Genomic DNA, 56631 nt, shown 5'->3' on the forward strand with positions numbered 1-56631 from the left:
AAAGCCTGCTGGAGAAAAGCCGTCAGGACATGAACAACGTACGGGTGAAGATTCAGCGGGCGGGTGAAGAGCTGAACCGGTTGAAGGCGAATGCTGAAGCGGCGACCAATACCGCTACCGTGACGGGCAATGATTCTTTGACGTCGCCAAAAACCGGGGTTTGATCCAGACGACGATCGTTCCCACGCTCGTGGGAACGATCACTGCAGCAACTCGGTATCGAGGACTTTGGAGGACTCGCCAATAACGCTCTCACTGAGCTGAACAAATTCCTTGGTATCCACGCTCTCCAGATGCATCGCTCCTTGCAATACATCATCCAGCGAACGCTTGTTGCGGGTCTTCAGACGAATTTCGCGATCCAGTTCCTGCAATAACACGACCGCTTTCGAGACCTGCGCCGGACTGGCCTGTTCACCGCGCAATGTGCTGACCTTCTGGCTGTCCTTGGCCAACTTCTTCTGCAAACTCTCATACCGCTCATCACTCATGCCGCCAGCGCGGCGCACCAGTTCGATGGCGTAATACTCGGCAAATCCTTCGCTGATCCAGTCACTGCGCTGCTTGTCGTTGATCCGCCCGAACACCTGAGCCAATTCCCGCACCAACGCACTGGTGCCGTTTTCGCTGACCAGCGGCAGACGCGTGTTCAGATAGATCGATTCACGTGCCGCCAGACTGCCACGCCACATCGGGTCGTTGGCACCGACGATCAACAGTTTGGTGGGATGACGGGGATACACCGCCTGCACTTGCGGCCAGATAAAGGTCAGCAGCGTCAGGACATCCATGCGGCGCATGCCCTGGCCTTGAGGCGAGGCGACGGTGACCTCGGTTTCCCCTAACCGCGTGCGACGGCTGCCGAGGTGGCCCGCAAGCATCCAGCCCGTGGGCCGGTCGAACAAGCGAGAAACGTTATCGACCCGGAACTTGTTCTTGCCGGTCCGCGGCCAGGCGGTTTCAACGCTTTTCCAGCCGGTGGGCAATTCGAATTCAAGCCGCGAAACCAACTCGATGCCATCCTGCTGATCGAGTTTGGCCGCCGGCACCAGGTCATCGCCGCGCATCAGCGCCCAAGTTGGTGTCATGCGCGTGTCGAAGCTGCCGCTCTTGCGCCCGTGGCTGATGCGTACGCGGTAGGTCAGGCTGGCCTTGTCGGCGGCCGGACGCCAGACACCACGGGCCTGTTTGCCCGGCGTGAGCTGCCATTGGCCATCGGCCTTGAAGTCGCTGTAGTGGCTGCCGTCACCCAGGTCGAAATCCAGACTGCGCACTGCCGAACCCTGGGCCAGGGTCAATCGCACTTCAGCCTGATCACTTTGCGGCAACAGGCGAACGTGGTAATCCAGATCGACCTTCTTCGCCGCCCACACGGGCGAACTCAGGGCAAAAAGCCCAAAGGCCAACGCCAGCCGCAATCCCACAGCCATACACACTCCTTCGTGAAACGTTAGGCGTTCAACCCGCCCTGAATATCAGATGGTCTTCCCAATCCTCTTCAGCCACGCTGCCTTCGGCGAGCATGCGCCCGGACTGGGAAATACGTTCGTGGTGCACCGCATCGCGATCACCGCACACCAGAGGATGCCAGAGCGGCAGGTCCTTGCCTTCGCTGACCAATCGATAGCCGCAGGTCGGTGGCAACCATTTGAACTCATCGGCCTTGCCCGGTGTGAGCTGGATGCAGTCCGGGACGAAATCGCGGCGGTTGGGGTAATCGGTGCACTGACAGGTTTTCAGGTCCAGCAGTTTGCAGGCGATGCGCGTGTAGTAAACGCTGTTGTCGTCTTCATCCTCGAGCTTTTGCAGGCAGCACAGGCCACAGCCATCGCACAGCGATTCCCATTCCTCTTGATCAAGTTGATCGAGGGTTTTGCGTATCCAGAACGGTTCGACTTTGGCGGCCATGGCTCAAGCATCAACATCAGGTGGTGAAAAGGCCGCCAGTCTAGTGCCAAGGCCGTTGTCGGCCAAGCATTGGCGACTGCCGGTAGAACCGGACTTGCCAGTTATTGCGCCGCCCAGTAGGGTTTTGCGTCGCCCCTCACGTTCAAACGTAGCAAGGAATGTCTTGATGAGTGCTAATCCACGCGTTGCCGATTATGCCATCCACCCTCAGTTCACTGATCGCTGGTCGCCCCGCGCCTTCACCGGTGAAGCGATCCCCATCGAGACCCTGCTGAGCTTCTTTGAAGCCGCACGCTGGGCGCCATCGGCTTACAACTCGCAGCCTTGGCGGTTTCTGTATGCGCGTCGCGACACGCCAAACTGGGAGCGCTATCTGGGGCTGCTGAACGAATTCAACCGCAGCTGGGCGCAACACGCCTCGGCGCTGGTGATCGTGATCTCGAAAACCACCTTCGCAGTGCCTGGCGCCACCGAAGAAACCCCGGCGCTGTGGCACACCTTCGACACCGGTTCGGCCTGGGGCCATCTGGCGCTGCAAGCGAGCATCAGCGGCTGGCACACCCACGGGATGGCCGGTTTCGACCAGGAACTGACCCGCAAAGCGCTGAACATTCCTGAGGGTTATGCGCTGCACGCGGCGGTGGCGGTGGGCAAACTGGGCGATAAGGCAACGCTGGCGGATTACCTGCAAGCGCGTGAAGAACCGAGCCCGCGTCGTCCGCTGAGCGAGTTGGCCGCCGAAGGCGACTTCACCCTCTAACCGCGCTCCACCCGATCGTTCCCACGCAGCGTGGGTACGATCATTGCGGTGTACTCAGTAGCCGCGATTGAAATCCACTTCCCCGCGCAACGCCTCACTCGCCTGATACGCCCGCAGGTTTTCGACAAACAGATTCACCATCATCGATGGCGAAGTCGGTGCCGAGCTGTGGCCGGTCAGCAGCAAGCCCCACGCCGTCCAGAACGGGTGACGCTGCGGCAACGGTTCCTGACGGCAGACGTCGATCACGGCACCGGCCAGATGCCCTTCTTTCAAGGCTTCCACCAGGTCCGCATCGACCACTGCCACGCCGCGTCCGACGTTGATGAACAAACCGGTCGGTTTGAATTGCTTGAACAGCGCCGCGTCGTACAAGTCGTGGGTGTTCGGCGTATTCGGCAGCAGATTGATCACGTAATCCACTTCACCCACCAGACGCGGCAAATCAGCCAGCGCCCCCACTTCGACAAACGGCGTCTGCTCACGGGCTTCGCTGGCGACGCCGTACAACTCGACGCCAAACGGCACGAGGAACTGTGCCACGGTCTGCCCGATGTCACCGGTGCCGACGATCAACACTTTGCGGCCGGCCAGGCTTTGGCCCTGGCGACTGTCCCACCTGCGCTCGACCTGGCTGACCAGCCGCGGCAGCACTTCGCGCTCGTGGCCAAGCATGTAGGTCAGCACGTATTCGGCCATGACCTGACCGAAAATCCCCACCGCCCGGGTCAGGCGATAGTGCCGAGGCAAGCCGTCGGCCAGCAGCGGCGTGATGCCCGCCCAGGTCGATTGCAGCCATTGTGGCTCGTGGCCCTGACGCAGCAGGGTCGCCAGCAGGTCCGGCTGACCGAGCCAGATCGGACAATCGGCGGCCTGGCTGGCCAGTTCGGCGGAGTCACCGCTGGTCAGCACTTCCAGGTCAGGCGCTGCTTGACGCAACAGCTGGGCGTACACAGGGTGGTCGTGTTCAGCTATCAGAACGCGCATGGTTCAAACCTTTCGAAAACAGTGCAGACGGCCACCGACGGAGTATCGCCCCATCGCCCTGGCCATCGCCAAAATCATTCCAGTGTTTCATAAAGGCTCTGAACAGAGCCTGTCTGCCGATTACATCGGGTCGTTGCGTCGCAGCAATTCTTCCGGCAAGTGTTCGATGTACTCGTCTTCGGCCGGCGGCATTTGCAAGTGATAACCCTGCTTCTCAAGGTTTTCCAGCACCACGGTGATGTCCTCGCGCGACAGTTTGCGCTCGGGGGTCAGCACCAGGTCGAAGGCGTGATGCGGTTTGCCGAAGGCGGCCATCAGGCTTTCCGGAACGCGCTCCAGTGCATCGCTTTTGAGCACATAGAGGTACATCTCGTTTTTCTTCAGGCTTCGATAAATGGAGCAAATACGTTTCAAGGCTGTTCTCCGGCGGTGGCCAGGCTGTCGAGCAGCGCCTGGCCCATCAATTCGCGGCGCCAGCCACGCAGCGAATCAGGCAATTGGTAAGGACCATTGGGGTAGCCGCTCTTGAGCAGCGCTTCCAGGGTTTTCTTGCGCAGCATCAGCTCTGGCGCAATGTTCAGGCGCTCGGCTTCGGCCTGGCCGATCGCACGCAGCTGTTTGACCAAGGCGGCGGCGTCCACCGGTAATGGCTCCGGCACTGCTGGCGGCCATTGGTCTGGCGACACACTGCCAGAGCGCTTGATCAGATCAAGCAGAAATTCGCCATCCTGACGCACGGTACGCGGGTGCATGTCTTCGATTTTCGCCAACGCGCCGAGGTTGTCCGGCTGAGTCCGCGCCAGCGGCCACAGCGAATGCTCACGAACGATGCGATTGCGCGGCAGATCACGGGCACGGGCTTCGCGCTCGCGCCAGGCGCACAGTTCACGCAACACCACGAGTTGGGCGCGGGAGAGCTTCCAGGCCAGCTTGGCTTCGCGATAGACCTCATACGGATCAACTTCGCGACGCAGGTTGGCCACCAGCTCGGCGCCGTCTTCCAGGACCCAGGCGTACTTGTCGTCAGAAAGCTTCGGACGAAGCTGTACGAAAACTTCCGCCAGGTGCAAGGCATCTTCGGCGGCGTAGCTGATTTGAGTGTCCGAAAGTGGGCGTTGCAGCCAGTCGGAACGGGTCTCGCCCTTGGGCAGATCGATGCCGAGCACTTCCTGCACCAACCGCGAATAACCCATGGAGAAACCCAGGTTCAGGTAAGCGGCGGCCAGTTGAGTGTCGAACAGTGGCGCCGGCAGGCTGCCGGTCAGGCGCAGCAGGACTTCGAGGTCTTCGCTGCACGCATGGACGACTTTGACCACGGCCGGGTTTTCCAGCAACGCGGCCAGAGGTTGCCAGTTGTCGATGGTCAGGGGGTCAATCAGGTAAGCGCGTACGCCATCGCCGATCTGCAGCAGGCCTGCGATCGGATAAAAGGTGTCGACCCGCATGAATTCGGTGTCGAGGGCAACGAATGGCAGCTGCTGCCACTCGGCGCAAAACTGACCGAGGCTATCGTTGTCGCGAATCCAGTGAATATCGATGGCCACACGGCTCTCCCTTGAAGAATGGCGCGCAGTATATATCGCCCCCGGCGATTTCCGCGCATCCACTGAACAAGAGCTTTAGCGAAAAAGCCTGCCAGACAGCAAGAAATGTCTGACAAGCGGAGCCTAGCTGGCCTTACGCAGGACGTAGACCCGCATCCGCGCACAGCCGGGCAGGAAGTCTTGATGACTGAGCAAGCGCAAACCTGCGCGCTTGAACTCGGCTTCCACCTCGGCCTTGCTGGCCAACTGTCGGGCCGGAGCGCCCTGTGCATCCGAGCGCTGGCCTTTGAAATGAGCATCGACCTTTACCGCCACAATCACCGTATCGCGACTGACCCGATGGAACTCCTTAAGCATGGCCAAACGATGTTCGGGGCTGGCGAGGTGTTGAAACAGCTGCATGCAAAAAATGCAGTCAACCGCGTTCGCCGATAAGCCAATTGTGAACGCTGAACTCTGAAAGGTCTTGACCCGTTTCAGCAGACTTTGCGGATGATGGGTACGGGCATGGTCGAGTATGTCCTGAGACGGGTCGGCCGCAAGGATCACCCGGTTGGCATGCTCGGCCAATACCGGCCAAAAGCGCCCGACACCACAGGCCAAATCGAGAACCAGGCCTGGCTCGCCAGCAACCTTGAGCGCGTTGCGCACCAGTTGCTCTTTACGCCAGAACGTCAACCGCCCGGCCAGGCCACGCGGTTGCGACTGAAGACAGACGCGGGCGTGCTCCTGATCGTAGCGCCGGGCGATCTCAAGCTCGATGGCAGATGGGGGTTGAGCGGACATGTGCAAGGGCTCTTGGGGGAAACTCTACCAGCCGCAGGTTAGCGGCCGGGGCGTGAAAAAAAGGTGGGAACGCTCATTCTTTGGCCAACACGCCGTCAATCACCGCACCGCGACATCCGGCAAACATATCCAGATTCTGGTTGTACACCTTGCTGCTGACCTCCAGCAGACCAAGCATCGAATGGAACAGATTGTCCTGGCTCAAGGGCTTCTCACGACTCAGTTGCAGGCAATGGGCGTCCACCGAGAACGACTTTTGATAGCTGTCGGAAAACCATGCCAACATCGCGACATGCTTTTGTTGTTCCGGCGCCAGCATGTAAGGCGTGCCGTGGAGGTACAAGTTGTACTCGCCCAGGGATTCGCCGTGGTCCGACAAATAGAGCATCGCGGTATCGACTTTGTCCTGATTTTTACGCAACAAATCGATCAGGGTGGACAGCACGTGATCGGTATACACCAGGGTGTTGTCGTAACCATTGACGATACTTTCGCGGCTGCAATTGTTCAGAGCGTTACTTTCACAAACCGGGGTGAAGCGTTCGAATTCTTTCGGGTAGCGCTTGAAGTACTCCGGACCGTGACTGCCCATCTGGTGCAACACCAGTACCGTGTCTTTATCCAGGGTATCGATGAAGTGCTGCAAACCTTGCAGCAGGATTTCATCGCGGCATTCGCTATTGGCGCACAGCACCGGGTCTTTCAGGTTACTGACGTCGTCGAGGGTGACCCGATCGCACGTGCCTTTGCAGCCCGATTGGTTATCACGCCAGATCACGTCGAGACCCGCGCGTTTGAGCACGTCCAGCAGGCCTTCCTGATTCTTTGCCTTACTGGCGTTGTAATCCTTGCGGCCCATGTCGGAGAACATGCACGGCACCGACACCGCTGTTTCCGTCCCGCAGGAATGCACGTTGGTGAAAGCGATCAGGCCAGCTTCTTTATTCAGTTTGGGTGTGGTGTCGCGGTCATACCCCAGAATGCCGAAGTTCTCGGCTCGGGCACTTTCGCCCACCACCAGCACCGTCAGGGATCTGCGGCCATGGGTTTGCCAGGCCGGAGTTCGCTGGGCATCTTCACCGAGCGTGACAAAGGGTTGTTGCGCCGACGCGACCTGCTCACGCAGATAGCCAGCCGAGGCACCGATGTAGTTGCTGGGTACTATCATCAGGCGCAACTCATGGTGATTGCGAAACAACGAAGACAGGCCCTGATAGTTAACCAGTGCAACGCCTCCGATCACGGCAACCGACGCGACACTTACCAGTGTTTTACTTATTAGCTCACGGTGCCAGCGGCGATAATTAACCGGGATCCCCCACAACAACAACGACGGCAAAACGCCCAGCAAAAGTATATAAACAAGCAATTTCAATGACAGCAAGTCACGCACTTCCGTCGCATTGGTTTGCGCAAAGTTACGCAGCATGCCGGTGTCAATCAAAACACCATATTGGCTCATGAAGTACGCCACGCCCGCACTGACCATGAAGATCAGCGTCAGGATCGGTTTCATCACGGGCCGGAAAGCCAGCAGGGTCAGCACAATGTTAAAAGCGGCCAGGATCATCAATCCGAAAGCCACGCGAATGACGATGCCCTTACCGTCAGACGCCGTGATTTCAAACAGGTGTTGCCAGAGAACAAGATTGAAGCCCGTTAATAGAAAGGCGCTGGCAATCAGTGTCACCCACTCGGGGCGCACGGCTTTAATCTTCAACATGATGATCGGCTGTTCCTGAAAAGAAGGGCCTTCGGTAAATGTGAAAATTTCATTTACCGCGACAGCACTAACTTTAGGCAGCCAACCATCAATTTTTTGTGAAAAAGAAGCCAACGATTAGTTGGCTCATGGCACTAGGCCAAAACTTTTAACTTATTTGAGAATGGTTCAGGTTCTGTTCAGGCTTGATTCAAATACCAGCGCCAGTCCTGCTCGCCGACTTCGCCCATGAACTGTCGATACTCGGCACGTTTTACCGCCAGGTAAACGCCGAGGAACTCACCGCCGAACGCTTCCCGTGCCCAGCTCGAACCTTCAAGCGCCCGCAACGTGGTCAGCCAGTCAGTCGGCAACAGTTCCGTGGCCTGGGCGTACCCATTGCCCTCCACCGGCGCGCCAGGATCGAGTTGTTCGCGTATACCGCGATGGATCCCGGCCAGAATCGCCGCAGCCGCCAGATACGGGTTGGCGTCGGCGCCACAGATGCGGTGTTCGATATGCCGGGAAAACGCCGGCCCGCCGGGCACGCGCAAACTCACGGTGCGGTTGTCCACGCCCCAGGTGGCCGCCAGTGGTGCGTAGCTGTTGGTCTGGAAACGGCGGTAAGAGTTGGCGTTCGGACAGAACAGCAGCAACGAATCGAGCAAGGTGCTGAGCATCCCGCCGACCGCCTGTTTGAGCAGCGGCGTGCCGTCCGGGGCTTCGCTGGCGAACAGGTTGTTGCCCTCCTTGTCCGCCAGGCTGACGTGCATGTGCATGCCAGTGCCCGCCAAGTCATCGAACGGTTTGGCCATGAAGCACGCCGTCATCCCGTGCTTGTGGGCCACGCCTTTGACCAGCCGTTTGTAGCGCACCGCTTCGTCCATCGCCTGCAAGGCGTCGGTGCGGTGTTCGAGGGTGATTTCCACTTGCCCCGGCGCGTATTCGGAAATCGCCGTGCGCGCCGGAATGCCCTGGAGCTTGCAGGCGCTGTAGAGATCAGCCAGAAACGGCTCGATCTGTTCCAGTTCACGCAAGCCGTAGACCTGAGTCCCACGGGGCCGCCCGCCATCGACATCCCGCGCCGGCTGCGGCCGACCGTCGCTGTCGCGCTGCTGATCCAGCAGATAGAACTCCAGCTCCGCCGCCATCACCGGGTAATAACCGTCGGCCTGCAAGCCTTCGATGACGTTCGCCAGCAGATGCCGTGGATCGGCAATCGTCGCGGGCATGCCTTCCTTCGGGTGCATGCTGACTTGCACCGCCGCCGTAGGAATCAGCCGCCAAGGCATGCGCTTCAAACTGCCACTGATCGGGTAAGCCCGGCAGTCGATATCGCCAACGTCCCAGACCAGGCCGGAGTTCTCCACGTCATCGCCGTTGATGGTCAGGCCAAGAATGGTGCTCGGCAATGGCCGTCCGCTTTCGTACACCGCCAGCAATTCATCGCGATGCAGCAACTTGCCCCGAGGCACACCGTTATTATCGAGGATGAACAACTCGAACATCTCGATATCCGGGTTCTGCTCAAGAAAGGTCAGGGCTTCTTGCTTGGAGGCGAAGGATGTCGTGGCAAAACTCATGGGAATTCTCTTATTTCCGCGTCAGGCAAACGCACAGGCGCCGCCACTTTGATCCCGGCGCGCAGCGCGGGACCTGTAAGAACAATCAACGGGAAATGCAGGAATCCGGTGGGCGCGCGTGACGGCAGTGCCACAGCGCCCAGAAGGCTAATTCGGAGGGAAGTGTGACGGGACAACCGTCCATAGAAAAAACCACAGAGAACAGATGACCAGCAGCGTCACACGGGAGGTTAAGTCGTTAAATCGGGATTTGAAGAACTTTGGTTGCGGACTCGCTAAACATTGTTCGCGCCTTTCGGCTTCACACAGTTGTATTTAATGTCTAAATACTGCTCCGGACTTTCTGATTTGCGGTCTGCAGACCTCGCGCGCGTCGTTTGCACCGCGGGTGATGATCCGCACCGGCAGCTGGCGCATGGGCTTGGCGATCTGGGCGACGCGGGTGCTGGTAGCGTTGCTGTTTGGGTCCATGCAGCACGAAAGGATGCCGGCGCAGCCTGCTCAGGCGCAACGCAATGGGTCCTTCTTCGGCAATTCCCGCGCCTGGTTACTTGCAATCTTCTTCGGACTGGGCACGGCGTCCTACACCTGTGTGCTGGCCTGGCTGGCGCCGTACTAGTCGAAAAGGGTTGGAGCGAGCAAAACGCCGGGTTGCTGCTGGGTTTCTTGACCGCCATGGAAGTGTTGTCCGACCTGCTGACACCGGCCATCGCCAACCGCAGCCGAGACCGACGCGTGGTGCTAGTGGTGTTGCTGGCGCTGATCATGGCCGGTTTCTGCGGGCTTATTCTGAGCCCGCAACACCTGAGCCTGTTGTGGCCATGTCTGTTAGGGCTCGTCATCGGCGGACTGTTCCCGTTGAGCCTCATCGTGTCCCTGGATCATCTGGATAATCCCCAGCGTGCCGGCGGCCTGACCGCGTTCGTGCAAGGCATTGGCTATCTGATTGCCGGTCTCTCGCCACTGATTGCCGGGTTGATAGGCAATCGGTTCGGCCGCTTCGAATGGGCCTGGTGGTCACTGACCGGCGTCATGGCACTGATGATCCTGATGGTCTTGCGCTTCGATCCGCGACATTACGCCCAACACATCCCATGACCCGGAACCCACATCATGAAACGCCTGCAGCCGGTCAGGGTTGAAGGCATCTGGAACTGCCCCACAACTTTCCATGAAAGTTCCTACAGGGCATTCTCCTGGCACCATCGTTCCGTTAGGATCACTCGCACAAGTTTGCGCACAGTCAGCGCAAGGAGCACAGCGAGACGGAACGGATGCTGAACAGTAACTTGCTTAGAAAGCTCGATATGCAGGACCTCATGGTGTTTATCGCTGTGTATGAGCAAAGCAGCGTCACCGGTGTATCCGAGGCGCTCTGCGTCAGCCAGTCCACTGTGAGCTACTGCCTGAAAAAACTGCGCACCAGTTTCAAAGACGAGCTATTCATCAATACCCGCGCGGGTATGCGCCCCACCTACAAAGCCAGCACCATGTACACCCACGTGCTGAAGATCCTCGAAAGCATCAACCTGTGTCACGCCGGTGCCCAGGCGTTCGACCCGACCCGGCAACCGGTCACCTTCAATATCTACGCACCTGAATACTTCGAGCAGTTGATCCTGCCGCGTCTGTTGAAAAGCTTCGATTTCGCCGACCTTCCGGTGATGGTCAACATGCACAAGTTCGAAACCGACATCCCGGCCGAAGAACTGCGCGACGGCAGCCTCGACCTGGTGATTTGCTTCGGCCCGAACTTTCATCGCAGTCACGGCGATTTCAAATCCCGGAGGCTGCTGGAAGATGACCTGGTCTGTGTCTTCGACAAACGGGCCACACCGCCGGAGCCGCGTTTAAGCCTGCAAGCCTTTGCAGAACGCCGGCACGTGTTCCCGACACCCTGGACATCCACCACCAACATGGTCGACGGCAGGCTGGCGCAGCAGGCGCAAAAAAGGCAGATCGTCGCGCGCTCCAACAGCTACAGCGCGGCACTGAAGATGATCACCGGTACCGACTTCATCGTGACCCTGCCTCGGCGCATCCAGCAACTGCTGGCCAACGAGGCAATCTTCAATCACTGCGAAGTGCCTGACGACTTGCCGGGTTTCAGCCTCGACATGCAGTGGAGCCAGAATGTCGATCAGGACAGTGCCAACACCTGGCTGCGCGAACAAGTGGTCAAAGCCTGCACCGAGCAGGAAATGACCTGAAACTCAGGGGCTGATGGCAATCTTGGTGTAGGACTCTCGATCGATGTCGAGGATTTCCACGGCCAACTGGACTTCAACGTCCATCGGCCATTCACACAAGTCCTGCACCACCGCCAGCAGACTTTCGGACAACTGCTTCTTGATCTGCGCCGAGCGACCGCTCAGCAGTGCCAGTTTCACATGCACGAAGGCCCGTTCACCTAACGCCGTGCCGACCTTGAACGACTCGACCTTCACCGCTCGGCTCTTGATGTCGTATTCGGCAGCAAACTCACCGGAAGCCACCAACGTATTGTTGAGCCGGATCAACGCCACGTCGGCATTGAGCTCGGGCAGGTTGGCGGTGTATTCCATGTGCAGGTGAGGCATGACTGAGCTCCTCAAGGTTGGCAGAAAGGTCATACATATAACACAGCGTTGCCCTACTCACTCGGGCAGCGGCAACACCGCACGTTCACTCATGAACGCCTCCAGCCTCGACCTCAACCAGCGCTCGGCGGGGTCGGTATCGACATGGCTGAGCCAGACCATCGACAGATCCAGTGTCGGTGTCTTGAACGGAAACGGCTCCTGGAACAGCTGGCCGGACGCCGCCATGGCCTCAGCCGTATAGTCCGGCAGGCTGGCGATCAGATCGGTGCCCGCGAGCAAAGCCGGCAGCGAGCTGTATTGCGGCACGGAAAGGACGACCTGACGCGTACGACCAATCTCCGCCAGCCACTCATCGGCATAACCACTGACATTGGCGGTGTGGGAAACCAGCACGTGCGGTCGCGCGCAATATTCATCGAGCGTCAGCGGTGTGTCCGATGCATCCGCGCGCAAAATGCTGGGCAGGATGTGCCGCAACAACTTGCGCTTGGCGTTGGCTGGCAAGCCACGGGTCTGGCTGATACCCACCGTGATATCGCCCGATGCCAGCAAATCCGGGATCCGCCAGTAATCGACATGCTGCACCACGAACACCACCTTCGGTGCCTCTTGGCGCAGGGCACGCAGCAACGGTGGCAACAGGCCAAACTCGACATCGTCCGACAGCCCGATTCGAAAGGTCATGGTGCTGCTGGCGGGGTCGAAATCATGGGTCAGGCTCAACGCCACCGACAACGAATCCAGGGCCGGCGACAGGTGCAGAATGATCTCCTCGGCCCGCGCCGTCGGCTCCATTCGATGGCCGACGCGAATGAACAGCGGATCGTTGAACATCGTGCGCAAGCGATTGAGCGCCGAACTGATGGTCGGCTGACCGAGAAACAACTTCTCCGCCACCCGGGTGACGTTGCGTTCGAGCATCAGCGTTTCAAACACCACCATCAGGTTGATGTCGGCCTTGCGTAGTTCGTTGCGATTCATCCACTGCCCCCGCTCCCAAATCTGATAACAGTTTAGGTAGGTGGCGCAATCGGCGTCTATGCGACTCAAGCAGTTTGCGTTTAATCCAAATTCAGACAGCGGCCTCGTCTTACATCCTCTTCCTGATTTCTTCGTTCATCTGGCGGCAAGCGCTTACGACTTTAAGCTCAGCAATGTTTAGGGCAAAGGCGTCTACGAACTGATCAAAAGAAAACTGGGACAGTCGCAACCGTAAGACCGCCCGGTTAAACGAAGCTACTCTGACTGAGCAGCTTCACCGCTTGAAGCCTAGATTTCCTTGACCGGCGTCTGATCGTGGGTCCCTTTGATCAAACTGATGGCATGCACACAATCAGCCTTGTTGACGTAAGCCTCCCCGCTGGCAATCGTTTCATTGTTTCCCGCCCTCAAACGCCACCGCCATTGACCTTTGCCAGTCTGTGCGATGCCACGGGTTTGCCTGTAAATCTCAAAATACATTGCTCGCTCCTTGCGATTGCTGATTACGGCAGATCAGTGACCTGCGAAACCAGAATAGATGAGGATTTTTTGAGGCAACGGGTTTCAATGTCAGCGGATATTTCGGAGAAATATCCTTGATTCGCGGGGCGGCCAATGGATACGGGGGTTGGTAAATAGAGTGACTGGGTTGAGTAAGTTTTCCCAGAAACTGGCTTAATTTTCTTACGCTGTAGCGTTACCTGTTCCGACGTCAGTTGACTAACTTTTCTGCTGAGTTGAATCGTCAGCTGACAAGGCCAGAGGCTGTTCCTGCATCAGCACTGGATCTTCCTCAAGTGGTGCTGCCGTAGTGGCGACTGGGTCAGGACGGGGTAGGAAACCCCGTACAACCCTATCAATCAGTGAAAGGATTCCATAGGTGATGAAGCCAAAGATAAGCCCGGCAACCACAATGCTCAAAGGATGAAGTTGCGCTGCGTCGGGGCTTTCCAACAGGTAGCGAAAAGCCTCAACAGCAACGGTCAGGCAGGCCGAAAATGCTGCCACCAGCTTCACAAACACCCAAAGACGTCGCCACCTGTTCATGCACTCCTCCGTCATCCGGTGATTTGCGCTGTATTCATGATAGCTAATGACCTGGATGCATCGTACTTTCTGAATCCGTCTGCGCTGACAGCCTGAGCAGCCCCGTTTCAACACACCCGCAGGTACTGCCTAGATTTCCTTCACCGACGTTTCGTTGTGGGCGCTTTTTATCAACCCGATCACGTGCAAGCAAGGCCCTTCCCGGTAAGCGGAGTGCCTCGCGACTGCCTGTAAATCTCAAAGTACATGGTTCGCTCCTTGCGACTGCTGATAACGACAGACTCCTGGTCTGTGCATGCAGAGTAGACGAGTGATTCAAGATTTAAGGGCGATCAAAAGTAAGCAAACACTGCTAAAAAAACACTCCATCTCGACGAAAGCCAACAGACACTGAGGCCAGTAAAAAGGGTAACTGAGTACAGTCACTTTTCAGGAAACATTACTTATTTTTCATACAGCGCCTATGCCGCATTCATCCCGACCTGCTCACGAAAAGCTCAGCACAAACAAGATCGCTCCGTGATTCCGCCCGACCCCATACCTGTCTACTACGACAGCTATCCGCCCGATGATGAGCACCATGGGTGGATATACCTCAAAAAAGTCGCTTTTTTGTTCATCACCCGCCAAGGGATAGTCCTGCCATCTCATTGATTTCAGGAAATCCCCCATGAAGCCTCTAAAAGTTGAATATTTTCATGATGTTGTGTGTGGCTGGTGCTTTGTACTGGGCCCTCGTTTGAAAGCGTTGAGCGAAGAGTTCGATCTGGATATCCAGCATCGCAGTTTCGTCCTGCAATCGAACAACGCGCAGATGATCCAGCGTTTCGGTTCGATGCCCCAGGCCAAGGAAGTGATCCTCCAGCACTGGGAACAGTGCGCAAATGCCGAAGAGGTCAAGCGCATCAATATCGAAGACATGCGCCAACAGGATTTTGAATACCCCTCGGGCCTGCTGGCCGCCAAAGCCTGTCAGACCGCCCAGTCCCTGGCCGGACCCAAGGCCCACGAACTGATGTTTGACCGCCTGCAGCACGCCCATCTGGTGGAGAGCCGCAACATCGGCAGCCTGCAGACCATCCTCGAAGTGGCCGAGGAGCAAGGCTTCACCGCGGAATACTTCGCCCAGTACCTGCACCAGCACGCGCTGAGTGACCTGGAAAACGATCTCGCCCGAGGCCTGGCCCTGAACATCAGCTCGGTGCCGAGCCTCGTGGTCGAAGGAATGTGGATGATACCGGGGGCTCTGTCGCTGGACATGCTGTGCGACAACTTCACACAAATGCAGCAAGCCATTGCTGACAACCTTCCGGTTCTCGAGGACAACTGAGATGAAAATGACTTATTGGCTCAGCGGCGGCACTGCGCTGGCAGCGGCGATCGGGATTGCCGCCTTCACCCCGCTGTTGGCCAGCGGCAAGGCCGACAAGCCTGTCGCATCAGTGGCCGCGCTGACCCCGGTGGCCGTGGCCAGCGTGGTGTCCGGCCCGATCCCGGTGGAGCTTTCCGGCGTCGGCACCCTCGAAGCGGTGAATCAGGTCCAGGTCTCGCCGGAAGTCGGCGGGCGGATCGTGCAACTGAACTTCACCTCCGGCAAAAGCGTCAGCGCCGGCCAGGTGCTGATCAAGCTCAATGATGAACCCGAGCAGGGTGACATGAGCAAGCTACAGGCCCAGGCCAAGAACGCCCGGCTGGCCCTGGAGCGCACCCGCAAAGTCTTGCTGCTGGCCTCCACGCAATCGCAACTGGATCAGGCTCAGGCCAATTATGACCAAGTGCGCGGGGATATCGCCGGCGTCCAGGCGGTGATCAATCAGAAGACCATCCGCGCACCGTTCGCCGGGGTCCTGGGTATTCGCCGGGCCAACCTGGGCCAGTACCTCAACCCCGGTGATCCGGTGGTGACCCTGACCGATCTCTCGCGCCTGTTCGTCAACTTCCCGATGCCGGAACAGACCGCGGCCCAGTTGCAACCTGGCCAAGAGGTCCATTTGCGCGTCGACGCCTACCCGGACCGGTTGTTCAAGGCCATTGTCAGCACCCTCGAACAGCAGATCGATCCAGGCGCCCGCTCCATGCAGGTCCAGGCCACGCTGGACAATCCTGACCTATTGCTCAAACCGGGGATGTTCGCCGACGTCACGATTTCATTGCCCAACCCGACCACCGCCCTGACCGTGCCGGAAACCGCGATCAACTACACCGCCTACGGCAACTCGGTGTTTGTGGTGCGCGACAATGGCGGCCAACTGAAGGTCGAGCAGGTGTTCGTCAAGGTCGGCCCCCGTCATCGCGATCGCATCGTCGTACTCGATGCGATCAAACCCGGTGAGCGCGTGGTGATTTCCGGCCAGATCAAGCTGAGCAATGGCATGCCGGTGCGCATCACCGAGGATGCCATGGCCCAGAACAATGGCCCGCTCCTGGATATGGCGCAAAAGCAATGAAGCGTTCCCTTCGCCAACGAGCAACAGAAGAAGGCTCTGTTCCGGTATGAAATTCACCGACCTGTTTATTCGTCGTCCCGTGCTGACGCTGGTGGTCAGCGCGCTGATCGTGATGCTCGGCGTTCTGGCGCTGCTCAATCTGCCGATACGCCAGTATCCGGCACTGGAAAGCGCAACCATCACCGTCACCACCAACTATCCCGGCGCCCGCTCCTCGCTGATGCAGGGGTTCGTCACCCAACCGATTTCCCAGGCGGTGGCCTCGGTCGACGGGGTCGATTACCTGACGTCCAGCTCGACTCAAGGCAAGAGCCTGATCAGCATCCGCCTGAAACTCAACGCCGACTCCAACAAGGCGCTGACGGAAATCATGGCGGCGGTCAATCAGGTGAAGTACCGCCTGCCCGAAGGCGCCTATGACTCGGTGATCGCCAAATCCTCCGGCGAAGGCACAGCGGTGATCTACATCGGTTTCTCCAGCAAGGATATCAGCCTGCCGGCCATTACCGATTACCTGTCGCGGGTGATCCAGCCGTTGTATTCCTCCATCGACGGCGTCGCCAATGCCGAAGTGCTTGGCGGTCAGACCCTGGCGATGCGCCTGTGGCTGGACCCGGTGCGCATGGCGGCGCGTAATATCTCCGCCAGCGACGTGGCCGAGGCGATCCGCAAGAACAACTTCCAGGCAGCCCCCGGCCAGACCAAGGGTGCATACGTTTCGGCCAACATCAACATCAACACCGATCTGACCAGTGTCGAGCAGTTTCGACAGTTGGTGATCAAGAGCAAGGGCGACACGCTGATCCGTCTGAGTGACATCGGCACTGCCGAGCTGGGCGCCACCGCCTATGAAACCAGCGGCATCATGGACGGTGAGAAGAGCGTCTTCATCGGCCTGCACCCGACGCCCAGCGGCAACCCGTTGACCATCGTCAAAGGGGTCGAGGACATGATGCCTCAAGTGCAGAAAACCCTGCCGCCGGGCATGACCATGAACATCGTTTTCGAGGTCGCGCGCTTTATCAAGGCGTCCATCGACGAAGTGATGCGCACCTTGCTGGAAGCGGTGGTCATCGTTGCCGTGGTGATTTTCCTGTTCCTCGGTTCGATGCGCACGGTACTGATTCCACTGGTGACGATTCCGCTGTCGCTGGTCGGCGCCGCGGCGATGATGAGCCTGTTCGGCTTCAGCATTAACCTGCTGACCCTGTTGTCGATGGTGCTGGCGATCGGGCTGGTGGTGGACGACGCCATTGTGGTGGTGGAGAACGTCCACCGACATATTGAGTCAGGCAAGTCACCGCTGCATGCGGCGATGGTGGGAGCACGGGAAATCAGTGGTCCAGTGATCGCCATGACCATCACCCTCGCGGCGGTTTACGCACCCATCGGCCTGATGGGCGGCCTCACGGGCGCACTGTTCAAAGAGTTCGCCTTTACCCTCGCAGGGGCGGTGATCGTCTCCGGGATCGTTGCCTTGACGCTGTCGCCGCTGATGAGCTCGTTGCTGCTCACCAGCAAGTCCAACGAAGGCGTGATGGCCCGTGGCGCGGAACGGTTCTTCCACTGGCTGGGCGACAAGTACGGCCGGGTGCTGGACTTCTCGTTGCACCATTCGTGGATCACCGCTGTGATTGCCGTGCTGGTGTTCGCCAGCCTGCCATTTCTCTACCTCAACGCCCAGCGTGAACTCGCCCCCGGCGAAGACCAGGCACAAGTGCTGGCGGTGGCCAAGGCCCCGCAATACGCCAACATCGACTACACCGAAACCTACTCGCGCAAACTCGATACCTTGCTGGGCACCTACCCGGAAACCGACATGACCTGGGTCGTGGTCGGCAACGACGGACCACGTAGCGCATTCGGCGGCGCCAACCTCAGCGAATGGGACAAACGCACCCGCAGCGCCGACACCATTCAGGCCCAGGTGCAGCAGGAAGCGAACGAGATCGAAGGCATGAGCATCTTTGCCTTCCAACTGCCCTCATTACCGGGTTCCACCGGTGGCCTGCCGGTGCAGATGGTGATTCAGAGCTCCCAGGATCACCGCGTGGTGTTCGAAGAACTGGAACGCATCAAGCAAGCGGCGCGCGCTAGCGGACTGTTCGCTGTAGTCGACAGCGATCTGGACTTCAACAGCCCGCTGGTCAACATCAAGATCGACCGTACCAAGGCCAACGATCTGGGCATCAGCATGCAGGCGATCGGTGATTCACTGGCGGTGCTGGTGGGCGAAAACTACATCAACCGCTTCGCCCTCAATGGTCGGGCCTACGATGTGATCCCGCAGGTGCCGCGCAACCAGCGCATGTCCGGCGAGCTGCTGGTGGGCCAATACGTCGAGGCGGCCAACGGCGCACACATTCCGCTGTCGACACTGGTCAGTTTCGAGATGGCGGTGGAAGCGAACAAGCTGACCCAGTTCAACCAGCTGAACTCGGCCACCCTGCAAGCCGTTCCGGCGCCCGGTGTCAGCATCGGCGATGCGGTAAAATTCCTGACCGCGCAAGCCCAGACATTGCCTGCCGGCTTTACCCATGACTGGCTGTCGGATGCCCGCCAATTCGTTCAGGAAGGCGGCGCGTTGATGATCACCTTCGCCTTCGCGATTCTGGTGATCTACCTGGTACTGGCAGCGCAATTCGAGAGCCTGCGCGATCCGTTGGTGATTCTGATCAGTGTGCCGTTGTCGATCTGCGGCGCGTTGATTCCGCTGTACCTGGGCTACGCCACCGTCAATATCTATACCCAGATCGGGTTGGTGACGCTGATCGGTCTGATCAGCAAGCACGGGATCCTGATGGTCGAGTTCGCCAACGAACTGCAACAGAACCAGCAACTCGACCGGCGCACAGCCATCGAGCAGGCGGCGCTTATCCGTTTGCGGCCGATTCTGATGACCACCGCCGCCATGGTGGTGGGGCTGATCCCACTGCTGCTGGCCAGCGGTGCGGGTGCCCACAGCCGATTCAGCCTGGGTCTGGTGATTGTGGTCGGGATGCTGGTGGGCACGCTGTTCACGCTGTTCATCCTGCCCACCGTTTATACCTACCTGGCCAAGGATCACCGAGCCGCTCAGCACTCGGCCCGCAATCAGGAACTCAGCCAGGTCAGCAACGCCCTGACGGACTGATTCCGCCCCCAACTGTTTTCATCTCGCCACCTGCCGCAGAACCCGCACCGGGTTCTGCGGGACAGGCTGGCCGAAAAAGAGTACCTGTCATGTTCAGATTGTCTTTGATAACCCTGCTGATCTTCGCCACCCAGGCCAACGCCGTTGAAACGTCCCCACGCAGCACACTGATGTCGGTGTACAGCCAGGTCGTGGAACACAACAGCGAATTAGCCGCCGCTCAGGAAGACTACTTCGCCCGCCGCGAAGCCGTGCCCCAGGCACGGGCCGACCTGTTGCCACAGATAGACCTGCAAGCCCTGAACGGCAGCACCCGGACCAACCTGCATGATGTCGACACACGCAACGGCAGCCTGTACCGCGTGACATTGAACCAGCCGCTGTTCGATGCCGCGCACTGGTTCAACCTCAAGTCTGCCCACGCCCTGAGCGAACAGGCTCAACTGGACTTCTCCACCGTCCAGCAAGGGCTGGTACTCAAGACCGCCCAGAGCTATTTCGACACGCTGCTGGCCGAAGACACCCTGGCCGCCACCAAAGCCGAACTGCGCGCTTTCGAGCGTCAGTTGAACCAGACCCGGCAACGCTACGACGCCGGCCTCTCGGACCAGAACGATGTGCTTTCGGCGCAGGCCAGCTACGACCGCTCCCATGCCAGCGTGATCAATGCCCAGCGCCTGACCGACGATGCTTACCAGGCGCTGAATCGCCTGACCGGCCAGCCTCAGGCACCCTTGATCGGCATCCGCCATACCCTCCCTGTCGAACCACCGGTGCCCAACGAAGCCCAGTCCTGGGTTGACCAGGCGCTGACGCAAAACCTGCGCCTGCGTGCCAGTCAGCTGAGAACCCAGGCGGCACAGGAAAACCTGCGCAGCAAAAAAGCCGAACACTTACCTACCTTGGGATTGCAATTGGGGTATTCCGAGGGTGACGCCGATGTGATGGACAACCCACCTGCCTTCGGCCAGCGCGGCGGTAATGAGAAACAGAGTTCAGTGCTGCTGAACTTCAAGCTGCCGCTGTACAGCGGTGGACGCACCAGCTCTCGGGTTCGCGAGGCTTATCACCGTTTCGACGAAAGCGAATACGACCAGACCAGCCTGCAACGGGAGGTGGTCGAGGCCTCACGCAATGCCTTTCGTTCGGTCAACAGCGAGCGCGAACAGGTGCGCGCGTTGCGCCAGACTATCATCTCCAGCCAAGGCGCGTTACACGCGACGGAAGTCGGCTATGAAGTGGGTAACCGCAACATCGTCGACATCCTGTCCGCCCAGCGTGATCTGTACAACGCGGTACGCGAATACAACCTGGCCCGCTACAGCTACATCCTCAGCGGCCTGCGCCTGAAGCTTGCGGCCGGAACCTTGAGCCCCGCTGACCTGCAAAGTCTGGCGCAGTACCTGAAACCTGATTACGACCCCGACAAGGACTTCCTGCCGGCAGACCTGGCGCAACAAGACGTCAAGACACTCTGAGGAAAGCCCGCTTGCCACAGGTGGGTCACGGTTTCAGAGTGCCAGGGCCTCGGATTTGTCACTCTTGATGCCCTGGCACAGCTCGCGAATGATGTCGGTCATCAGCCGGACTTCCGGGTTGAGCTTGTACTCTTCCGGGAAGCCCATATACATCGGCACTTCGCGTTCACGCTGATGACACAGTGGCACCGTGCGCAACTGACCACCCGCCAGCTTCTCGCTGACCATGTGCTCCGGCAGCCAGGCAAAGCCCAGGCCTCGTTCGACAAAGGTCAGCGCGGTGCTCAGGTTGCTCACGGTCCAGCGCTGCGACGTGCCGAGCCAACCGCTGTTCTGCGAGGTGCGCATGCCCGAATCGCGAATCACGATTTGTCGGTAGTCTTTCATGTCGGTAAGGCTCAGCTCGCCGTTGAAATGGGCCAGTGAGTGATCGGACGCCACGACGCACAGCAGCGAGACGTTGAGCAAGAATTCCTGCATATAGCCCGCCGGCAGACTGCTGGCGATGCCCAGCTCGACCTTGCCGTCTTCCAGCAGTTCGCGTGCGCCGGACAACGCCGTTTCGTACAGCCGGATACGGTGCCCTTGCAAGACGGAGGAAAACCGGAACAGCGCCTGCTCCAGCAAATCGGCGGGAAACAGCATGTCGACCGCCAGCGCGTGTTCGGTAAACAGCCCCGGCTGGTACTGATTGGCCAGTCGCTCAAGTTTTTGCGCCGAGCCCAGCAAGTGCTTGGCCTGAGGCAGCAGGGCTTGGCCCAGAGGCGTCAATACCGCCCTGCGCCCCTCGATCAGGAACAGTTCCTGACCCAGCAGGGCTTCCATGCGATTGACCGAATGGCTGATGGCCGACTGCGACTTGAACATGTGCTCGCCAGCCTGCTGGAAACCGCCACACTCAACCGTAGAAACAAAAGCCTGCCACTGGTCGAGACTGATCTTGGAAAACATTCGAACCTCCTTGTCCGTATCAGGTAAAAATCAGAGCTACTGCGACGTGGCGTTTTACCACAAAAAACCCTCTCGCCCTACTCAATCGACGCGCTCGACTCGTGCGTGCTCACTGTCGATCCGTGTCGTTTTAGAACACATGAAAACAATGATTGGTTTGACTCAATTTAATTCACTTTTCCAGACCCGTTCTTTACCTTTATCACTGTTACCCGCCGCGAACAAAACAATAGGACTCGCGCTCCAAACACCGCTATCGCGCGACACGCAGAAGTTCATTTTGGAGAAAACAAACCAGCGCCACAGGTTAGTTTAAAAAACACAGCCCCTGTCAACTTCCCTGCCACTGACTGGTCATTCCAGTGGGTGCGTAGTCTATTGCCTTGTTATTTAAGTCTCCTGAATGACTCCCTTCTTTAGCGTCCTCCTCCCCCGGGCTATTGCCAGAACCAGAAACCTTGTTTTTCCGAAGGACAAATCGGCAAATACCTTAAGCATTACCTTATAACTTTTCTGTCACATCCAGCCTCTACGGTTGTTCATAAAACAGCCACATCGGTGCCGTGCGCAGCAGAATCACCGATTTTTATATGAATAAAGCCTGCGCCAAAACTGCGCATGATGACTGAAGGCTGCCTAAAAAACATTCACATGCATAAGCGTAATGAAAAACATGAAGGGAGGTACTGGATCCGATCTGAATATTTCGCTTTTCCAGCTTGAGAGGATTACGGTAATAATTTGTCGTCATTTGATTTCTTAATAAATCGACGCCGCACTGCAGAACACCAACACCTCACCTATGGAATAAAAGATCATGGAATTGAACATGAAGATCGGCATCGATGACATTGGGTTGTATGTACCGGAGCACTTTTTCCCGCTTCACGAACTTGCCGTGCGGCATAACATTGATCCCAACAAATACCTGGTGGGTATCGGTCAGGAATTCATGGCGGTTCCAGCGCCTGACGAAGACATCGTCAGCATGGCCGCAAACGCCACCCAACCGCTGCTGACCGACGATCTGAGAGCGTCCATTTCGACCGTCATCCTGGCAACCGAGAGTGGTATCGACCAGTCCAAGTCCGCCGGGCTTTTCGTGCACCGGATGCTGGGGCTCAAAGCCGATTGCCGAGTCATCGAGTTCAAACAGGCGTGCTACGGCGCGACCGCCGGCCTGCAAATGGCCTGTGCACTGGTGCGTCAGCGTCCAAACGAAAAAATCCTGCTGATTGCCTCGGACATCGCCCGCTACAAACAGGACTCGGAAGGCGAATGCACCCAAGGCGCCGGGGCTATCGCGATGATCATCGCCAAGGACCCGCGCATTCTGGAAATTCACCCGCATGAGGGTAAATACAGCCTGGACGTCATGGATTTCTGGCGTCCGAACTTCGCCTCCACCGCGTTTGTCGACGGCAAGCTGTCGATCGATATTTACATGGAATCGCTCAAGCATTCCTGGGAGAACTACCGCAATGACGGTGGCCTGGCGCTCACCGATTTGAGTTACCTGTGCTTCCATCAACCGTTCACCAAAATGGCCAAGAAAGCCTTTTCGGTGTTCGAAACCCTGGAGCCAGCCGCAGCCGCCGCGCTCGGCGAAAGCAGCTACGCCGACAGCCAGATCTACGGTAAAGCCATCGGCAACTGCTACACCGCTTCGCTCTACATCGCACTGTTGTCACTGCTGGAAAACAACGCGCAAGACCTCTCTGGCAAAAACATCGGCCTGTTCAGCTATGGCTCCGGCAGTGTCGGCGAGTTCTTCTCCGGCACGGTGGTCAAGGGCTACGCAAACCATTCGCGCAAGCACTTCCACGCCAACATGCTCGAGCGCCGCACACAGCTGGAACACGCGCAGTACACCGACTGGTTCTATGGCGACAAACAAAGCGATGCCGAAACCTATCAAACGCCACGCATCAGCAGCGCCAGCTATCGCTTCGCCGGTACCGAAGGCTATCGCCGGCTGTATGAAGAAAACACTCAGCAAGCCTTGAGAGTCGCGTAATGAGTGAGGTTCTGCTGAGCTGGATCAATCCAGACGTGGCCTGCCTGACACTGAACAGGCCCCATGCAGGCAACGCGCTGAACGAAGCACTGTTGCTGCAACTGGCCGAGCATCTCGAGCTGCTGGCCAGCCAGGATGACCTTCGGGCCCTGGTGCTCGATGGGGAGGGAACGCACTTTTGCACCGGCGCAGACCTGCACTGGATGCGCCGCAGCCTGGAGTTCCGTCACGCGCAAAACCTGGACGATGCGGAACGCCTGGCCATCGTGCTACAGCGGCTCGACGAGTTCCCGGTTCCGGTGCTCGCCCTGGCCAAGGGCTCGGTGTTCGGCGGCGCCCTGGGCTTGATCAGCTGCGCCGACTATGTGCTCGCCAGCAGCGATGCGCGGTTCTCGTTCAGCGAGGCCCGCCTGGGGTTGGTCCCCGCATTGATCAGCCCCTATGTGGTACGCGCCATCGGTATGCGCCAGGCCCGGCACTACATGCTGTCGGCCGAGATTTTCGATACCGCCAGCGCCGTGCACCTCGGCCTGGTGCATCGACAGACCGCGACCTCGGCACTCCACAGCAGTCGCGATCAGTGGCTTGGGCATATCCACAAAGGCGGGCCGCAAGCCTGCCGCGAAATAAAAACCATGCTGCGCCGACTGGGCAAACACGACGGTCTGCTTGAGGAGCAGCCCGACAACCTTCGCCTGATCGCCAAGGTGCGCACCTCCTCCGAAGGACAGGCCGGCCTGAATGCGTTTTTCAACAATCGCAAACCTGATTGGGCCCTCTGAAACATCGCCCCGGACCCTGCGTGAACACTCGGTCCACGGGCACGGAGCAAACGCAGTGAAACGTCGCCAACATTATTGATGTTCTCAAGGAAAAATTTTTATGTGTGGTTTTATCGGTATGTATCAAGCCGCTCCAGGAGCCATGTCCGAACAGGCCATGGCCGACGCCCTTAAGAGCATCAACCATCGCGGTCCGGACGAAAGCAGTGTATGGCACGATCCGGCGGGTCGTGCGGCCCTGGGCCATACGCGCTTGAGCATCATCGGTCTGGACAATGGCGCACAACCTATCGTTGCCGACGAAGGCGACCTCGTGATCGTAGTCAACGGCGAACTCTATGACCATGAGCGTATTCGCCTGGAACTGGAAGCCGAAGGCTGCGTATTCAAGACCGAATCCGACAGCGAAATCGCCTTGCACCTGTACCGTCGCTACGGCATGGCCGGCTTGAAGCACCTGCGCGGCGAGTTCGCGTTCGTGCTGTTCGACCGCCAACGTCGCCTGATACTGGCGGTGCGTGATCGTCTGGGCATCAAGCCGCTGTTCTACACCCAACACGAAGGCACTTGGTATTTCGCCTCGGAAGTCAAAGCCATCCTCGCGGCCGGCGTGCCTTGCGAGTGGGATGAAGATGCTTACGCGAGCCGCGCGTTCTACCTGCGCGACCATACCCTGTTCAAGGGCGTGCGCAGCGTCAAACCCGGTTCCTGGGTGCTGGTGGATAACGGCGGCATGCAGAGCGGCCGTTACTGGGACATGGAGTTCGCCCGCAAGGATGCGCCAGACCCTACCGACGAGCAGGGCATGATCGAAGCGATTCGCTCGGCCGTCGAAGAATCGGTGCGCCTGCGCCTGCGTGCCGACGTGCCAATCGGTGTCTACCTGAGCGGCGGCATCGATTCCTCGGCGATGCTCGGGCTCGCCACGCAGCTGACAGGCAAACCCCTGGATGCGTTCAACCTGTCGTTCACCGACATGGAAGACTACGACGAAAACCGTTTCGCCCGCCTGGCCGCCGAGCACAACGGCGCACGCTTCCACACTATCGAAATTACCCAGGATGACCTGGCGGACAATTTCGAACAGGCGCTGTGGCACAACGAAACACCCTTCTTCAATGCCCACGGCGTGGCCAAGTACATCCTCAGCCAGGAAGTGCGCAAGGCCGGCATGAAAGTCGTGCTCACCGGTGAGGGCGCCGATGAAGTGTTCGCCGGTTACCCGCACTTCCGTCGTGACATGCTGCTGTACAACGTCGAACGCCAGGACCCGCAGGTCATCAGCAAGCTGCGCCAGCGCATCCAGAAAAGCGAACAGGGCTACACCCGTTCCGAGATGCCGGATGACATTCACTGGATGATCAATCAGCTCAACCACGGTGTGTCCTGGCTGGACAACCAGGCCGGCTGGTTCAAGGCGCTGGAAAGCCTGTACAGCAGTGACTTCCGTGATCACTTCAGCGGGATCGACCCGTATCGCCAGTTCTTCGACCGCCTCGATCACAGCCAGCTCGAAGGTCGCGACCCGGTGCATAAATCGATGTACCTCTGGGCCAAGTCGTACCTGCCAAACTTCGTGCTGACCACCCTGGGCGATCGCATGGAAATGGCCAACAGCATCGAAGGTCGCGTACCGCTGCTCGATCACCACGTGGTCGAGCTGGCCTGCAAGATGCCGGTCTGGATGAAAGTCCGTGGCTCGACCGAGAAGTTCATCTTCCGCGAAGCCATGCGCCCTTACCTGCCGCAAGCCTTGTATGAGCGCAAGAAGCATTACTTCCGTGCACCACCGGCCACGCTGCAGCAGCAAGGTCGTCTGTATCAACTGGTGCAGGACGTGCTGCACGGCAGCGAGCTGGACAACCTGCCGTTCTTCGATGCGGCAAAAGTCCGTCAGTTGCTCGATCGTCTGCCAGGCCTGACGCCACTGGAACAAGGCCTGCTCGATCCGATGCTGATGGAGCTGACCAGCCTCTGCCTGTTGCAGCGTCGCTACAAGATGCAAGCCACCGTCAACCCGCAGAGGATACGAGGAGTCGCTGCATGAAAATCGCGATCATTGGCGCAGGCCTCAATGGCCTCGCCTGTGCGCTGATGCTCAAACGCTTCGGGCTGTCCTGTACGGTGTATGAACGCAGCCTGGGTCCTCGGGACTCAGGTACCGGGATCTACGTCTGGCCCCAAGGCGTGCAAGTGCTGCGCTTTTTGTTCAATAGCCGCGAGTTCCTGGAGCAGGGCAAGGCGATCGAGTTCCTCGACACCTACTCACGCGAAGGCCAGTTGATCCACAGCCAGCCGGTGCGACCGAGCGGGCTGGGGATCCCCGCACCGGCAATGATGTTCCGGCGTACCGAGCTGTTCCGCCTGCTGTTGCAGGAACTGGGCGACGGCGCCGTGCGCTTTCAGATGGGCTGCAACCGCTTGCAGGATCTGGGACAAAAGACCCGGGTGAGCTTCAGCGACAACAGTGAGGAAGACTTCGACCTGGTGATCGGCGCCGACGGCGTCGGTTCCACCGTGCGCGAATTCATCAACCCGAACCTTGCGCCTTACGACACCGGTCTGGTGGCCAGCCGCGGCATGGTGGATTTCGGTTCGGACCTGCTCAAGTCCGATCGCTGCCAGATCTTCACCTCGGCCTTCTCGCGCGTGGTGACATACCCGCTGGATGCCCACAGTAACTATCGCTACTGGTTCGCCGCGTATCAGCATCATCACCAGCCCCTGCATGATCGGGCCGGCTTGCTGAAGCTGTTCGCCGAGCTGCCGAGCGAGGTGGTACGGATGATCGCCGCCACCGAGGAGTCGGAGATTCTCACCCACAAGATGACAGCCCTGACCGGCGACGGCGCCTGGCAACGTTCACGGGTGGTGATGCTCGGCGACAGTATCCACGCGATGCTGCCGACCCTCGGCTATGGCCTGACCCTGGGTCTTGAGAACGGCTTCATGCTGGCCCAGGCGCTGATCGGCCATTGCGACGACAACCTCGACAGCGCACTGCAACGCTACGAGATTCGCGCCGCGGAGCGCTCACGGTCGATGCTCAAGGTGATGAGCGACATGACGGATCTGTATTACTTCGAAGAAGACCGAGCCATGACACCGACGCGCATCTCCCCCATCGTCAACCGCTTCCAGGACCTGGCCCTGACCACGGTTTTTTGAGGGAATTGCCATGAGCGAACTTTTTCGCAAGCGGGTTGCACACTTTGTTGCGGAGCACATCACGCCCCATGTCGCCGAGTGGGAAACCCTGGGCACCTACCCGCCGGCACTGCACCGGCGCGCAGGCCTTGCCGGCCTGTTGGCACTGGGTCAGAACCAGAACCAACTGCCCGATGATCCACGCGCCTTGGCCATCCTGGTGCAGGAGCTGACTCGCAGTGGCGCGCAGGGCATCACCATGGGCCTGGCCTCACACTTTGTCAGCCTCAAGGCGCTGCAACGGTGTGCGCCTGAGCTTGCGAGCAGTGTGGTGCCCGCGGTGTTGAGCGGTGAATGCAGTATTTCCCTGGCGTTGACCGAACCCCAGGCCGGCTCGGACCTGCGCGGCATGAACTGTCGTGCCGTACTCGAAAACGGGCAATACCGGCTGACCGGCACCAAGGCCTTCGTCTGCAACGGTGAACGGGCAGACTGGCTGTTATTGATCGCGCACTCTCCGGACGGTCTGGCGCTGTTTCTCGCCGAAGGCCATGCCCCAGGCATCATGCACACCCCGCAGCGGTGCCTCGGTTGGCGGTGCCTGCCTTTGACCGACCTGCATTTTACGAACACCCCGGTGGTCCGTCTCACTCAAGGCTCCGGGGTCGGGCGCATCTTGCAAAACAGCCTGCTGCAGGAACGCCTGAATCTTGCGGTGATGGCCGTAACCTCCGCCGACATGGCGCTGCAAGCCAGTATCGACTGGTGCAAGCAGCGTCAGATGGGGGGCAAACCGCTCTTCGACAAATCGGTGATCCGCCAACGACTGGCCGAGTACCACGCGGAACTCGCGGTGGCGCAACACTATGTCGAGTCGGCAGTGAACTGGATGGCCGACGGCAACCTCGATCCACACCGGGTAGCCATCGCCAAGAACCAGTCGGTCGCCGTGCTGGAGAAAATCGCTCGTGGCGCGGTGCAAGTGCACGGTGCCCACGGCTGCATCGAACCGGCCCTGGTGGAGCGGATCCATCGCGACGCGCGCCTGCTGGCCATCGGCGGCGGCACCCACGAAATCATGCTGGACATCATCGGACGATCTTTATAGGAGCAGGGACATGCGCCAAATCAGCGAACACGCCGCCGCCCATTCCAGCGCGTTGCTGGAACACGCCTACCAGCGCTACTGCGGTTTGCGGCTGGTGGAACAACGAGAGGGGTTCTGCCAATGTCGACTGGTGGTCAGCGAGGCCATCGACAACCTCAGCCAAACGCTCCACGGCGGGGTCATTTACTCGATGCTGGATGTGGTGAGCATGCTTGCCACACTGCCGCTGCTAGGGCCAGATGAATATGCGCTGACCAACAGTTTCAATAGCATGTTGATGTCAGCCACGCCCCTGCACAGCGAAGTAGTTATTGAGGCCGAAGTTGTAAGAAGCGGCCGAAACCTGATATTTACTCAAGCAGCCGCTTGGAAAATAAACAGCGATCAAACCCGTACTAAAATCGCTTCAGCGCAATTAAGCAAGTTCCGCCTAAAACATCAGTGGTAACCTCGAAAGCCCCGCTCCCGGGGCTTTCCAGCCCTCCTCCAACGCTTGAGCCGCATCAACTCCCCCCCCCAAAAACGCCGACAAAGCTCCTGTAAAAAGGGCCTTGAGAAATACATGACTGCCATGGGTGGGTGAACCTGAATTTATGCGCTATTCCTGCCTCTCCGATTGTTCAAAACTTACTCTCAAACAGCCGCTGCATTTCCTGAGAGAGAGAAAGCCATGAGTCAAAAAATACTGGTGATACGTTCGTCGATCAAACACGATGGTGGTTTTTCCGGGCAACTGGTGGACTACTTCCTGGACCAGCTCAAAGAAGTCATTCCTGAATCCTCCATCGTCGTTCGCGACATCGCCAAGACGCCGATTGCCCACCTCAACGCCAACACCATGGCTGCGCTGTATGGCCGCGAGCCGAGCGACGATGAAGGGCGCCAAGCCCTGAGCCTCTCGAACGAACTGATCGAAGAAATCAACGAAGCCGACCGCATCGTCATCGGCCTGCCGCGCTACAACTTCGGTGCGCCTTCGCTGATCCACGCCTACATCGATCAACTGGTCATCTCCGGCGTGACCTTCACGTACAACAAAACCGGTCCTGTCGGCCTGATCGACAGCAAGCCGGTGTACGTCCTGACCGCCAGCGGCGGCATCTACAGCAATGGCCCGGACACCCTGGCCCTGTGGCTGTCGCAGATCCTCGGTTTCATTGGCCTGACCCAGATCAAATACGTCTACGCCGAAGGCCTGGGCATGGGTGAAGAAAGCCTGGCCAAAGGTCTCAAACAAGCGCGTCACGAGATCGACCAGGCAATCAACGAATTGGGCGAACGACCTCGCCTGAAAATGGTTGGTTCGCAAGGGAGGTAACATGACCAAAGCGGTGAACAACACCCTCAACGATCAGCTGTTTCTCTCCGAGCTCGTGGCTGAAACCGACCGTTACCATCTGTATATCTCGCAGGCTTGCCCATTTTCGCACCGTGCCTATCTGGTCCTGAGCGTACTGGGGCTTGAGGGTGTACTGGACGTCTCGTCGGTTGCCGCACGCCGTCATGACCAGGGTTGGGAGTTCGACAACGTGGACCCGGACCCTCTGCACGAAGAAGTGTCCTTGCTCTCCACGCTGTATGAACATTCCCGACCCGGGTTCACCGGTAATCAATCGGTGCCCGTGCTGTGGGACAAACACCAGAAGCGGATCGTCCATAACGATTCCGCAGACCTCGCCTGGCAGATGGCGACCCGGTTGCTGCCGCTGGCGAAGACGCCCATCGAACTGGTGCCCGACGACCTGGGCGACAAAATCGCGAGCCTCAACGACTGGTTGCACACGCACGTCAATCGCATGGTGTACAACATGGGGTTTGCCAGCGACCAGCAGAGTTACAGCGAGGCGTTTACGGTGTTCTTCGACGCCATGGACGAACTGGAAACGCGTCTCGCTGATCAACGCTACCTGTTCGGCGACCGACTGACGTTATCCGACCTGTTCCTGTTACCCACGCTGATTCGTTTCGAGGCAGTGTATTGCCTGCATTTCAAGGCCAATCTGCGCCCGCTGCAAGACTACCCGGCACTGTACGACTACCTGTGCCGGTTGACCCGACGCGAAGACGTGCGGCGCACCATCGACATGGAACACATCAAACTGCATTACTACTACTCCCACAACCACATCAACCCGACACGAATCGTTCCCGACGGACCACAACTGGCCTGGCTGGCACAATCCGCCTGATCGAATATGCACCCTCCGAGTCCGGGCCCCACCCGGACTCATATCCTCCGACACTCCCCTCGCCTGTATTCTTTCTGTCATACAACTAGAACGAGACAATTAACGCACCGTTTTATTTATTTTTTTGTCCGTCAAAAGATTACCCGGCATCGGCTTCATGTCTCACATGAAGATTCTGAATAGGTACTGGTTAATTAATTCACTTTAAACAATCAAGCCACTTATGAGAAAAATCGAACCCACGCAGAACGCTGTCTAAGTACGTCATCGCAAGGATTTGCTATTCACTGACATACCGAATACGCCCCCCACCGTTCCCGACCAGAAAGCCCTACACGCATCGGTGTGGCTATAGCTGTGGACACGAGTGGGAGTCTAAAAACAACAGACACCCAATGGTGAACGAACACCGTCGAGAAACATGGCCCAACAGTTGATAAAACCAAGCTGTTACAGGGGGTATGAAAGGGCGCCGGTTGCCGTAAATAACAACAAGATCAATTAGCACGCATGTACCACAACCAAGCGATTCAACAATCTCACTATCGACTCCCGCAGAAAAGAAAGGAAAACTTGCATGCGCATTCAAGTAGCCAAACGCAATACCCAACTCTGGAAGTCCGCCGTTGAATTTGTAAAACGTCGGTACATGAAATCCTTTAATGCCATCATCGAGCCATCTCCCGAGTACTTTTTAATCGTTTTACAACACAATGACTCCATTCAGTCTTGTGCAGGTTTTAGTTTTGCCAAGTCAGGCCCTCTATTGTCCGAGTGTTATCTGGACTCAGCGTGCGAGGAGACACTGTCCAGCATCACCAACACCCGGATCGAACGCGACTGCATCGTCGAAGTCGGCAGTACCGCGTCGATCAATCCGGTTGCCGGCCAGACCCTGTTCAACATGCTCTCGGTGGTGACCTGGTGCATGGGCGCACGCTACTTGCTGTGCACCTGCACCCCCCACTTGATCAAAGTGATGGGCAACTGCAACGTCAAGGTCAACAAAATCTGCGAGGCCGACCCGCAACGCATGACCTCCCAAGCGGAAGTCGAATGGGGCTCCTACTACGACCAGACGCCTATCACCGGTTACATCAAGCTGGGCGAGATGGAGCGTCACTATCACGAGACCGTCCTCAAGACCGTATTCCGACTCGACGTGCAGAGCGAGCAAGCAGCATGACGCATTTCGTCGAACGCTTGCTGGCCCAGGCCCAACGCACACCGGATGCCATCTGCGTCGTCGACACTCCTTCGGCGCAAGGCACGGGCGGGCGCCGTCTGACCTACGCCCAGGTGCTGGACCATGCCCGGCAGCTTGGGCAACACATGAACCGCCAGTTCACCGACGAAAAGCGCACCATCGGCATCGTCATGCGCAACAGCAGCGACTGGGTCATTGCCGACTTCGCCTGTCTGCTCTTCGGCTTCACCTCCTTGCCGCTGCCTTTGGGTTTCAGTAAGTACCAGGCCGAACACCTGGCCTTAGAATGTTCGGGCTTCCTGGTCGATGACAAAGGCTTGGAGACTCTGGAAACGCGCTGGGAAATCGACCTCAACGCCAGCCGTCTGGTCCATGTACCCAGCGCACTTCAGACCCCGATTCCAGTGCCGGCGGGCCCAAGCTTCATCGACAGCGCCGATGCTGAATGGATCTGCAAAGTCATCCACACCTCCGGCACCACCAGCAAGCCCAAAGGCGTGAAGCAAAGTCTGGACGGCCTGAGCGCTGTGCTGCAATCGCTACTCGGCGTGGTCCCGGCCGCCTTTCAGAAACGCTACCTGTCGGTGGTGCCGCTGAGCCTGTTGATCGAACAGGTCACGGCGGTCTACCTGCCGCTACTGTCCGGCGGCACGGTATATTTCCTGGACGAGCACACGCCGCTGATCGGTGAGGCTGGCTACACCACCTCGGCGATTCTTGCGCAACTGCTCAAAACCCGGGCGAGCGCGGTCACCGTACCGCCGATAATGCTCGACGTGTTCCTTGAAGTGGCCGAGCAAAACACCGATCCAGAGCTGCTGTCGTTGCTGCGCAACGAGTTGTACATCACCGCCGGTGGCGCTCCGATCAGCAGCGAAAAACTGCAACGCCTGAGCGCGCAGGGTATTGAGGTTCATCAGGGTTACGGGCTGAGCGAGAACGGTTCGGTGGTGAGCGTCAACACCCCTACCCACAGCAAGCTGGGCAGCGTTGGTAAACCCTTGCCTCACGTCCAGGTCCGGGTGACGGATCAGCAACGGGTAGAAATCAAAAGCACCTCGATGTTCCGGGGTTACTCCTGGGTCGATCCGAGTGCCTGTTCCTTCACCGAGGATGGCTGGCTGCGCACAGGTGATATCGGCGAGCTCGATGACGAGGGCTTCCTGTTCATCACCGGACGCGAGAAAAACATCATCTGCCTGCCCAACGGCCGCAATGTTTCTCCGGAGCAAATCGAGCTGGAGTTCAAAGAGCAAACCGGCGTGAACGATGCGCTGATGTTCATGACCGCAGACGGTCAACTGGCGATCGTGCTCAGCGTCGGGCCGCAGTTCAGCCACCCACACACCCAGGACTGGGCGCAACAGCGCTTCTCGGAAGTCGAGCTGCCGCAGACCCTCTGGCCGCTGGCGCCGGACGCCCCGCAGCTGCAAAGCCTCTATACGCTCAACGGCCCGGCCCGTAGAGCCCACGCCACTGACCTGCATCGTCAGACATGTACTCACTAAAGGACTAGCGACATGAATCAATCTACTTATCAGGCGCGGGTCATCACCGATCGCGAGTATGCCTTGAACACCGACACCGCGGCGGTTTTCGAAGAGCTCTCGAGCGCCGGCGTGATTATCTTCCGCAACTGCATCCTGTCTCTGGACGAGTTCGGTGCCTTCGTGAAAAAACACAGCTCGCGCCTTAGCCTGGACCCGGGCCGCGTGATCGCCAAAGGCGTCGCACAATTGGTGGACGCCGGCACCGATGCCGTAGGCCTGCACTGCGAAAACGGCAACGCGCCGATCTGGCCGGACCTGACATGGTTCTTCTGCGAAATCGCCCCCACCAAAGGTTCGCAAACCACCTTGTGCGATGGGGTGAAGGTCTACCAGGAACTCAGCGAAGAGGCCCGTCAGCGCTTCGAGAGCAGCCGTATCCGCTACCGCCGCACCGTACCGGGCGAAAAGTGGCGCAAGATCGTCTGCTACTACAAACCGGAAATCCAGCAACTGGAAGACGCCAGTTTCGAGCACCTGAGCGAGATCATCGGCCAGGACCCCAACACCCGGATGGAATACAACCCAGGCACCGATTGCGTGGCCTACGCCTACAGCGTCCCGGCGTGCCAGACCTCCAGTTTCTGTGAGCACCCCGCCTTCGCCAACAGCATTCTCGGGCCGTCCTTCAACTACGAGAAACCGGTGATCGATTTCGAGAACGGCGAAGAGATTCCCGCCGACCTGCTGGCGGAAATCACCGAGATCACCGAACGCAATACTCACACCGTGGGCTGGCAGGACCTGGACCTGGTGATGATCGACAACCGCCGGGTCATGCACGGCCGACAAGCGATCATCGATGACCAGCGTCGCATCTTCAATGCGCTGAGCTACCGGTAATGGCCGCCATCACGAATCACCCAGGTCAGACCTGGGCCGTCGAAGGCCAGTACGAAAGCTTCATCGACAACCACGGCCATCAACTGATTGACCTCAGTGGCGGGTTCGGCCTGCAAGTACCCGAGGTGGTGCAAGCAGTGAGTCGGCAGGTCGATAAAATCGGCCTGTCCAACCGTGTCCTGTTGTCCGCGCCGTTGATCGAGTTGTGCAAGCAACTCAGCGACTTCATGCCCGAAGGGCTGGAGAACTCGTATGTCTGCAACTCCGGCGACGAGGCGTTTGAAGGTGCGCTGAAACTCGCACGCTCGATCAACCCCCATCGGCGTACGGTGATCGCCGTGGGTGGCGTGGCGTACGGCTCGTTGTCTTATGGACGCTATCTGAGCGCCCCCGAGCATTACCCGGAGTCCGGGGAGTTTCTGGGGATCAAGGTGGTGCATGTCGACTCGGTGCACGACCTGCCGGACATGGCGATCTGGCAGGACTGTTTTGCCCTGTGCTACGGCCCGTTGCGCACGGCCGCCAACGGACTGCTGGAAGCGGTCGACCCAATGCTGATCGCCAGTCTGGAACGGATCGCCAACAGCCAGCGAATTGCGACCCTGTTCAACGACGTCGACACCTGTCTGGGTAGCGTCGGGCATCTGCTGTCGCAGAGTCTGTCCGGTGCGCGCCCGGACATCGTTGTTCTGGGCAAAAGCCTGGGCGGCGGCTGCATCCCCATCGGCACCTACACCTGCAGCCATGCGCTGGCCTACAAGGCCTACGGCAAAGTCTCACCTGCCAAACACGGGAGCACCACCGCCGGTAACCCGCCATCGTGCATCGCGGCACGGACCGCCCTGCGCTATGCGCAGGAAAAGCGGCTGGACCAGCGCAGTCTCGACAACGGCAAGGCGCTGGCCACAGAGCTGGCCGACCTCAGTGCACGGGCCATCGGCGGCATCGTCAAGGTACCGCTGGCCAGCACTGAGCAAGCCGTTGAGGCGCAACGGGCGCTGTACGCCGCCGGTGTGCATATTCGTCGGCCAAGCGGGCGTGAATTGCTCTTGCGTTGCCCATTGGTCGCGCGCACGGAGCGCGTCGTCGACGCCGCACGCCTTATAAAAAGGACCTTGCAATATGCTGCTTAACAGCCTGGTGGATGACTGCTACAAACACTGGACGCCCTCGGCGGCCAAGCTTTATCGCATCGCCAATACCGGAATCGAACGCTCCGCCGAAGGTGCGATCGTCACCGACCATCGCGGTAAGCATTTCATCGATTGTGCGTGCAGCTATGGAATATTTCTGGTCGGCCACCAGAACCCTCTGGTCAAGTACGCCAGCCAGCGTCAGTTGAACCGGATGGCCTGGCAGCCCGAAGGGCTGACCCACGACTCGCAACACCAGTTGAGTGAGACCCTCAGGCGTCTGGCGCCCGGCGAGTGGGGCGATGTGCGCTACACCATGACCGGTGCCGAAGCCATCGAGCAAACCTTGCGCTACGTGCTCAAACGGCAGTTGCCGCGCAAACGGATCGTGGTCATGCGCAATGCCTACCATGGCAAGACCCTGACCACGATGGCGATCCTCGGCCAGCAGTACCAGAGCAACCAGCATGGTCTGAACCGCCTCACGGTCGACTTCATTCCCTACGGAGACTTCGCCGCACTGGAACACGCCATCACCGACCAGGTGGCGGCGGTCTACATCGAGCCGATCCTCGGCGGCGCCTACCTGACCCTGCCCGAGGTCGGCTACAACACGCGGATCCGCGAATTGTGCAGCGCCCACGGCTGCCTGATGATCGCCGATGAAATCCAGACGGCGTTCGGTCGCTGCGGTAAATGGTTCGCCGTCGATTACGACAATGTAGTGCCCGACATCATGGTGCTTTCCAAGGGCTTGACCGGCGGCTACGCAGCCATCGCGGCGGTGATGTACAGCCGCGCCTTGATCGAACAGTTGCCACTCGACCCTCTTGAAGATCAAGTCTGCGGCCAGGGTGGCTTGCCTTATGCCTGTGAAACGGCCCTGGCCGCAATCCATGCGATTGAAGACGGCCAACTGATCGAAAAATCCCGAGCTTCCAGCACACAGCTGTGCCGGGGATTGCAGCTACTGGCCGAAGCCTACCCGCAGATAATCAGCGACGCGCCAGCGATTGGCCTGATGACCGGTTTGCGCCTCAAGGGCGCGGTGTGGGAAAGCTTGATCAGCATGGAACTGACCAAACGCGGGGTTCACGCCGGGCACTCGTTGAACGAAAAAGCCTCGGCGCCGGTGTTGCGTTTCTATCCACCGCTGACCATCAGCACCGGGGAAATCAGCCAGGTCCTCAAGGCCCTGGAAGAATCGCTCGAAGCCGTTGCCAGCAAGCCGCGCTGGATGCTCAAACTGATGACGCCGATCATCCGCAACCTCTACCGCCTCCCTTACGCCATGACCCCACGGAGCGCAGACCAATGATTAGCGTGGACGATCTCTCCCTGGTTGAAATGGCCTCGCTGATCCGTCATTCAACCCTGACCAGCGAAGCCATCACCCGCCACTACTTGCAGGCCTTGAAAGAACGCAACCCTGCTGTCAACGCGGTGATCCAGAAGCACACCGACGAAACGATCCTCGCGCGGGCCCGCGAGGCCGACGCCGCGGTTTCCCGGGGTCAGTCTCTGGGGCCGCTGCACGGTGTGCCGATCACCATCAAGGACGTGTTGCATGTCGAAGGTTATCGGCTGTCGCGCGGGCTCACCGAGTTTCTCGGTGACGCCAGTCAGAAAGATGCCACTGCCGTCGCCCGCCTGCGTGCTGCGGGAGCAATCATCATCGGGCTGACCAACGTACCCGAACTGTGCATGGCCTTTGAAACCGACAATTTCGTCTATGGACTGACCCGCAATCCCCACGACCTGAACCGTTCCGCCGGCGGCAGCAGCGGTGGCGAAGGCGCCGCTATTGCCGCCGGGATTTCCCCGGCTGGCCTGGCGTCGGATGCCAGCGGCAGCGTGCGGGTTCCGGCGCACTTCAATGGGGTCTGCGGCTTCAAACTGACGCAAGGCCGAGTGCCGTTGACCGGACAGTTTCCACGCGAGCGCTCCGGGCTCTTTCACCACACCTCCAGCTTCGGAGTGATGGGTCGTTATGTCGCAGACGTCGAAGTCATGGGCCGCCTCATCGCCGGGCCCGACGGTCATGACCCGGACACCGTCGACGTGCCCTGGCAAGGTCTGGATACACCGCTGGATCAGCTGCGGGTGGCATTCCTGTATGAAACCTCACGGGTTTCACCGTCGCTCGCCGTCGCCCGCACGCTGGATACGGTACGCGAGCTGACCGGCAAGATCGTCGCCAGCATCAGCGACGAACAGCCGCCGATGCTCGAAGAATCCTGCGATGTGCTGTGGCGTCTGTTCATCACTGGCGGCGATTCGGCCAGGGGCTGGAAACAGTTGTTCAGCGACATTGGCAAGAAGTCCTTCACCCCGGCCCTCAACACTCTGGTGGCCATGAGCGAGGAAGTCGAATGCAGCATCGACCAGGTGAAGCTCGACTGGAACAACCTTGATCGCATGCGCTACCAGCTGGCGGCGTTCTTCAGAACTCATGACCTGCTGATCACGCCGGTCCACCCCACGGTCGCGTTCGAGCATGGCCACTCCCTGAACGATCGTCACCAATATGGCTACGTGTTCCCGTTCAGCCTGTCCGGGTCACCGGTGCTGGTCATTCGGGCCGGGGTCGATGAAGCCAGCGGTTTGCCGATCGGTATCCAGATCGTCGCCCCGCACTGGCAGGAGGCGCGGCTGATCGAGTTCGGCAAGCGCCTGGAGGCCGCCTTGCCAAAATGGCAGGCGGTTATTCCCGCTCAGTAACCCTCCCTCCGTTGCAACCGTTGCCCAACGTTATCTCGGCAGCGGTTGCCGGATTTTGCTGTATCTCCCTACTTCCCAGGACATCCGCACCATGAACAACTACGTGGCAATCTACGACGGTATCGGCGAAAAGTTTGACCAGGCCATCAGCAAGGCCAGCGAGCGAGAGGTGGAGGTCAACACCTTCTTCCACATGCTCGGCGATGTGAACAACAAGCGAGTGCTCGACCTGGCCTGCGGCCATGGGTTCTTCGCCCGACAAATGATCGAACGCGGGGCTGATGAAGTGGTGGGTGTCGACATCTCAAGCGAGATGATCAAGCTGGCGATCAACGACAGCCTGGACGTGCCGAACCTGCAGTACCACGTGCATGACGTGGCGCTGATGCCTCACTTGGGCAGCTTCGATCTGGTCAGTGCCGTCTGGCTGCTGTGCTACGCCGACAGCGAGGAAACCCTGGTGCAGATGCTGGTCAACATCCACAACAGCCTGCTGCCAGGCGGTCGGTTGATTGCCTACACCTCTAACCCGGACTTCCGCCTGGGGATCTGCAACTTCACCCGCTACGGCCTGACTATCCTCAGTGAAGTGCCTATAGAGGGCGGCTTCTCCTGTGATGCGCAGTTCGTCACCGAGCCACCGGTGCCCTTCCACTTCTATCGCCTCAGCCGTGAGGTCTACGAGCGCGCCATCCGACGAGCCGGTTTTAGTCACTTCGAATGGGTCGTCCCGATGATCCCGCAAAAGCATCTGGACGAATTTGGCGAAGCATACTGGTACGACTTTCAACGCAATTGCGATCAGGTGGGGCTGGTGTGCCAGAAATGAGCGTCCGGTGGGTTCTTCAGACCGGGGTAATGCGATAAGCGCAACGGCGGGCATTCATCAGAATGTGCTCCACGCGCTCAACCCTGGCTTGCAGAACCTGCTCGAACACATTCAGTTCGGCACGGCAGAAACCCTGACACGCGGCCGCCGCCGCGCAGATCGGACAATGGTTCTCGATCAACACGAAGGCCCCGTCCGGTTGCTCGCTCCACTCGGCCATATAGCCTTCACGGGCACGCAGGGCCGCAAGGCGTTTGACCCGTTCCTGAAGGGTCTCGGCACCGGCCAGTTCTTGCAGGTACAAGGTGCGACTCTGCTGCTCGCGAACATCGATCAGACGATCGATGGCCCCGGGCCCGAAGGTCTCGCGCACGGTCTGCAAGAGCTGCACGGCCAGTTCCGAATGGGTATCGGGAAACCGCGCATGGCCAGCCGCCGTCAGGTGCCAGATCTGCGACGGGCGTCCGACGCCCCGGGCCTCGGACTGAGCGTGCACCAGGCCGCTGGCGGCCAACTTGACGAACTGCTGGCGCGCCGCTTCCCCCGTGGTACCCAGCGCGCGTCCGGCATCGGCCGCCAGTTGCGGGCCAAGGGTCTTGAGCATGTAAAGCAGTCGGTCGGCTGGCGACATCGAGACTTCATCCTGTTTTTCCAAGTATTTTCTTGACAAACAACGACCCCCGCAGCTTCAATATTTAAAGAATTTACTTGGTAAATCTAACCCAAGCCTTGAAATCAGGCAATTAACTCTCGCAATCCGTCGGGTCGCGAGTCACAGCAGGAGGTTGTATGTCTACGGAAGAAAGCAGCTGGAGCGATTTACTCTCCGGAAAAAACGCCGCGCGATCCATCGCACTGTCAGGAGGCGTTGCGCTGCATGCGATCAATATTTACATCGCCACGACCATCCTGCCCTCCGTGGTCAAGGAAATCGGCGGGCTCGACCTGTACGCCTGGAACACCACACTTTTCGTCGTCGCATCCATCCTGGGCTCCGCGCTCACGGCCAAAGTCCTGCAACGCACAGGGCCACGCGTTTCCTATGCGATAGCCGCGTTACTTTTCCTCACCGGCAGCCTCATCTGCGCACTGGCACCGAGTATGCCGGTGATGCTGGTCGGTCGCTCGGTTCAAGGCCTGGGCGGTGGTTTGATGTTCGCCCTGTGCTACTCGATGATTCAGTTGGTGTTCGAAGAGCGTCTCTGGCCTCGAGCCATGGCTCTGGTCTCGGGTATGTGGGGGATCGCCACGCTGATCGGCCCGGCCATCGGCGGCATTTTTGCTGAAATGGATGCCTGGCGCGCCGCCTTTGGCTCGTTGGTCCCTGTGACGTTGGCGTACATCCTGCTGACCAGCAACGTGTTGCCCAAACGTGACATGAACCAACCGCCCGTGGGCCGCTTGCCCTTGCTGCAACTGTTTCTGCTGGCCGCGGCAGTGCTATCGGTATGCGCCGGCAGCGCCTCGTCGCTTCCAACCTGGAACCTGCTTGGCATAGGCCTCTGCCTGCTGCTGGTATTTTTCCTGGTTCGTCATGAATCCAGCACCCTGACGCGCCTGCTGCCCAAGGACGCCTTGCGGCTCAATACCCCACTCTGTGCGCTGTACGCGACCATGGGACTGTTGGTGATCGGCATGACCAGCGAGATCTTCGTACCGTACTTCCTCCAAACCCTGCACGGGCAGACACCGCTGATTTCCGGCTACCTGGCGGCCCTCATGGCCGCTGGCTGGACGTTGTCTGAAGTGATGAGCTCCGGCTGGCGCGAGCGTGGCGTGCGCCGCGCAATCATCAGCGGCCCGGTGTTCGTACTGGTCGGACTGATCATCCTCGCCGTCGCCACACCGTTCAACAGTGGCGGAGACTGGGCGCTGCTCGCCCCAATCTGCATTGCCCTGACCCTGGTGGGATTCGGCATCGGCATCGGCTGGCCACACCTGCTGACCCGGGTCCTGCAAGTGGCCTCGGCCGAAGACCAGGACTCAGCCGCGTCCTCCATCACCACCGTACAACTGTTCGCCACCGCGCTGGGCGCCGCACTGGCCGGCATGATCGCCAACATGGCCGGGCTCAACGACCCTTCCAACGCCGAAGGCACCGCCAACGCCGCGCGCTGGCTGTTTGCGCTGTTCACCATTGCGCCGATTCTGGCGTTGGTGACCGCAGTCCGTTCGACGCGCATTCGGCCAGACCTCGCAGCGGCCTGAAGCGGCTCTAGCGACAATAAAAAACCGGTGTTGACCGCAATGCTGTTCACTTAAGCCGGAGACCGGAGCTTTTTGATTTCAAGCTCTACGGTGAAAAGCCCAGTAAAACGCCGCTTTCTCATGTCGAGAAAAGCGGCGTTTTTCCTAATTTGCCATCGGTTGCGGCAGGACGACGATAGCGCGCTGACTGACCACAGCTGTAGCACCCAGAGGGCTAGGCCGCGCAAGGGAACACATGGGGGAACAGAAACAGCAGAATGCAAAAAGGCCCCATAAAATGGGGCCTTTAAGTATAAATATGGCGGAGAGATAGGGATTCGAACCCTAGGTACCGGTGAAGGTACAACGGATTTCGAATCCGTCCCATTCGGCCACTCTGGCATCTCTCCAACGGCGCGCATCATAACAACACTTTTGCCGGAAGCGAACCCCCTAAGCGAAATTTTTCCGTGCTATCAGATGCTTGCGTCGATTAAAGCGGTACGCCCAAACGATTGGCGACTTCTTCGTAGGCTTCGATGACGTCACCGAGGCCCTGACGGAAGCGGTCTTTGTCCATTTTCTTGCCGGTGGCCTTGTCCCACAGACGGCAGCCGTCCGGGCTGAATTCGTCGCCCAGGACGATGGAGCCGTCGGAGAAGACACCGAATTCGAGTTTGAAGTCGACCAGCAGCAGGCCGGCGTCGTCGAACAGTTTACTCAGGACTTCGTTGACCTTGAGCGACAGTTCTTTCATGCGAACCAGTTGCTCGGCGGTGCCCCAACCGAATGCCACAACATGGGACTCGTTGATGAACGGGTCGCCCTTGGCGTCGTCCTTCAGGAACAGTTCAAAGGTGTAAGGGTTGAGCTTCAGGCCTTCTTCGACGCCCAGGCGCTTGACCAGGCTGCCGGCGGCGTAGTTACGCACGACACACTCGACCGGGATCATGTCGAGTTTTTTCACCAGGCATTCGTTGTCGCCCAGCAGTTTGTCGAATTGGGTCGGCACGCCGGCTGCTTCGAGTTTCTGCATGATGAAGGCGTTGAACTTGTTGTTCACCATGCCTTTGCGATCGAGCTGCTCGATGCGCTTGCCGTCGAACGCCGAGGTGTCGTTGCGAAACAGCAGGATCAAGCGGTCAGCGTCGTCGGTCTTGAAAACCGATTTGGCTTTGCCGCGGTAGAGTTCTTCACGTTTTTCCATGATGGGCTCCGCTTGCTAAGTAGGTGGGCTAGGCGATATGTCGCCAGTCGAGCCCTGAATCTTGATCGGCCAGTTGCAGCCAGTCCGGGTCGCACCCGAGGGTGTCGACAAAACATTGCCGGGCCAGCTGCGGCAGGTTGTTCTTGCTGCTCAAATGGGCCAGGACCAAGTGTTGCAGGCCTTGCCAGCCCAACTCAGACACCAGGAATGCCGCCTGATGGTTGTTCAAATGTCCCAATTCACCACCCACCCGCTGCTTGAGAAAGTACGGGTAGTGACCGCGAGCCAGCATGTCACGGCAATGATTGGACTCGATCATCAACGCATCGAGGTCCCGATAACCGTCCAGCACCTTGTTGCAATACGAGCCCAGGTCAGTCAACAGGCCGAAACGCCGCTCACCGTCACTGAATACGTATTGCGTCGGCTCCTGTGCATCGTGTGCCACGGCAATAACGCCGATGCTCAGTGCGCCGATCTGCAGTTGCTCACCGCCAGCCAGAAGGCCAGCCGGTTCAATGGGTTTGCGCATCCCGCGCAGGGTGCCGCGACTGAGGTAGACAGGCAGATTGTAGCGCCGAGACAGCAAACCCACGCCATGCACGTGGTCGGCATGTTCGTGGGTCACGAGTATCGCGCTCAGTTGCGCAGGGCTCACACCCAAGCGCAGCAAGCGTTTTTCGGTTTCCCGCAGGGAGAAACCACAATCCACCAGCACATACGTGTCAGCGCTGGCTATCAGCGTGCCGTTCCCTTGGCTACCGCTGCCGAGAACGGCAAAACGCATGTGATCAGCCCAGGTTGTCCTGAATCACGCTCAACACTTTGCGCGCCACGTCTGCTGGCGCCACGGTATTGATGTTTTTCTCGACGGTGACCTGGACGTTCTCGCCAACCTTGCTCAGGCGAACCTGATAACGCTCGGCACGGGATTCAACTTCTTCCTTGCTCGGCGCGCTGCCTAACAGGCTGCTGAAGAAACCAGGCTTCTCGTCTTTCTTCTCGGCTTTTTCGGCCAGGTTGATGTAGTACAGGCCCAGGCTGCGGTTGATGTCTTCAACGCGCCATTCGCCCTGTTCCAGCGCACGACCGACGCTCGACCAGGCACGATCCAGATCGTTGCCGACGTTCAGAACCGGGTTGCCGCTGCCGTCTTCGCTCAGGCTGACACGGCTTGGCGTATCGGAATCACGCGAAGCCAGCATGGAAACCGAACCGCCCTTCTCCGAGGTGCGGCTCATGCTCGCGAGCATGTCGTCGACCAGTGCCGCGTCCAGGCCAGTGTTGACCGAACGGTTGGTAAAGGCCACGTCGGAGGTGCTACCGGCAGGACGCTCGGCGCTGACCACATAGACTTCACTGGTGTTGCGTTGCACGCCGGGCTCAATGCGGACCCGCACGCGGGTTTCGCTGTCAGCGCCGACACCGGCCGCACTCAGGCGCTTGGCCATGGCGGCGGACAGTTCGTCGGAATGCTGCCAGGTGGTGGTGAACTCGCCGGTTTGCGGGCGCTGTTCGTCCAGACGGAAACCGTTGTCCTGGAAGAACTGCACAGCCACTGGCCAGACTTCGGCCGGCGGGTTCTGGGCGACGATCCAACGCGAATCACCGGTCTTTTGCAGGGAGTAGGCGCTGGCGTCGGCGGCTGCCGACAACGGTTGCGGACGAGGAACGATGTACTCGCCCTTAGCGGTGTCATCGGCCACGTTGCGCGGGATCGGCAATAGCGGATCCAGACGTTTGGCAGTGCTGACATCCGCCGGCAATTGCATGGGTGCAGTTTGTTGCGCTTCCAGGTAATCGCTACCACGGTCACGGAAATAACCTTCCGGGCCCCAAACCCATCCGCAGCCACTGGTGCTGGAGATGATCAAGGCAAGTGCGGAAAGTCCGGCCATTCGCTTCATGCGTAGTACTTCCTCAATTAAACCAGGACGCCGGACTGGCGCATGGCCTGCCGCAGCGGTTCGTGACAGGCAGCGCTGAGCCAGGTGAGCGGCAGACGGATACCGTCCGGCATCAAGCCCATTTCATGCAGCGCCCATTTCACGGGGATAGGGTTGGATTCGATAAACAGGGTTTTATTGAGCGGCATCAGCTTTTCGTGAATCGCGCGGGCCGTCACGGCGTCACCTTTCAGAGCAGCGTTGCACAGGTCGCTCATGTCGCGCGGCGCAACGTTGGCGGTCACCGAGATGTTGCCCTTGCCGCCGAGCAGGATCAGTTCGACTGCGGTGGCGTCGTCACCGGAAAGCACCACGAAGTCTTTGCTGACGCCGTCGATGATGGCTTTGGCACGCGTCAGGTCGCCGGTGGCTTCCTTGATGCCGATGATGTTTTTCACGGTCGACAGGCGGATCACGGTTTCGGTCAGCATGTCGCAGGCTGTACGGCCCGGCACGTTGTAAAGAATCTGCGGGATGTCGACGGCTTCGGCGATGGCTTTGAAGTGCTGGTACAAGCCTTCCTGGGTCGGCTTGTTGTAATACGGCGTTACCAGCAGGCAGGCATCGGCGCCGGCCATCTTCGCATTGTTGGTCAGCTCGATGGCTTCGCGAGTCGAGTTGGCGCCGGTACCGGCGATCACCGGGATGCGCCCTGCAACCTGCTTCACCACGTAACGAATCACTTCGATGTGCTCATTCACGTCAAGAGTGGCCGATTCACCTGTGGTGCCGACCGCCACGATGGCGTGGGTGCCGTTTTGCAGGTGAAAGTCCACCAGTTTGCTCAGGCTGTCCCAGTCGAGACGACCTTGTGCATCCATGGGTGTGACCAGTGCCACCATACTGCCCGCAATCATGCAACCGCTCCTGCCGGAAAAAGAGAGCGGTAATGGTACTGGCGCCAAGATGCTTGTACAAGCAAAGTACTGCGCTGCTGCCATTCCCCTTGGCGCTGCTTTTCGCTACCCTTCAGACTTTGATCGGTACTGATAAGCTCGTACGCCGGGTTCCAGCCTTCTTTTTCGGCATCACAAGCCCCGACCCAGCGTTGCCACCCCTCGCTCTTGCCACACTGGAGCACGTTGCAACCTTGCGGCTCGGGTTTTCTGAATTCGCATCCGCAGGCTCGCTCTCGGCAAAAAAAGCCCGTAGAAGTATCGACCGCTCATCGCTTTAGGAATGCTGCATGTCCACCCCCACAGTTCGCGAACAATTCCTTGTCATCAGTGCCCTCGGCGCCAACCCCATGGAGCTGACTAACGTCCTGTGCCGCGCCAGCCATGAAAACCGCTGCGCCGTGGTCACCTCTCGCCTGACGCGTCATGGCGAGTGCAGTGCGCTGATTCTCGAGATCTCCGGCAGCTGGGACGCCCTGGCGCGCCTCGAAGGCAGCCTGCCGAGCCTCGCCAAGAAGCACGCCTTTACGGTCAACGTGGTGCGCAGCGCGGCGCTGGAGAATCGTCCTCAGGCCCTGCCGTACGTCGCCTATGTCAGCTCGGCTTACCGCTCGGACATCATTAACGAGCTGTGCCAGTTCTTCATGGACCACAACGTCGAGCTGGAAAACCTGACCTGCGACACCTATCAGGCTCCGCAAACCGGCGGCACCATGCTCAATGCCACGTTTACCGTGACCTTGCCGGCCGGTGTGCAGATCAGCTGGCTGCGCGATCAGTTCCTGGATTTCGCCGACGCGCTGAACCTGGATGCCCTGATCGAACCGTGGCGCCCACAAAACCCGATGTAAGGAAGTTTTCATGGCCGTCGCCATCGACCAACCGGTTGCCGACTTCGAAGCACCCGCCACCAGCGGGCAGACCGTCAGCCTCGCGAGCCTCAAAGGCAAGCAGGGGGTAATTTACTTTTATCCGAAGGACAGCACACCGGGCTGCACCACGCAGGGTCAGGGCTTTCGCGATCAGCTGGACGCTTTTAAAGCCGCCAACACTGAAGTCTTCGGCGTGTCTCGCGACAGCCTGAAATCCCACGAAAACTTCAAGGCCAAGCAAGCGTTCACCTTCGAGCTGATCAGCGACAAGGAAGAAGCACTTTGCCAGTTGTTCGACGTGATCAAGCTGAAGAAGCTTTATGGCAAAGAGTATATGGGTGTTGAGCGCAGCACATTCCTGATCGACAAGGACGGTGTGCTGCGTCAGGAATGGCGGGGTGTGAAGGTACCGGGGCATGTAGATGTGGTGTTGGCTGCTGCTCAAGCGCTGAACAAGGCCTGATCGTTGAATGCTGTGGGAGCCTGCTCCCACAGACCGCTTACAACAGCGGCGCCACCACCGGCTCCTTGCGCGGCCACGCATCCAGCACAGCCTTGAATAGCGTCGCCAGGGGAATCGCAAAGAACACCCCCCAAAAACCCCACAGCCCGCCAAACAACAACACCGCGCAGATAATCGCCACCGGATGCAGATTGACTGCTTCCGAGAACAACAGCGGCACCAGCACGTTGCCGTCCAGTGTCTGGATGATCCCGTAAGCCGCCATCAAATAGATGAACTGATCGCTCCAGCCCCACTGGAACAGCGCAATCAACAGCACCGGCACGGTCACCACCACGGCCCCGACATAGGGCACCACCACCGACACACCCACCAGCAACGCCAGCAGCGCCGCGTAGTTCAGGCCCAGGGCGACGAAAGCGATGTAAGTCACGCCACCGCAAATGAAGATTTCGATGACCTTGCCGCGAATGTAATTGGCGATCTGCCGGTTCATTTCCTGCGCGACGCGGGTGATCAGCGCCCGCTCACGGGGCAAGTAGCCACGCACCCACTGACCGATCATTTGCCGATCCTTGAGAAAGAAAAACACCAGGATCGGCACCAGCACCAGGTAGATCATGATGTTCACCAGCAGCGGCAGACTCGACAGCGAGAACGTCAGCGCCCACTGACCGAACTTGCCGATCTCGCCCCGCGCCACTTCGATGGCCTGCAGCACCTGCTCGTCGGATACCAGATGCGGATAGCGCTCGGGCAGCAGCAATAACAGCGACTGCCACTTGGCGAGCATGCCGGGTAACTCGTTGAACAAGGTGATCAGCTGATGCCAGAGCAACGGCACCACGACAATAATGAATACCAGCAAAACTCCCATGAACAAGGCGAAGACCAGCCCCACCGCCACCCCTCCGGGCATGCGCAGGCGTTCGAGAGTGACGACCAACCCTTGCATCAGATACGCCAGCACCATCCCGGCCAGCACTGGCGCGAGCATGCCGCCCAGCGTAAGCACGGCGGTAAACGCCAGAAACAGCAGGACTGCCAGCACCACGGCTTCTTCATCGGAGAAGTAGCGCTGAATCCAGTCGCGTAACACCTTGAACATCAATAATCCCTTAGAAACGAACGCAGCAGAATTCAGGCTTTTTTCAACCAGTAGCGGTAAACACCCGCTTCATCTTCTTCACGAAGCAGCGTATGACCGGCCAATCGGGCAAAGGTGCGGAAGTCGCGCTGTGAGCCCGCATCGGTGGCGATCACCTTGAGCACTGCGCCGCTGGCCAGTCGATTAAGTTCCAGCTTGGCCTTGAGCAACGGCAACGGGCAATTCAAGCCACTGGCGTCGAGTTCGGCGTCATGGGCTACAGCGTCGGTCATTGCATCACTCCGGGGTCAGGTGGTTGAGCGGCTAGAATATCTGGTCCGAAGCGTAGTGTCCGGCTACAGTAAGGTCTTTGTCGACTAAGGCTTTGTGCATGACTTTTTTGCGCCCTACCCTGCTGACGCTCGCTTGCCTGCTCGCCTCACCGGGCTTCGCCGACGACCTGCCGTCACTCGGCGACGCCAGTTCTGCCATCGTCTCGCCGCAACAGGAACACCAGTTGGGCCGTGCCTGGCTGGCGCTGTTACGTAGTCAGGTTTCACAGCTCAATGATCCGCAACTCAAGGACTACGTCGAATCCAGCGTCTACCGACTAGTGGAGACCAGCCAGGTCAATGACCGGCGCTTGGAGTTCATCCTGATCAACAGCCCGCAACTCAACGCCTTCGCGGCACCAGGCGGAATTGTCGGGGTCAACGGTGGTTTGTTTCTCAATGCCCAGACCGAGGGCGAATACGCCTCGGTACTCGCTCACGAATTGGCTCACTTGTCGCAACGCCACTTCGCCCGCGGCGTCGAAGCCCAACAGCGCATGCAAGTGCCGATGATGGCCGCGCTGCTGGCCGGGATCGTGATTGCCGCAGCCGGTGCCGGCGATGCCGGGATCGCGGCCATTGCGGGCACACAGGCGGCGGCCATTCAGGAACAGCGGCGCTTCTCTCGCCAGAACGAACAGGAAGCCGACCGCATCGGCATCCTCAATCTGGAAAAGGCCGGTTACGACCCGCGCTCGATGCCGACCATGTTCGAGCGATTGGCGCGCCAATACCGCTTTGACGCCAAGCCACCCGAGTTTCTGCTGACTCACCCGGTCACCGAGTCGCGGATCGCCGACACCCGCAACCGCGCCGAACAGGCAAAACCGGGCGGCGTCGAAGACACCATGCGTTATCAGCTGATTCGTGCACGGGTCCAGTTGATCTATGAAGAAACCCCTGGCCTGGGCGCCAAGCGTTTTCGCGCCCAGCTTGATGAAAACCCGAAAAACGATGTCGCGCGCTATGGCCTGGCGCTCGCCCAGATCAAGGGTGGTCAGCTGAACGAAGCACGGGAAAACCTCAAGTTGCTGCTGGCCAAGTCGCCAAACGAGATCATCTACAACCTGGCTCAGGTCGATCTCGATATTACCAACAATCGCCTGCCGGACGCCCAGACTCGGGTTGACCGGATGTTGACTCAATACCCGGGCAACTATCCGCTGAATTCGGTGCGTGTCGACCTGCTGCTAAAGCAGAACCGTGCACCCGAAGCGGAAAAAGCACTGGAGAATCTGCTCAAGAGCCGTCCGGACGATCCGGACGTCTGGTACATGGTGGCCGAAACCCGTGGTCTGTCAGGCAACATCATCGGCCTGCATCAGGCCCGCGCCGAGTATTTCGCCCTGGTTGGGGACTACCGTCAGGCCATTCAGCAACTGGACTTCGCCAAGCGCAAGGCCGGCACCAACTTCCCGCTGTCGTCGCGAATCGACGCTCGGCAACGGGAGCTGATGGAGCAAGAGCGCATGATCAAGGACATGATGGGCTGACTCTTATCAGCAGACACAAAAAAACCGCCTCTTTCGAGGCGGTTTTTTATTCAGCCAACAACCGGTTTATTCAGCCAGTTTGAAGGTGATGAAGCTGGCGCGATTTTGACGCAGAACCCGCATCGACACCGAGCGGTTCTTCGGCAGCGCCTTGGCAATATCCGTGAACTCCTTGGTGGAACCGATCGCCTGATTGTTCAGGTGAGTAATCACATCGCCTGGCTGCAGGCCAATCAGAGAAGCAGGACCGTCCTGGACTTCCTTGATGACCACGCCGCCTTTGAGGTCGTAGGTTTTCTTCTGTTCATCAGTCAGCTCGGCCACGGAAACACCCAGGCGGTTGCTGCTGCGTTCAGTGCTGGATTTTGGCAGGGTGTCCAGCTCTTTGCCTTCTTCCGGGATAGCGCCAACAGTCAACTCGACATTCTTGCGCTTGCCTTCACGTATCACTTGCAGATCAGCTTTTGAGCCGGCCTTCAGCGCACCCACCAGGTGCGGAAGATCGGCGGACATGACGATCGGTTGGCCATTCATGCTCAGGATCACATCGCCTACTTGCAAGCCACCCTTGGCAGCCGGGCCGTCATCCTGGATCTGAGCCACCAGCGCACCGGCCGGTTTCTCCAGACCGAATGACTCGGCCAAGTCCTTGTTCACTTCCTGAATCACCACACCCAACCAGCCACGGCTGACTTTGCCGCCACTTTTGAGCTGATTGGAGACGTCCATGGCTACGTCGATAGGGATCGCGAACGACACGCCCATGAAGCCGCCGGAACGGGTGTAGATCTGCGAGTTGATGCCAACCACCTCACCGGCCAGGTTGAACAGCGGACCACCAGAGTTACCTGGATTGATCGGCACATCGGTCTGGATGAACGGCACATAGTTTTCGTTCGGCAGGCTGCGACCGATGGCACTGACGATACCTTGGGTCACGGTATGGTCGAAACCGAATGGCGAGCCAATTGCCACGACCCATTGGCCGGCTTTCAGATCTTGGGATTTGCCTAGTTTCAGGACCGGCAGATCCTTGCCTTCGATTTTCAACAGAGCCACATCGGAACGTGGATCGGTGCCGACCAGCTTCGCCTTCAATTCGCTGCGGTCAGCGAGTCGAACGAGAATTTCGTCGGCATCGGCGATTACATGGTTGTTGGTCAGGATGTAGCCATCAGGCGAGATGATGAAGCCCGAACCCAAGGATTGGGCTTCACGCTGACGATCACCGCGAGGCGTACGCGGCTGTGGCATGCCACGCTCGAAGAACTCGCGCAGCATCGGCGGCAAGCCTTCAAGGTCAGGCATCTGCTCGCTCGACACTTTGCGGTCCGGCAGTTTCTGCGTGGTACTGATGTTCACTACCGCGGGCGAGGCCTGCTCGACCAACTGTGTGAAGTCAGGCAACTCGGCCGCTTGAACAGCGACCGCCTGACCAAGCACCAGCACGGTGGCAAAAATAGAGAGATAAGACTTCAAGCGTGGTATCGACATACGGCTCCCGTTACGACGAGCATGGTTAAGCGATATGGAGCAAGGAACACCGGGAACAATACGCCGGTATTTTTGTTCCGGGAACAACAAACAAGGCCAGAGCCGAGGGGCTCTGACCTATAGAAAAATTCGGAGATATTTGCAAGTTGAAATGCTCACCAAACATTTCGATAAGCTCACTACTTGGTTGCAGTGGCGTCGGAGCGCATGGATAGCGCAATCCGCTCAGCGGTGCCAATCGGAATCTCACCGACCACGGTCACCATCATCTCACCTTGCGGGGTAGTCAAGCGCCGGGAAACTGCAACGGTCGGCCCCAACTGGGTGCGAGTATCAGTGACTGTTGCGCCATTCAACGGTTCCAGGAAAACCGAGAAACGGGCCAGACCATCGTCATACATCAGACTGTTAACTTGAGTTTTGGTCTCTGGATCCTTGCGCGATGTACTACTGGTCAGCTCGAAACCAGGCGGCAACCAGTCCGAACGCCATACCTGAGCGGCCTTGATTGCAGAAGCCTTGTCGCTGTCGAGGGCAACAGTTTTGCAATCGGCGCCAGGCTGCAAGTCGCTATCGGACGGAGCATCGGCTGTATCCAGCTGGGTGAACTGGAATCGCTCCAGCAATTGCCCTCTTTCATTCAGAAGCAATGATTTCAGAGGCAGGCCGGTTTCTTTATCCAGATGCAATTCAAAACCGTAACGGTGTTGATCGCGGGGTGTCAGTGAAACGATCACTGCCGCACGCCCGGCCACACGCGACTTGCCAATCACGGCAAGATCGTACCAATTCTTTAACTTTTGTGGATCGAGTGCCCGAGCAGCGGAGTTGGGGGAATCCCCAAGCCCTGCTATCAGGGTGCCGCTGACGCATTGAGTATGCCCATCAATGCGCACGACTTCCTGTGCCGAGCCGTCGAGCTGGAGTAAACGCTCGCGGACCTTGCCATCCTGGACACGGTGCCAGATGTTGTGGGTAGAAAAACTACCGTTACGCTCGTAGACGAATGTACCGTGAAAGCTTTGCTGTTGCTCGGCTTGGCCCAGTCGGGTCAACCAGTTCTGGGCTTCATCAGCATTGGCTGGAACAACAAACCAGCCACCAAGCAGAAGCGTAAGTAGAGGTATGGCGCGCATGATCCTCCTTAACGGTTTTCCAGACTTGCTGCACGAGCGTAAGGCAGAGCGCTCTCAGTACCTTTCAATGCAGCCTGTTGAGCATGTTGGCGCAAGTAGCCTGGCAGACGCTGATCGTGCCAGCCTGGCTGACCTTGCAATACGCCGTTGGCCATAGGACCAGCGGCTTCCGAACTCTCATTGTAGCCTGCCAAAACAGCTGGACCCTTGACCTGAGGAACGGCCAGACCCGGTTGGCTGGATTGCTGTGCCAATTCGACACCAGCGATCTCGTCCTGGTTATACAGACGAACACCCGCCAGTACCGCGACGGTTACCGATGCAGCGACCGCCAGACGACCCAGGCTGCGCCATGGACCACGGGAGGCTTTTGCCGGTACGGCTTCGTCAGCCAGCGCAGCAGAGACTGCCGCAGCGATATCCAGACGCGGAAGCAGCAAATCCTTGTGCATAACTGCCCGAGCGATCTGATAACGAGCCCAGGTTTCACGGGTTTCAACATCGTCAAAGGCATTCAATACCCGACGCAATTCCAATTCGTCCGCTTCGTTATCCATCACTGCGGACAGCGATTCCTGCAGGGCTTCACGACTCATGGCGGGTTCCTCTCTTGGCTGTCGCCGCTGTCTCGGTTAATCCTGCAACAACGGCTGCAGGGCTTTATCGATGGCTTCCCGAGCGCGGAAAATCCGGGAGCGCACGGTACCCACCGGACATTGCATGACGGCCGCAATGTCCTCGTAACTCAGACCATCGAATTCACGTAAAGTTAACGCCGTACGCAAATCTTCTGGCAGTTGCTGAATGGTTCGATGGACGGTGCCTTCGATCTCATCCCGCAGCAATGCGCGCTCTGGCGACTCGAGATCCTTGAGGCCATGATCGCCATCGTAGAACTCTGCATCCTCGGAACTGACATCGCTATCCGGCGGCCGACGGCCGCGTGAAACCAGATAGTTTTTCGCCGTGTTGATGGCTATGCGGTAAAGCCACGTATAAAACGCGCTGTCTCCGCGAAAATTTCCAAGTGCACGGTATGCCTTGATAAAGGCTTCCTGCGCCACATCCTGGGCTTCATGGGTGTCGTGCACGAAACGCACGATCAACCCGAGAATTTTGTGCTGGTATTTCAGCACTAGCAGATCGAAAGCTCGCTTGTCGCCGCGCTGAACGCGTTCGACCAGCTGCTGATCCTCTTCCTGGGTTAGCATGAACACTCCTCGATAAGCTCGGAGGAGGCTTGCATACCTAAACGACCAGACTTGCAAACATAGACTCGGGCTTTTCGCAAAAGTTCTCCCCCTCCAAGCAAGTTTCCTGCGGGCTCTGATTTGGCACGCACGAAAAGCGCAGCTCGGGTTGACCCGGCTGCGCGAATAATCTTGTCATCGGATTCGCCGGCAAGGATCAAACCACAGATCCCGCGTTGAAGCCGATACTGTCCCTTAAATCAGGCAACGGGCTATTGATCTTGGGCCTTTGGCAAAAGTTCCAAATATTTATAGCTGCGCAAGACCGACATTGTGCAACCGTGAAGAGAAAAAGACTGTTAAATCCACGATACAGTCTTCTAGTCGCCGAACCGGTCAAAAAAACATCCGACGAAGCGTCCAGTCTTTTCCGTCACAGTAGTTTCACAATGCCATGTGGGCTCGGCTATTGTGCCGCTCCCCCCCTCTATATACTAGTGGGCTGTGTGGCTGTCTTGACTCGCCGATCCAGGTGTCTTGCGCCAACCCCGACCCGGGTCGCTTTGAGCGGAATCCTGAAATGAGCCAACAGTTTCAACACGATGTACTGGTCATTGGCAGCGGTGCTGCCGGCTTGAGCCTTGCGCTGACCTTACCCGGTCATTTGCGCATCGCCGTACTGAGCAAAGGCGACCTCGCCAATGGCTCTACTTTCTGGGCCCAGGGTGGCGTCGCCGCCGTCCTGGATGACACCGACACCGTTGAGTCACATGTCGATGACACCCTCAATGCCGGCGGCGGCCTGTGCCACGAAGACGCCGTGCGCTTTACCGTCGAGCACAGTAAAGAGGCGATTCAATGGTTGATCGATCAAGGTGTGCCCTTCACCCGCGATGAACAGTCCGGTACCGAAGATGGCGGCTTCGAGTTTCACCTGACCCGCGAAGGCGGTCACAGTCATCGGCGCATCATCCATGCCGCCGATGCCACGGGTGCAGCGATTTTCAGAACCTTGCTCGACAAGGCCAGGCAACGACCGAACATTGAACTGCTAGAGCAACGAGTCGCGATCGATCTGATCACCGAAAAGCGCCTTGGCCTTGAAGGTAATCGCTGCCTCGGCGCCTACGTCCTCAATCGAGGGACCGGTGAAGTCGACACCTACGGCGCTCGCTTTGTGATCCTCGCCTCGGGTGGCGCTGCAAAGGTCTACCTCTATACCAGCAACCCCGACGGCGCCTGCGGGGATGGTATCGCCATGGCCTGGCGTTCAGGCTGCCGGGTGGCGAATCTGGAGTTCAACCAGTTCCACCCCACCTGCCTGTATCACCCGCAAGCCAAAAGCTTTCTGGTCACCGAAGCCCTGCGCGGCGAAGGCGCACATCTTAAGCTGCCCAACGGCGAACGCTTCATGCAGCGCTTCGACCCACGCGCCGAGCTGGCGCCACGGGACATCGTCGCCCGGGCCATCGACCACGAAATGAAGCGTTTGGGCGTCGACTGCGTCTATCTGGACATCAGCCACAAGCCGGAAGCGTTCATCAAGACTCACTTCCCGACGGTGTACGAACGCTGCCTCGAATTCTCCATCGACATCACCAAGCAACCGATTCCGGTGGTGCCAGCGGCGCATTACACCTGCGGCGGCGTGATGGTCGATCAGCACGGTCGCACCGACGTGCCGGGGTTATATGCCATTGGCGAAACCAGCTTCACCGGCCTGCACGGCGCCAACCGCATGGCCAGCAACTCGTTACTGGAGTGTTTCGTTTATGCGCGCTCGGCGGCGGCGGACATTCTTGAGCAGCTGCCGCAGGTTTCGATTCCGATCGCCCTGCCCGTCTGGGATGCGAGCCAGGTCACCGACTCCGATGAGGACGTGATCATTGCGCACAACTGGGACGAACTGCGGCGATTCATGTGGGACTATGTCGGCATCGTGCGCACCAACAAGCGCTTGCAACGGGCGCAGCATCGCGTGCGGCTTTTGCTGGACGAAATCGATGAGTTCTACAGCAACTACAAGGTCAGTCGCGATTTGATCGAATTGCGTAACCTGGCCCAAGTGGCCGAGCTGATGATCCAGTCCGCCATGGAGCGCAAGGAAAGTCGCGGTCTGCATTACACCCTCGACTATCCGAACATGCTGCCGGTCGCCCTGGACACTATTCTGGTGCCGCCCACCTACGTCGACTGAACGTAAGCCGAACCCGCAGGCGTCGGTGCAGATCCGTCGCCTGCGAGTCGCGGGGAATGCAAATTGATCTGACCCGCCGCTCGTCTCGCAGTCGAAAACGCAGCACCACAATCAATGGCAACGCCAAGCTGTCCGGTCGCAACTGCACTGGCTGCCAACCTGCAGCCTGGTTCCACAACTGCCAACCATCGGCATCGCGACGCAAGCCGCGAAATGCCTGAGGGTGCGTCAGCAGAATCTGCCTCGGCAATGCCCAACAGCCATGAACCACGCACAGAACAACGCCGAGCAGACTGGCCCAGACGGGAATAGAGAGAAGGAACAGCGAACCCAACGCGAATAGCTGGGCCAGAAGATACGCCGCCAGCAACTGCCGTGAGGCATGCCAGCGGCATTCGAACGCATTACTTGGGCTGGACACGATCCAGGATCATGCGAACCATGCGTTGAAGCTCCGGATCTTCCGATTCGGCGCGTTCCATGAACCAGCCGAACATGTCCTGATCTTCGCACTCGAGCAGCTTGCGGTAGCAATCGCGGTCGACATCATTGAGGTGCGGATAGACCTCTTTCACGAACGGCACCAGCAACACGTCAAGCTCAAGCATGCCGCGGCGGCTGTGCCAGTAGAGGCGATTCAGTTCAACATCTTCGACCATGGAGCGCTCCTCAAATAGGCGGCAAGTATACAGTCCCAGGCAGAGTCGGGCACTCGGCTT

Annotated in this window: 53 protein-coding genes, 1 tRNA gene and 1 pseudogene (1 of these 55 cut by a window edge); 28 read left to right on the top strand and 27 right to left on the bottom strand. The window is 58.8% G+C overall.

The window, feature by feature from the left end; translation table 11 throughout:
* Positions 1-164, top strand: the end of a protein-coding gene (locus ACYZT3_RS21855; RefSeq protein WP_282377142.1) for a YgaP family membrane protein. 214 nt of this gene lie to the left of the window's left edge; 164 of the gene's 378 nt are visible here — the last part of the coding sequence; the start codon falls outside the window, past its left edge; it ends in the stop codon at positions 162-164.
* Between the two features lie 36 nt (positions 165-200).
* Here the strand turns inward: ACYZT3_RS21855 and ACYZT3_RS21860 are convergent, their stop codons facing one another.
* Both ACYZT3_RS21860 and ACYZT3_RS21865 read right to left on the bottom strand, forming a co-directional pair.
* The gene (locus tag ACYZT3_RS21860) at positions 201-1430 is read right to left on the bottom strand and encodes a hypothetical protein (protein ID WP_462030751.1); all 1230 of its coding nucleotides are present in this window, start codon (positions 1428-1430) and stop codon (positions 201-203) included.
* A 28-nt stretch (positions 1431-1458) separates the two neighbouring features.
* The gene (locus tag ACYZT3_RS21865; protein WP_282377144.1) at positions 1459-1908 is read right to left on the bottom strand and encodes a YcgN family cysteine cluster protein; all 450 of its coding nucleotides are present in this window, start codon (positions 1906-1908) and stop codon (positions 1459-1461) included.
* A gap of 166 nt (positions 1909-2074) precedes the next feature.
* Here ACYZT3_RS21865 and ACYZT3_RS21870 point away from each other — a divergent pair, with 166 nt between their 5' ends.
* Positions 2075-2668: a nitroreductase family protein gene (locus ACYZT3_RS21870; RefSeq protein WP_282377145.1), complete on the top strand. Its 594-nt coding sequence runs from the start codon at positions 2075-2077 to the stop codon at positions 2666-2668.
* Positions 2669-2722: 54 nt separating this feature from the next.
* Here the strand turns inward: ACYZT3_RS21870 and ACYZT3_RS21875 are convergent, their stop codons facing one another.
* The 6 genes from ACYZT3_RS21875 to ACYZT3_RS21900 form a co-directional block, all read right to left on the bottom strand.
* Positions 2723-3655 carry a D-2-hydroxyacid dehydrogenase gene (locus ACYZT3_RS21875; protein ID WP_462030752.1) on the bottom strand — a complete coding sequence of 311 codons (933 nt, stop codon included), beginning with the start codon at positions 3653-3655 and terminating at the stop codon, positions 2723-2725.
* A gap of 120 nt (positions 3656-3775) precedes the next feature.
* Entirely contained in the window at positions 3776-4069 is a 294-nt protein-coding gene (locus tag ACYZT3_RS21880) for a YcgL domain-containing protein (protein WP_007898694.1), read from the bottom strand.
* Positions 4066-5199, bottom strand: a complete 1134-nt coding sequence (gene rnd, locus ACYZT3_RS21885; protein WP_462030753.1) for a ribonuclease D — start codon at positions 5197-5199, stop codon at positions 4066-4068. The genes ACYZT3_RS21880 and rnd overlap by 4 nt, the downstream gene beginning before the upstream one ends.
* Positions 5200-5322: 123 nt before the next feature.
* Positions 5323-5985, bottom strand: a complete 663-nt coding sequence (locus tag ACYZT3_RS21890) for a class I SAM-dependent methyltransferase (RefSeq protein ID WP_282377149.1) — start codon at positions 5983-5985, stop codon at positions 5323-5325.
* Positions 5986-6058: 73 nt separating this feature from the next.
* A complete protein-coding gene (locus ACYZT3_RS21895; RefSeq protein WP_282377150.1) occupies positions 6059-7708 on the bottom strand; it encodes a phosphoethanolamine transferase in 1650 nt (549 codons plus the stop codon).
* Positions 7709-7887: 179 nt separating this feature from the next.
* On the bottom strand, positions 7888-9270 hold the full coding sequence (locus ACYZT3_RS21900) for a glutamine synthetase family protein (RefSeq protein ID WP_462030754.1): 1383 nt from the start codon (positions 9268-9270) through the stop codon (positions 7888-7890).
* Between the two features lie 367 nt (positions 9271-9637).
* Between ACYZT3_RS21900 and ACYZT3_RS21905 the strand changes: the two are divergent.
* Both ACYZT3_RS21905 and ACYZT3_RS21910 read left to right on the top strand, forming a co-directional pair.
* A pseudogene (locus ACYZT3_RS21905) lies at positions 9638-10368 on the top strand (MFS transporter); the annotation flags it as partial.
* Between the two features lie 176 nt (positions 10369-10544).
* The gene (locus tag ACYZT3_RS21910; RefSeq protein WP_282377153.1) at positions 10545-11480 is read left to right on the top strand and encodes a LysR family transcriptional regulator; all 936 of its coding nucleotides are present in this window, start codon (positions 10545-10547) and stop codon (positions 11478-11480) included.
* Positions 11481-11483: 3 nt separating this feature from the next.
* Here the strand turns inward: ACYZT3_RS21910 and ACYZT3_RS21915 are convergent, their stop codons facing one another.
* The 4 genes from ACYZT3_RS21915 to ACYZT3_RS21930 all read right to left on the bottom strand — a co-directional run bounded on the left by ACYZT3_RS21915 (position 11484) and on the right by ACYZT3_RS21930 (position 13880).
* The gene (locus ACYZT3_RS21915; RefSeq protein ID WP_282377155.1) at positions 11484-11849 is read right to left on the bottom strand and encodes a 5-carboxymethyl-2-hydroxymuconate Delta-isomerase; all 366 of its coding nucleotides are present in this window, start codon (positions 11847-11849) and stop codon (positions 11484-11486) included.
* 57 nt (positions 11850-11906) lie between these two features.
* Positions 11907-12833, bottom strand: a complete 927-nt coding sequence (locus tag ACYZT3_RS21920) for a LysR family transcriptional regulator (protein ID WP_282377156.1) — start codon at positions 12831-12833, stop codon at positions 11907-11909.
* A gap of 288 nt (positions 12834-13121) precedes the next feature.
* Positions 13122-13313 carry a YegP family protein gene (locus tag ACYZT3_RS21925; RefSeq protein ID WP_282377157.1) on the bottom strand — a complete coding sequence of 64 codons (192 nt, stop codon included), beginning with the start codon at positions 13311-13313 and terminating at the stop codon, positions 13122-13124.
* Positions 13314-13553: 240 nt separating this feature from the next.
* Positions 13554-13880: a hypothetical protein gene (locus tag ACYZT3_RS21930; RefSeq protein WP_282377158.1), complete on the bottom strand. Its 327-nt coding sequence runs from the start codon at positions 13878-13880 to the stop codon at positions 13554-13556.
* Between the two features lie 670 nt (positions 13881-14550).
* Here ACYZT3_RS21930 and ACYZT3_RS21935 point away from each other — a divergent pair.
* From ACYZT3_RS21935 to ACYZT3_RS21950, 4 genes are all read left to right on the top strand, one after another.
* Positions 14551-15210 (top strand): DsbA family oxidoreductase, encoded by a 660-nt coding sequence (locus ACYZT3_RS21935; RefSeq protein ID WP_462030755.1) that lies wholly within the window; start codon positions 14551-14553, stop codon positions 15208-15210.
* 1 nt (position 15211) lies between these two features.
* On the top strand, positions 15212-16327 hold the full coding sequence (locus tag ACYZT3_RS21940; protein ID WP_282377160.1) for an efflux RND transporter periplasmic adaptor subunit: 1116 nt from the start codon (positions 15212-15214) through the stop codon (positions 16325-16327).
* A 46-nt stretch (positions 16328-16373) separates the two neighbouring features.
* Positions 16374-19460 (top strand): MexW/MexI family multidrug efflux RND transporter permease subunit, encoded by a 3087-nt coding sequence (locus tag ACYZT3_RS21945; protein ID WP_282377161.1) that lies wholly within the window; start codon positions 16374-16376, stop codon positions 19458-19460.
* An 89-nt stretch (positions 19461-19549) separates the two neighbouring features.
* Positions 19550-20938 carry a TolC family outer membrane protein gene (locus ACYZT3_RS21950; protein WP_282377162.1) on the top strand — a complete coding sequence of 463 codons (1389 nt, stop codon included), beginning with the start codon at positions 19550-19552 and terminating at the stop codon, positions 20936-20938.
* A gap of 33 nt (positions 20939-20971) precedes the next feature.
* Here ACYZT3_RS21950 and ACYZT3_RS21955 read toward each other — a convergent pair whose 3' ends face one another.
* Positions 20972-21889: a LysR family transcriptional regulator gene (locus ACYZT3_RS21955; protein WP_282377163.1), complete on the bottom strand. Its 918-nt coding sequence runs from the start codon at positions 21887-21889 to the stop codon at positions 20972-20974.
* A gap of 817 nt (positions 21890-22706) precedes the next feature.
* On the opposite strand from ACYZT3_RS21955, the gene ACYZT3_RS21960 reads away from it, so the two are divergent.
* From ACYZT3_RS21960 to ACYZT3_RS22030, 15 genes are all read left to right on the top strand, one after another.
* Positions 22707-23906, top strand: a complete 1200-nt coding sequence (locus ACYZT3_RS21960; protein ID WP_282377165.1) for a hydroxymethylglutaryl-CoA synthase — start codon at positions 22707-22709, stop codon at positions 23904-23906.
* The gene (locus ACYZT3_RS21965) at positions 23906-24688 is read left to right on the top strand and encodes an enoyl-CoA hydratase-related protein (protein WP_282377166.1); all 783 of its coding nucleotides are present in this window, start codon (positions 23906-23908) and stop codon (positions 24686-24688) included. Before ACYZT3_RS21960 ends, ACYZT3_RS21965 begins: the two co-directional genes overlap by 1 nt.
* A 100-nt stretch (positions 24689-24788) precedes the next feature.
* Entirely contained in the window at positions 24789-26735 is a 1947-nt protein-coding gene (gene asnB, locus ACYZT3_RS21970) for an asparagine synthase (glutamine-hydrolyzing) (protein WP_462030756.1), read from the top strand.
* Positions 26732-27856, top strand: coding sequence for an FAD-dependent monooxygenase (locus ACYZT3_RS21975; protein WP_282377168.1), 1125 nt, complete (start codon positions 26732-26734; stop codon positions 27854-27856). Before asnB ends, ACYZT3_RS21975 begins: the two co-directional genes overlap by 4 nt.
* 10 nt (positions 27857-27866) lie before the next feature.
* On the top strand, positions 27867-28943 hold the full coding sequence (locus ACYZT3_RS21980; RefSeq protein WP_282377169.1) for an acyl-CoA dehydrogenase family protein: 1077 nt from the start codon (positions 27867-27869) through the stop codon (positions 28941-28943).
* A 10-nt stretch (positions 28944-28953) separates the two neighbouring features.
* On the top strand, positions 28954-29391 hold the full coding sequence (locus ACYZT3_RS21985; RefSeq protein ID WP_282377170.1) for a PaaI family thioesterase: 438 nt from the start codon (positions 28954-28956) through the stop codon (positions 29389-29391).
* A 222-nt stretch (positions 29392-29613) separates the two neighbouring features.
* On the top strand, positions 29614-30261 hold the full coding sequence (locus tag ACYZT3_RS21990; RefSeq protein WP_462030757.1) for an FMN-dependent NADH-azoreductase: 648 nt from the start codon (positions 29614-29616) through the stop codon (positions 30259-30261).
* A gap of 1 nt (position 30262) precedes the next feature.
* Complete coding sequence (locus ACYZT3_RS21995; RefSeq protein WP_282377173.1) at positions 30263-31132, top strand: glutathione S-transferase C-terminal domain-containing protein; 870 nt, start codon at positions 30263-30265, stop codon at positions 31130-31132.
* A gap of 577 nt (positions 31133-31709) precedes the next feature.
* Entirely contained in the window at positions 31710-32318 is a 609-nt protein-coding gene (locus tag ACYZT3_RS22000; protein ID WP_282377175.1) for a thermostable hemolysin, read from the top strand.
* A complete protein-coding gene (locus tag ACYZT3_RS22005; RefSeq protein ID WP_462030758.1) occupies positions 32315-33847 on the top strand; it encodes an AMP-binding protein in 1533 nt (510 codons plus the stop codon). Before ACYZT3_RS22000 ends, ACYZT3_RS22005 begins: the two co-directional genes overlap by 4 nt.
* A gap of 12 nt (positions 33848-33859) precedes the next feature.
* A complete protein-coding gene (locus ACYZT3_RS22010) occupies positions 33860-34729 on the top strand; it encodes a TauD/TfdA family dioxygenase (RefSeq protein ID WP_282377180.1) in 870 nt (289 codons plus the stop codon).
* Positions 34729-35862: an aminotransferase class III-fold pyridoxal phosphate-dependent enzyme gene (locus tag ACYZT3_RS22015; RefSeq protein WP_282377182.1), complete on the top strand. Its 1134-nt coding sequence runs from the start codon at positions 34729-34731 to the stop codon at positions 35860-35862. The genes ACYZT3_RS22010 and ACYZT3_RS22015 overlap by 1 nt, the downstream gene beginning before the upstream one ends.
* Complete coding sequence (locus tag ACYZT3_RS22020; protein WP_282377185.1) at positions 35852-37180, top strand: aspartate aminotransferase family protein; 1329 nt, start codon at positions 35852-35854, stop codon at positions 37178-37180. Before ACYZT3_RS22015 ends, ACYZT3_RS22020 begins: the two co-directional genes overlap by 11 nt.
* Positions 37177-38583, top strand: a complete 1407-nt coding sequence (locus ACYZT3_RS22025) for an amidase (RefSeq protein WP_282377187.1) — start codon at positions 37177-37179, stop codon at positions 38581-38583. The genes ACYZT3_RS22020 and ACYZT3_RS22025 overlap by 4 nt, the downstream gene beginning before the upstream one ends.
* A gap of 91 nt (positions 38584-38674) precedes the next feature.
* A complete protein-coding gene (locus ACYZT3_RS22030) occupies positions 38675-39412 on the top strand; it encodes a class I SAM-dependent DNA methyltransferase (protein ID WP_462030759.1) in 738 nt (245 codons plus the stop codon).
* 16 nt (positions 39413-39428) lie between these two features.
* On the opposite strand, the gene ACYZT3_RS22035 is transcribed toward ACYZT3_RS22030, so the two are convergent.
* Positions 39429-40043 carry a helix-turn-helix transcriptional regulator gene (locus ACYZT3_RS22035; protein ID WP_462030760.1) on the bottom strand — a complete coding sequence of 205 codons (615 nt, stop codon included), beginning with the start codon at positions 40041-40043 and terminating at the stop codon, positions 39429-39431.
* Positions 40044-40201: 158 nt separating this feature from the next.
* On the opposite strand from ACYZT3_RS22035, the gene ACYZT3_RS22040 reads away from it, so the two are divergent.
* Positions 40202-41620: an MFS transporter gene (locus ACYZT3_RS22040; RefSeq protein WP_282377194.1), complete on the top strand. Its 1419-nt coding sequence runs from the start codon at positions 40202-40204 to the stop codon at positions 41618-41620.
* Positions 41621-41919: 299 nt separating this feature from the next.
* On the opposite strand, the gene ACYZT3_RS22045 is transcribed toward ACYZT3_RS22040, so the two are convergent.
* From ACYZT3_RS22045 to dapA, 5 genes are all read right to left on the bottom strand, one after another.
* Positions 41920-42009 (bottom strand) — tRNA-Ser (locus tag ACYZT3_RS22045).
* Between the two features lie 83 nt (positions 42010-42092).
* On the bottom strand, positions 42093-42806 hold the full coding sequence (gene purC / locus ACYZT3_RS22050) for a phosphoribosylaminoimidazolesuccinocarboxamide synthase (protein WP_123507616.1): 714 nt from the start codon (positions 42804-42806) through the stop codon (positions 42093-42095).
* 28 nt (positions 42807-42834) lie between these two features.
* Positions 42835-43593 carry an MBL fold metallo-hydrolase gene (locus tag ACYZT3_RS22055; protein WP_282377197.1) on the bottom strand — a complete coding sequence of 253 codons (759 nt, stop codon included), beginning with the start codon at positions 43591-43593 and terminating at the stop codon, positions 42835-42837.
* 4 nt (positions 43594-43597) lie between these two features.
* On the bottom strand, positions 43598-44713 hold the full coding sequence (gene bamC / locus ACYZT3_RS22060; RefSeq protein ID WP_282377199.1) for an outer membrane protein assembly factor BamC: 1116 nt from the start codon (positions 44711-44713) through the stop codon (positions 43598-43600).
* Between the two features lie 17 nt (positions 44714-44730).
* Complete coding sequence (gene dapA, locus ACYZT3_RS22065) at positions 44731-45609, bottom strand: 4-hydroxy-tetrahydrodipicolinate synthase (RefSeq protein WP_282377200.1); 879 nt, start codon at positions 45607-45609, stop codon at positions 44731-44733.
* A gap of 329 nt (positions 45610-45938) precedes the next feature.
* Between dapA and ACYZT3_RS22070 the strand changes: the two genes are divergently transcribed.
* Positions 45939-46499 (top strand): glycine cleavage system transcriptional repressor, encoded by a 561-nt coding sequence (locus tag ACYZT3_RS22070; RefSeq protein ID WP_008034925.1) that lies wholly within the window; start codon positions 45939-45941, stop codon positions 46497-46499.
* 10 nt (positions 46500-46509) lie between these two features.
* Positions 46510-46983 carry a peroxiredoxin gene (locus ACYZT3_RS22075; protein ID WP_462030761.1) on the top strand — a complete coding sequence of 158 codons (474 nt, stop codon included), beginning with the start codon at positions 46510-46512 and terminating at the stop codon, positions 46981-46983.
* 37 nt (positions 46984-47020) lie between these two features.
* Here ACYZT3_RS22075 and ACYZT3_RS22080 read toward each other — a convergent pair whose 3' ends face one another.
* Both ACYZT3_RS22080 and ACYZT3_RS22085 read right to left on the bottom strand, forming a co-directional pair.
* Positions 47021-48091: an AI-2E family transporter gene (locus tag ACYZT3_RS22080; RefSeq protein WP_282377205.1), complete on the bottom strand. Its 1071-nt coding sequence runs from the start codon at positions 48089-48091 to the stop codon at positions 47021-47023.
* Between the two features lie 32 nt (positions 48092-48123).
* Positions 48124-48363: a sulfurtransferase TusA family protein gene (locus ACYZT3_RS22085; RefSeq protein WP_020300476.1), complete on the bottom strand. Its 240-nt coding sequence runs from the start codon at positions 48361-48363 to the stop codon at positions 48124-48126.
* 98 nt (positions 48364-48461) lie between these two features.
* On the opposite strand from ACYZT3_RS22085, the gene ACYZT3_RS22090 reads away from it, so the two are divergent.
* Complete coding sequence (locus ACYZT3_RS22090; protein WP_462030762.1) at positions 48462-49895, top strand: M48 family metalloprotease; 1434 nt, start codon at positions 48462-48464, stop codon at positions 49893-49895.
* A 66-nt stretch (positions 49896-49961) separates the two neighbouring features.
* Here ACYZT3_RS22090 and ACYZT3_RS22095 read toward each other — a convergent pair whose 3' ends face one another.
* The 4 genes from ACYZT3_RS22095 to rpoE all read right to left on the bottom strand — a co-directional run bounded on the left by ACYZT3_RS22095 (position 49962) and on the right by rpoE (position 53736).
* Positions 49962-51389 carry a DegQ family serine endoprotease gene (locus tag ACYZT3_RS22095; RefSeq protein WP_462030763.1) on the bottom strand — a complete coding sequence of 476 codons (1428 nt, stop codon included), beginning with the start codon at positions 51387-51389 and terminating at the stop codon, positions 49962-49964.
* A gap of 179 nt (positions 51390-51568) precedes the next feature.
* Positions 51569-52525: a MucB/RseB C-terminal domain-containing protein gene (locus tag ACYZT3_RS22100; protein WP_462030764.1), complete on the bottom strand. Its 957-nt coding sequence runs from the start codon at positions 52523-52525 to the stop codon at positions 51569-51571.
* An 8-nt stretch (positions 52526-52533) separates the two neighbouring features.
* Complete coding sequence (locus ACYZT3_RS22105) at positions 52534-53121, bottom strand: sigma-E factor negative regulatory protein (protein ID WP_449642534.1); 588 nt, start codon at positions 53119-53121, stop codon at positions 52534-52536.
* Between the two features lie 36 nt (positions 53122-53157).
* Positions 53158-53736 (bottom strand): RNA polymerase sigma factor RpoE, encoded by a 579-nt coding sequence (gene rpoE, locus ACYZT3_RS22110; protein ID WP_449642535.1) that lies wholly within the window; start codon positions 53734-53736, stop codon positions 53158-53160.
* 559 nt (positions 53737-54295) lie between these two features.
* Here rpoE and nadB point away from each other — a divergent pair.
* Positions 54296-55912: an L-aspartate oxidase gene (gene nadB, locus ACYZT3_RS22115; RefSeq protein WP_282377217.1), complete on the top strand. Its 1617-nt coding sequence runs from the start codon at positions 54296-54298 to the stop codon at positions 55910-55912.
* On the opposite strand, the gene ACYZT3_RS22120 is transcribed toward nadB, so the two are convergent.
* On the bottom strand, positions 55881-56333 hold the full coding sequence (locus ACYZT3_RS22120; RefSeq protein WP_449642537.1) for a protein YgfX: 453 nt from the start codon (positions 56331-56333) through the stop codon (positions 55881-55883). The two genes, nadB and ACYZT3_RS22120, sit on opposite strands and share 32 nt — an antisense overlap.
* Positions 56317-56571: an FAD assembly factor SdhE gene (locus tag ACYZT3_RS22125; RefSeq protein WP_007944081.1), complete on the bottom strand. Its 255-nt coding sequence runs from the start codon at positions 56569-56571 to the stop codon at positions 56317-56319. Before ACYZT3_RS22125 ends, ACYZT3_RS22120 begins: the two co-directional genes overlap by 17 nt.
* Between the last annotated feature and the right edge of the window lie 60 nt (positions 56572-56631).

The organism is Pseudomonas sp. MDT1-16 (assembly GCF_054898115.1).

Bases quoted from the DNA above. Each gene is read 5' to 3' on its own strand.
- ACYZT3_RS21985 (WP_282377170.1), top strand. From the start codon at position 28,954: ATGCGCCAAATCAGCGAACACGCCGCCGCCCATTCCAGCGCGTTGCTG.
- ACYZT3_RS21925 (WP_282377157.1), bottom strand. From the start codon at position 13,313: ATGTATTTTGAGATTTACAGGCAAACCCGTGGCATCGCACAGACTGGC.
- ACYZT3_RS22010 (WP_282377180.1), top strand. From the start codon at position 33,860: ATGAATCAATCTACTTATCAGGCGCGGGTCATCACCGATCGCGAGTAT.
- ACYZT3_RS22075 (WP_462030761.1), top strand. From the start codon at position 46,510: ATGGCCGTCGCCATCGACCAACCGGTTGCCGACTTCGAAGCACCCGCC.
- ACYZT3_RS21895 (WP_282377150.1), bottom strand. From the start codon at position 7,708: ATGTTGAAGATTAAAGCCGTGCGCCCCGAGTGGGTGACACTGATTGCC.
- ACYZT3_RS22055 (WP_282377197.1), bottom strand. From the start codon at position 43,593: ATGCGTTTTGCCGTTCTCGGCAGCGGTAGCCAAGGGAACGGCACGCTG.
- bamC (WP_282377199.1), bottom strand. From the start codon at position 44,713: ATGAAGCGAATGGCCGGACTTTCCGCACTTGCCTTGATCATCTCCAGC.
- ACYZT3_RS21920 (WP_282377156.1), bottom strand. From the start codon at position 12,833: ATGAATCGCAACGAACTACGCAAGGCCGACATCAACCTGATGGTGGTG.
- ACYZT3_RS21860 (WP_462030751.1), bottom strand. From the start codon at position 1,430: ATGGCTGTGGGATTGCGGCTGGCGTTGGCCTTTGGGCTTTTTGCCCTG.
- rpoE (WP_449642535.1), bottom strand. From the start codon at position 53,736: ATGCTAACCCAGGAAGAGGATCAGCAGCTGGTCGAACGCGTTCAGCGC.
- ACYZT3_RS21950 (WP_282377162.1), top strand. From the start codon at position 19,550: ATGTTCAGATTGTCTTTGATAACCCTGCTGATCTTCGCCACCCAGGCC.
- ACYZT3_RS21870 (WP_282377145.1), top strand. From the start codon at position 2,075: ATGAGTGCTAATCCACGCGTTGCCGATTATGCCATCCACCCTCAGTTC.
- purC (WP_123507616.1), bottom strand. From the start codon at position 42,806: ATGGAAAAACGTGAAGAACTCTACCGCGGCAAAGCCAAATCGGTTTTC.
- ACYZT3_RS22095 (WP_462030763.1), bottom strand. From the start codon at position 51,389: ATGTCGATACCACGCTTGAAGTCTTATCTCTCTATTTTTGCCACCGTG.
- ACYZT3_RS22080 (WP_282377205.1), bottom strand. From the start codon at position 48,091: ATGTTCAAGGTGTTACGCGACTGGATTCAGCGCTACTTCTCCGATGAA.
- ACYZT3_RS22090 (WP_462030762.1), top strand. From the start codon at position 48,462: ATGACTTTTTTGCGCCCTACCCTGCTGACGCTCGCTTGCCTGCTCGCC.
- ACYZT3_RS21915 (WP_282377155.1), bottom strand. From the start codon at position 11,849: ATGCCTCACCTGCACATGGAATACACCGCCAACCTGCCCGAGCTCAAT.
- ACYZT3_RS21900 (WP_462030754.1), bottom strand. From the start codon at position 9,270: ATGAGTTTTGCCACGACATCCTTCGCCTCCAAGCAAGAAGCCCTGACC.
- nadB (WP_282377217.1), top strand. From the start codon at position 54,296: ATGAGCCAACAGTTTCAACACGATGTACTGGTCATTGGCAGCGGTGCT.
- ACYZT3_RS21975 (WP_282377168.1), top strand. From the start codon at position 26,732: ATGAAAATCGCGATCATTGGCGCAGGCCTCAATGGCCTCGCCTGTGCG.
- ACYZT3_RS21965 (WP_282377166.1), top strand. From the start codon at position 23,906: ATGAGTGAGGTTCTGCTGAGCTGGATCAATCCAGACGTGGCCTGCCTG.
- dapA (WP_282377200.1), bottom strand. From the start codon at position 45,609: ATGATTGCGGGCAGTATGGTGGCACTGGTCACACCCATGGATGCACAA.
- ACYZT3_RS22070 (WP_008034925.1), top strand. From the start codon at position 45,939: ATGTCCACCCCCACAGTTCGCGAACAATTCCTTGTCATCAGTGCCCTC.
- ACYZT3_RS22040 (WP_282377194.1), top strand. From the start codon at position 40,202: ATGTCTACGGAAGAAAGCAGCTGGAGCGATTTACTCTCCGGAAAAAAC.
- ACYZT3_RS21960 (WP_282377165.1), top strand. From the start codon at position 22,707: ATGGAATTGAACATGAAGATCGGCATCGATGACATTGGGTTGTATGTA.
- ACYZT3_RS22020 (WP_282377185.1), top strand. From the start codon at position 35,852: ATGCTGCTTAACAGCCTGGTGGATGACTGCTACAAACACTGGACGCCC.
- ACYZT3_RS22105 (WP_449642534.1), bottom strand. From the start codon at position 53,121: ATGAGTCGTGAAGCCCTGCAGGAATCGCTGTCCGCAGTGATGGATAAC.
- ACYZT3_RS21990 (WP_462030757.1), top strand. From the start codon at position 29,614: ATGAGTCAAAAAATACTGGTGATACGTTCGTCGATCAAACACGATGGT.
- ACYZT3_RS21940 (WP_282377160.1), top strand. From the start codon at position 15,212: ATGAAAATGACTTATTGGCTCAGCGGCGGCACTGCGCTGGCAGCGGCG.
- ACYZT3_RS22005 (WP_462030758.1), top strand. From the start codon at position 32,315: ATGACGCATTTCGTCGAACGCTTGCTGGCCCAGGCCCAACGCACACCG.
- ACYZT3_RS21935 (WP_462030755.1), top strand. From the start codon at position 14,551: ATGAAGCCTCTAAAAGTTGAATATTTTCATGATGTTGTGTGTGGCTGG.
- ACYZT3_RS22125 (WP_007944081.1), bottom strand. From the start codon at position 56,571: ATGGTCGAAGATGTTGAACTGAATCGCCTCTACTGGCACAGCCGCCGC.
- ACYZT3_RS22030 (WP_462030759.1), top strand. From the start codon at position 38,675: ATGAACAACTACGTGGCAATCTACGACGGTATCGGCGAAAAGTTTGAC.
- ACYZT3_RS21865 (WP_282377144.1), bottom strand. From the start codon at position 1,908: ATGGCCGCCAAAGTCGAACCGTTCTGGATACGCAAAACCCTCGATCAA.
- ACYZT3_RS22000 (WP_282377175.1), top strand. From the start codon at position 31,710: ATGCGCATTCAAGTAGCCAAACGCAATACCCAACTCTGGAAGTCCGCC.
- ACYZT3_RS22085 (WP_020300476.1), bottom strand. From the start codon at position 48,363: ATGACCGACGCTGTAGCCCATGACGCCGAACTCGACGCCAGTGGCTTG.
- ACYZT3_RS21890 (WP_282377149.1), bottom strand. From the start codon at position 5,985: ATGTCCGCTCAACCCCCATCTGCCATCGAGCTTGAGATCGCCCGGCGC.
- ACYZT3_RS21945 (WP_282377161.1), top strand. From the start codon at position 16,374: ATGAAATTCACCGACCTGTTTATTCGTCGTCCCGTGCTGACGCTGGTG.
- ACYZT3_RS21955 (WP_282377163.1), bottom strand. From the start codon at position 21,889: ATGTTTTCCAAGATCAGTCTCGACCAGTGGCAGGCTTTTGTTTCTACG.
- ACYZT3_RS22025 (WP_282377187.1), top strand. From the start codon at position 37,177: ATGATTAGCGTGGACGATCTCTCCCTGGTTGAAATGGCCTCGCTGATC.
- ACYZT3_RS21980 (WP_282377169.1), top strand. From the start codon at position 27,867: ATGAGCGAACTTTTTCGCAAGCGGGTTGCACACTTTGTTGCGGAGCAC.
- ACYZT3_RS21910 (WP_282377153.1), top strand. From the start codon at position 10,545: ATGCTGAACAGTAACTTGCTTAGAAAGCTCGATATGCAGGACCTCATG.
- ACYZT3_RS22100 (WP_462030764.1), bottom strand. From the start codon at position 52,525: ATGCGCGCCATACCTCTACTTACGCTTCTGCTTGGTGGCTGGTTTGTT.
- ACYZT3_RS22035 (WP_462030760.1), bottom strand. From the start codon at position 40,043: ATGTCGCCAGCCGACCGACTGCTTTACATGCTCAAGACCCTTGGCCCG.
- ACYZT3_RS21930 (WP_282377158.1), bottom strand. From the start codon at position 13,880: ATGAACAGGTGGCGACGTCTTTGGGTGTTTGTGAAGCTGGTGGCAGCA.
- asnB (WP_462030756.1), top strand. From the start codon at position 24,789: ATGTGTGGTTTTATCGGTATGTATCAAGCCGCTCCAGGAGCCATGTCC.
- ACYZT3_RS21995 (WP_282377173.1), top strand. From the start codon at position 30,263: ATGACCAAAGCGGTGAACAACACCCTCAACGATCAGCTGTTTCTCTCC.
- ACYZT3_RS21875 (WP_462030752.1), bottom strand. From the start codon at position 3,655: ATGCGCGTTCTGATAGCTGAACACGACCACCCTGTGTACGCCCAGCTG.
- ACYZT3_RS22015 (WP_282377182.1), top strand. From the start codon at position 34,729: ATGGCCGCCATCACGAATCACCCAGGTCAGACCTGGGCCGTCGAAGGC.